The organism is Microbacterium sp. ARD32 (genome assembly GCF_031844385.1).
Taxonomy (GTDB): Bacteria; Actinomycetota; Actinomycetes; order Actinomycetales; family Microbacteriaceae; genus Microbacterium.
In genome coordinates, this window is the sequence record NZ_JAUZVD010000004.1 from 169,000 (window position 1) to 224,554 (window position 55,555).

Below are 55,555 nucleotides of genomic sequence, written 5' to 3' on the forward strand. Positions count from 1 at the left end.
TGCGTGCACCGACTTCGGGAACACGATGAAGCCCTTCTGCAGGTGCCAGCGCAGCACGACCTGGGCCGGGGTGCGACCGGTGGCGGCCGCGGCGGAGGCGACGGCCTCGGTGCCGAACAGGTCGTACTTGCCCTGTCCCAGCGGGCCCCACGACTCGATGCGCACGTCGTGCGCTGCGGCCCAGTCGGTGATCTCACGCTGCTGGTAGGCGGGGTGCAGCTCGATCTGGTTCACCGCGGGGACGACACCGGTCGCGGAGACGATGCGCTCCAGGTGCGGGACGAGGTGGTTCGAGACCCCGATCGAGCGGGCGAGGCCCCGCTCGCGGATGCCGATCATCTTCTCCCACGCGTGCACGTAGTCGTCCTTCGCGGGGGTCGGCCAGTGCACCAGATACAGGTCGACCTGCTCGAGTCCGAGTCGGTCCAGGCTCTCGGCGATGGCCTTGTCGGGCTCGTCGCCCTGATGGCGGTCGTTCCACAGCTTCGTGGTGACGAACAGCTCGGAGCGGGCGATGCCGCTCTTCGCGATCGCCGCACCCACGCCCTCCTCGTTGCCGTAGATCGCCGCCGTGTCGATGTGCCGGTAGCCGGCCTCGAGCGCCTCGCTCACCGCGCGCTCGGCCTCATCGGCCGGGACCAGGAAGACACCGTAGCCGAGCTGGGGGATGCTGTTGCCGTCATTGAATTCAACAGTGGGAGTGGTCATGGGTCCCAGCGTAGAGGCCGGTGGCGACAGGTGGCCTCTTCGCGAGGCGATAAACTGGAGGGCTATGTCCTCACCCGTGATCTCCTATCCGCCGGAGCTGCCCGTCAGTGCCGCGCGCGAGGAGATCGCCCACGCGATCCGCGACCATCAGGTGGTGATCGTCGCGGGCGCGACGGGGTCAGGCAAGACCACGCAGCTGCCGAAGATCTGCCTCGAGCTGGGCCGCAAGCGCATCGCGCACACGCAGCCGCGGCGGCTCGCAGCCCGCACCATCGCCGAGCGCGTGGCGGAGGAGCTGCACGTGGAGCTGGGCGAGCTGGTCGGCTACAAGGTGCGGTTCACCGATCAGGTGTCGGACGCCACCCGGATCGCGCTGATGACCGACGGCATCCTGCTGAACGAGATCCACCGCGATCGACTGCTGCGCCGCTACGACACGATCATCATCGACGAGGCGCACGAACGGTCGCTGAACGTCGACTTCCTGCTCGGCTATCTGCGCCGCATCCTGCCCGAGCGCCCGGATCTGAAGCTGATCATCACCTCGGCCACCATCGACCCTGAGAGCTTCGCGGCGCACTTCGCCTCGCCCGGTGGCGATCCGGCGCCCATCGTCGAGGTCTCCGGACGCACCTACCCGGTCGAGATCCGGTACCGGCCGCTGGGGGACGACGCCACAACTCCGGAGAAATCCGACGAAACCAGCGGAAACCGGGCCGCGACGCGGGGTTCGGCCAAGAATCTCCGGAGTTCTGGCGCGAGCGGCGCGGAGCCCGAGGACGAAGTCACGGCCATCGTCGCCGCGTTGCGGGAACTGGACCGTGAGGCGCCGGGCGACGTGCTGGTGTTCCTGCCCGGTGAAGCCGAGATCCGGGATGCGGCCGAGGCCGTTCGCGGCGCGTACCGCTCCGCCTCCGCCCCCGTCGAGGTGCTGCCGCTGTACGGGCGACTGTCCGCGGCAGAGCAGCACCGGGTGTTCGAGCGCTCGAAGGTTGCGGGCCTGCGCCGCCGGGTCGTGCTCGCCACGAACGTGGCCGAGACGAGTCTGACTGTGCCCGGCATCAAATACGTGATCGACGCCGGCACGGCCCGCATCTCGCGGTACAGCACCCGCTCCAAGGTGCAGCGCCTGCCGATCGAGGCCGTCTCGCAGGCCTCGGCGAACCAGCGCTCCGGTCGTGCGGGCCGCACCAGCGACGGCATCGCGATCCGCCTGTACGGCGAGGACGACTTCGAGAAGCGTCCGGAGTTCACCGAACCGGAGATCCTGCGCACGTCTCTCGCATCAGTGGTGCTGCAGATGCTCTCCCTGGGCTTCGGCGACATCGCCGAGTTCCCCTTCCTCACTCCCCCGGACTCGCGCGGCGTGAAGGCCGCCCTCGACCTGCTCACCGAGATCGGGGCGGTGGATGCCGCACGCGGCGCACAGCCGCGTCTCACGAGGATCGGTCGCGAGATCTCCCGGATGCCGATGGATCCTCGATTCGCGCGGATGCTGGTCGCGGGCGCCGCGGCGGGGCCCGGCGTGCTGCACGATGTGCTGCCGATCGTCGCCGGCCTGTCGATCCAAGATGTGCGCGAGCGGCCCTCTGCCGATGCGTCGCAGTCGGTACGGGACGAGGCCGACCGCTCGCACGCCCGCTTCGTCGACCCGACCAGCGACTTCCTGACGCTGCTTAACCTGTGGAACCATCTGCGCGAGCAGCAGAAGGCGCTCGGCTCCAGCGCGTTCCGGCGGATGTGCCGCAGCGAGCATCTGAACTATGTGCGCGTGCGGGAGTGGTTCGACGTGCACCGTCAGCTGCGCACGCTCGTCAAGGGGCAGAAGCGTGGCGACGACGTCTCGTCGCGCTCCGCTCGCTCAACGACCGGGGATGCGAGCGGAGCGGGCGCCACCGATGCCGACGCGATCCACCGCGCGATCCTCGCCGGCCTGCTCTCGCAGATCGGCGTCCTCGACGAGCGGACGGCGGGCGTTTCGTCTCGCTCCGCTCGCTCAGCGACCGGTTCCGACAAGAAGCGCCGCGTCGCGGAGTATCGCGGCGCTCGCGGCATCCGCTTCTCGATCTTCCCCGGCTCGGCTCTGCGCAAGAAGGCGCCGCAGGCCGTGATGGCGGCTGAGATCGTGGAGACCTCGCGCACGTTCGCGCGCACGGTCGCGGCGATCGACCCCGCCTGGGCGGAGTCCCTCGCCGGCGACCTCGCCAAGCGTCAGGTCACTGAGCCGCACTGGTCGAAGGACGCCGGAGCTGCCGTCGCCTTCGAGAAGGTGACGCTGTTCGGGGTGGAGATCATCCCCCGACGCCGCGTGCAGTTCGCGCGCATCGACCGCGCCGGCGCCCGCGAGCTGTTCCTGCGGCACGCGCTGGTCGAGGGCGAATGGGATCCGTCCCGGATCGACAAGCGGGTCAGCGCGTTCTGGCGGGCCAACGCCGAGCTGCGCCGCCGCCTGGAGAAGCTCGAGGAGCGTGAGCGCCGCCGCGACATCCTCGCCGGGGACGAGACCGTGTTCACCTTCTACGACCAGCGCATCCCGCACGAGGTGTTCGACGTGCGCTCCTTCGAGAAGTGGTGGCGTAACGCATTGACGTCCACGCCGAAGCTCCTCGTCATGCGCGAGAGCGACCTGCTCGAGGACGAAGACCGCGCCGACCAGTCCGAGTTCCCCACCCGCTGGACGCAGGGCGACCAGGTGCTGGGCCTGGCGTATCGCTTCGAGCCCGGCGCCGAGGACGACGGCGTCAGCGTGGTGCTGCCGCTCGCGCTGCTGCAGCAGGTGCGCGACACCGGTTTCGACTGGCAGGTGCCGGGACTGCGCTCCGAGCTCATCACCGCCCTGCTGCGCGCGCTGCCCAAGACGATTCGCCGCCACGTCGTGCCCGCGGCGGACTGGGCCGAGAGGTTCGGCGAGCAGCTCGCCGACGACGGCCCCGAGAACCATGCAGGTGCTCCCGAGCGTTCCCTCAAGCAGGCGCTGGCCAGGCTGATCCAGCCGATCGCGAACCAGCCGGTCTCGGCATCCGACTTCGACGACGCGCGCGTGCCGGGTCACCTGCTCATGAACTTCCGCGCGGTGGATGAACGCGGCCGCGTGGCAGCATCCGACCGCGATCTGCCGACTCTGCAGCGACGGCTGTCCGACCGGTCACGGCAGAGCGTCGCGCGCTCGATCGCCCAGAGCGCCCGTGATGAGAATGGGTCCCTGAGCCCGGGCCCACGCGCTCCGGAGGCTCCGAACGACGCGAAGCGGCGGTCGGAGTGGGGCGTGGGGACGAAGGGTCGCATGCCCGCTGCGCTCAGCGGGTCCCTGAGCGCGACGAAGGGCCCCTCGTCAATCGAGCAGGACGGCCTCACCGACTGGACCTTCGGCGACCTGCCCGACGTGCTCGACACGAAGGTGGCCGGCGGCGTGGTCCGCGGTTACCCCGCCATCGTCGACCGCGGCTCGTCGGTGTCGGTGCGACTGGAGGCGACGGCGGATGCCGCAGCGTCGGCGACCCGGGACGGCGTGCTGCGCCTGGTGCTGCTGACCGTGCCCACCCCCGCGTCGTACGTGCAGAACCACCTGACCTCCGCCGAGAAGCTGGCGCTCGCCGCGTCGCCGTACCAGAACGTGGCTGCGCTGATCGAGGACGCCCGCACGGCGGTCGTGCGCGGGCTCGTCGAGAGCGAGGTGCCCGGTGGACTCATCCGCACCGAGGCGGAGTTCCGGCGGGTGCGGGATGCCGTGAACGCCGCCCTCGTGGACAGCCTGTTCGCATGCGTGTCGCTTGTCGCGCGCATCCTGGCCAAGAGCCGCGACGTGGAGCGCGGCATCAAGTCGCAGAACTCGCTCGCGCTGCTCGGCCCCCTGAACGACATCCGCTCCCAGCTGAGCGGACTCATCCGCCCCGGCTTCATCTCGGCCACAGGCGTGGAGCGGCTCGCGCACCTGACCCGCTACCTGGACGGGATGCTGGACCGGCTGAAGACGCTCGCGAACGAGCCGGGCAAGGACCGCGCCCGCATGACGGAGTACGAGCGGACGGCCAAGGCGTTCGAAGATGCCGGCGGCGTGATCCCGCCCGCATCCGGCACTCCCGACGTCCTCATCGAGGTGCGCTGGCTGCTGGAGGAGTACCGGATCAGCGTGTTCGCGCAGCGACTCGGCACCGCGCAGCCCGTCTCGCCGCAGCGCATCATGAAGGCGCTCTCGGCTCTCCCGGCTCGTTGAGCGAGCGAAGCGAGACGAAACGCCATCACCGACGGGACCGGGTTAGCCTGGCATCATGGCTCGCGCGATCGTCCACACCGAAATCGGCTCCCCCGACGTCCTCCGCCTGGTGGAGGTGCCCGACCCCGTCGCCGGCCCCGGCGAGGTGGTCGTGCGGATCGAGGCCGCGGGAGTGAATCCCGTCGACATCAAGCAGCGCTCCGGGGTCCGTCCTCTCCCGCCGATCACCGAACCGCGCCATGTCGGCTTCGACGGCGCCGGCACGATCACCGCGGTCGGCGAGGGCGTGAGCGGGTTCGCGGTCGGCGACAGGGTCGCGATCGGCGACACCCGCGGCACGTACGCGACGGACCTGGCCGTGCCGGTGCAGAACCTCACCCGGCTGCTGGACGGCGTGACCTCAGCAGAGGGCGCGGCCCTCGCGATCCCGGCCGGCACCGCGTACCAGTCACTGCGCTCGCTGGGCGTGCGCAAGGGCGATACCCTGCTGATCCATGCCGGGTCGGGCGCGGTCGGGCAGGCCGCCGTCCAGTTCGCGGTGCTGTGGGGTGCCACCGTCATCGCCACGGCCAGCCCCGCCCGGCACGAGCAGGTGCGCGCGCTCGGCGCGACGCCGGTCGCCTACGGCGACGGCCTGCTCGAGCGCGTGCGCGAGGCCGCTCCGCAGGGCGTCACGGTGGCGCTGGACTGCGCGGGCACCGACGAGGCGATCCAGACCTCTCTCGCGCTGGTCTCCGACCGATCGAGGATCGCGACGATCGTGCGGGGGCCGGATGCCGCGGAGTTGGGCATCGAGGCGTACTCCGGCGGCAGCCCCGAGCCGCTCACCGAGGAGCAGCTCGCCTGGCGCCGCGAGGCCGTCGGCGTGACCGTCAACCTCATCGAAGCGGGCGACTTCCAGGTGGAGCTGGGACCGGAGCTGCCCCTCGCCGAGGCCGCGCGCGCCCACGAGCTGATCGAGCAGCACGCAGCCGACGGCAAGATCATCCTCGTCCCCTGAAGGAGCCGTCGCCCGCACGCGCGCCCGCACCACCGCCCGTCTATGTGGCGCAAAGCGCCCAGATTCCCGCGAGAACAGGGCCCGTTCGCGCCACATAGACGGGAAGGTCAGGCGGCGGCGCGAGCCTCGTCGCGCAGGCGGGCGCCCTCCCGCAGCAGCGGAATGAGCTCTTTGCCCCAATCGCGCACGTCGCCGAGCGGATCGAAGCCGCGGATCAGGAAGCGTGTCACACCCAGGTCGTAGTACTTCAGCAGCGCCTCCGCGACCTGCGCGGGAGTTCCCACCGGAGCGGTCGAGTTGCCCGCGGGCCCCATGAGCTTGGTGATGCCCAGCCAGAGTCTCTCGTCGTGCACGTCTCCCCGCTGCGCATGCTGCTGCAGCAGGTCCGCCGAGACCGAGCGCTGCTCGCTGCGGCGGGGGCTCGCGAAGCGCAGCGTCTCTCCCGTGGCTGCGCGCGCCTTCAGCTCCGCTGCCTCCGCGTAGATGCGGTCGGCCTTCGCCCACGCCTCCTCCTCGGTGTCCGCGATGATCGGCCGCGTCGAGAGACTGAAGTCGATGTGCCGTCCCGCCTTCGCGGCGGCCGCGGTGATGACGCTGATGTGCTCCGCCACGTCGGCGAGAGGCTCGCCGAACAGCATGTACACGTCCGCGCTTCGCGCACCGACCTCCACCGCACCATCGGACAGGCCGCCGAAGAAGATGGGGATGCCCGCCCCGGTGGCGGGCTTGACCGCCGAGAACGCCCCCTCGAAGCGATAGAAGTCGCCGGAGTGGTCGAACGGCTCCGCCGAGGTGAGTGTGCGACGCAGCACGTCGATGAACTCGCCGGTGCGACGATACCGGTCGGCCTTCTCGCTGAAGTCGCCGTCGCGCCGCTGATCCGACTCGCTGCCGCCGGAGATGTGGTGAATGGCGACGCGGCCGCCGCCGCTGAGGTGGTCGAGCGTCGCGAGCTTGCGCGCCACGATGGTGGGGGCGACGAACCCGGGACGATGCGCGATCAGCACCTTCAGCGTGTCCGTGGCGTGCAGCGCGGCGGATGCCACAGCGAAGCCGTCCGGAGAACTGGCGCTGTAGCCGATCAGGATCCGGTCGAATCCGGCTTCCTCGTGCGCGCGGGAGAACTCCTTCACGTACGCGGGGTCGACCACGGGGCCGTCCACCGCCCTCGTCTCCGAGCCTGCGGTCGTGGCGATCATTCCGAGCAGTTCGATGGGCATGTCAGCTCCTTGCGATGGGTGCGGGACGGTTGGGATAGCGGACGTCGATCACGGGGACCGACTCGATGAGACGCCGGGTGTACGGATGCTGCGGCTTGGCGACGACCTGTGCGGTCGGGCCGTTCTCCACGATGCGGCCGTGATGCAGCACGACCAGGCGATCGCTCAGGGCGGCGAGCGACCCGATGTCGTGCGAGATGACCAGCATCCCGAGCTCCTGGCCGCGCGCGCGCCGGAGTGCGATCAGAGACTGCACCACCCGATCACGGCTGGCTGCGTCGAGGGCGCTGACCGGCTCGTCGAGCACGAGCAGACGCGGCTGCACGACCAGTGCCCTGGCGATGGCGACCCGCTGCCGCTGCCCGCCGCTGAGCCCGGCGGGCAGCCGCTCGAGCAGCTCGGCATCCAGATCCACCGCCTGCACGGCCGCGTCGAAGCGCTCCTTCGCAGCCGCCGCCGGCACGCCGGCGATGCGCAGGCCCTCCGCGATCGAGTCGGTGACGCGCACGCCGGGGTCCAGCGACCGCAGGGGATCCTGGAACACGTACTGCACGGCTCCTGCGCGCCTCCAGCGTCGCAGACCGGCGCCCCGCAGCCGCGTGATGTCCTCACCGCCCACGAGAACGCGCCCCTGCGCGACCTCCACGGTGCGCAGCACCGTCTTGGCCAGCGTGGTCTTCCCCGATCCCGATTCACCCACCACGCCGACCACCTGGCCCGCGCGCAGCGACAGCGAGAGTCCGTCCAGCACGCGCACGGAGCCGTAGTCGACCGCGAGATCCTTCACCTCGAGCACGGGTGGCCGCTCTGCTGTCATCGCAGGAACCTCTCCAGTCCGTAAGCGGTGTGCGCGGCGAGCAGCGAGCGCGTGTACGCATGCGCCGGGGCGCGCAGCACGCGAGAAGTGGCGCCGCCCTCCACCACGCGTCCGTCCCGGAACACCAGCACCCGCTCGCACACCTGCGCCACGACCGCCAGGTCGTGCGAGACGATGATCAGTGCCAGCTCACGCTCGCGACGCAGCCGGGCCAGGAGGTCGAGCAGCTCAGCCTGCACGGTCACATCCAGCGCCGTCGTCGCCTCGTCGGCGATGAGCACGGCAGGGTCGGCGGCGAGCGCCATGGCGATCAGCACGCGTTGCAGCATCCCTCCGGACAGCTCGGCGACGTGCTGCTGCAGCACCAGATCGACGCGTCGGATGCCGAGGTCGTCGAGCAGTTCGCGTGCGCGCTGCGGTGCTTTCGCCTTCGGCACTCCGGCCGTCACGCGCAGCACCTCCTGCAGCTGACGTCCGACCGGGATCGCGGGGTTCAGGTACGAGGCCGGGTCCTGGAACACCGCGCCGATCCGGGTGCCGCGCACCGACCGCCAATCGCGCTCGGATGCCGAGGTCAGCTCGCGCCCGTCGACGCGCACGGTGCCGCTGCGCACCGACAGACCCGGCGGGAGGATGCCCAGCAGCGCACGGCAGGTGAGGGTCTTGCCGCTTCCGGACTCGCCCACGACGCCCAGTGCCTCCCCCGGGCGAACGGACAGCGAGACCCCGTGCACCAGCTCGGTGCCGTCTGCGGCGGCGATCACCAGCCGGTCCACGCCCGCGACGGCGGAGCGGACGGCCGATCCCTCGTCGAACGACGGCGACAGCGGAGCGCGATTCCAGGAGGATCGTGCCTCGGCGACAGCGGCGTGGGTCCGCCGACCTTCGGACGCGGGCGTGTCCTTCAGCCCGATGCTCGGTTCGATGTGCAGGTCAGGCATGAACGGTCTCCTTCCGCACGGCACGCCGTCCTCGCGCGCGGCTCCGGGGTGCGCCGGAGCGATCGCGCACGGCATCGGCGAGCAGGTTGAGCGCCGCCACCGTCAGCACGATCGCGAGTGCGGGGGCGAGTGGCCCGGCCGGCCGCTGGGCCAGGTAGCCCAGATCGCTGGCCAGCATCCCGCCCCAGGTCGGCGCGGGCGGTTGCACGCCGATGCCGAGGAACGTCAGCGAGGCGACCGCGAGCAGCGCGGAGCCGAGGGCGCTGATCCCCGTGACCACCAGTGTCGGCGCCACCTGCCGCCAGACGTGACGCCGCAGCACCCACCAGCTCGAACCGCCCAGCAGCATCGCCGCTTCGACGTACTGCGCGTCACGCACGCGCAGCGTGGCCGCACGTGAGACGCGGAAGAACCCGGGGGCGATCAGCAGACCGATCGCGGTGGTCGCCTGGACGAGTCCGTTGCCGAGCAGGGCCGCGAAGACGATGGCGAACAGGATGAACGGCAGCGCGAGCAGGGCGTCCACGACCCGCAGCGCCAGCCATTCGCCGGCGCGCGGCGCGAAGGCGCTGAGAGCTCCGGGAAGCGCGCCGACCAGCAGCCCGATCAGCGCCGCGGCCAGCGCGCTCAGCAGCGACGCCGGCGCCCCGGCGAGCAGCCGGGACAGCACGTCGCGGCCCAGGTAGTCGGTGCCGAGCAGATGCGCTGGGGTCGGTCCGCTCAGCGCGCGGGCGGTGTCCTGACCAAGCGGGTCGTGCGGGGCGAGCGCGGGCCCCGCCACGGCGAGCACCGCCACCGCGGCGACCAGCACGAGCGCCAGGCGGACGGTCCAGCCGGCAGCGGACGACGGCGAGCGGCTCATGCGGCGCTCCGTCCCGTGCCGGTGCTGCGCCGGATGACGAGGTTGATCACGACACCCGAGACGACGACGACGGCGATGGCCACCAGCAGCACGCCCTGCACCACGGGCACGTCGCCCTGCAGCGCCGAGGTGTTCGCGAGACGTCCCAGCCCCGGCATCCCGAAGATCACCTCGGTGATCACCGCGCCGCCGACCAGCCGCGGCACGTGCACGCCCAGCGCACTGAGCGCGGGTGCGGTGGCGTTCGGCAGCGCGTGGCCGAAGACGACGCGCAGCGGGCTCAGTCCGTGCACGCGCGCACCGATCACGTAGTTCTCGGCGAGCGCGCCCACCAGCGAGGTGCGCAGCTGCCGTGCGATGTCGGCGCCGGCATCCAGGCTCAGCGCGAGCGACGGGAGCACCAGGCAGGTCAGCCACGCTCCGGCGTCCTTCGTCGGCGGCACGTACCCCGCCACCGGGAACAGCGGGATGGCGTGGCCGAACAGCAGGATCAGACCGATGGCGACGACGAACGCCGGCACGGTGGTGGCGACGCTGCTCAGCAGCGTGACCACCCGGTCGATGATGCCCCCGCGGTCCACCGCCGCCGCGATGCCGAGGGCGGAGCCGCCCGCCAGCGCGCACAGCGTGGCACCCGTGGCGATCGACAGGCTCACCGGGAACGCCTGGGCGATGCTCGCCGACACCGGGATCGTTGTGAACCAGCTCGTACCCAGGTCGCCGGTGAGCGCCGACCCGAACCAGTCGAGGTAGCGCACCAGGAAGGGGCGGTCCAGGCCGAAGACGTGGTTGAGCCGGTCGATGTCCGCCTGGGTGGCGACCTCACCCAGCGCGACGGCGGCCGGGTTGGAACCGGACGCCGCGCCCAGCGCGAAGGTCGCGAACGTCGCCAGCACGAACACGGTCGCCGCCGTGCCGATCGTGGCGAGCACACGCCCGGCCGTGGTGAGCAGCGGATGCGGTGCGCGCGCGGCGCGCGCGTCCGGCGGCGATGCCGACCCAGCTGCCGGCTCCGCCCCGATGCTCGACTCCGTGACGACGGTCACGTTCAGTCCTGCACCTTCACGTCTTCCCAGCGCTGCACGTCGAGCCAGTGCCGGATTCCCGTGACGGTCGTCGGGTGGGCGAGGATGCGGGGCCAGCTGAACAGGAACGTGTTCGGTTGCAGCGTGACACCCAGCTCGACGGCGTGCCGGATGCGCTCGGTGTACTCCGGGGAGTCGATCGGCGTCGCGCGGGCCGCGTCGATCGCCTCGGTGAGCGCGGGAGGCGTCTGGCGGCCGAGGTTCATCAGCCCCTCCGGCCCGTAGAGCACCTCGAGCGCCTGGAGCGGGGACTGCCGCCCCGAGAAGCTGTCCAGCACGAACGGATGGGTGCGCTGCACGTAGTTCTGCGAGATGCCGGCGACCGGAAGCACCGTCAGCTTCACATCGATCCCGGCCTTCGCCCACTGCGCCTGCAGCACCTCGGCCAATGCCGTGTCATCCTCGCTCAGCGCGAGTTCGAGCTCGAGACCGTCGGGATGCCCGGCCTCGGCGAGAAGCCGCTTCGCCGCCTCGATGTCGTAGGGCAGCAGATCATCCAGATTCTCATCGTGCGCGGAGTACCCGTCCGGGAAGGGTTGCCAGTTCGGCGTCCCCCGTCCGAAGTAGGCGGCCTTGATCAGCGCGTCACGGTCGGTGGCGCGGCTGATCGCCTGCAGCACCCGCTGGTCGTCGAACGGCGCCACGGTGCTGTTCACGTCCAGCGCACGCACAGTGAGCGCCTTGATCTCCTCGACCTCCAGGCCGGCGCTCTCGGCGGCCTGCGCCTGCGAAGGCGGGATGATCGCGACATCCCACTGTCCGGTCTGCACGCCGGCGACGACGGTGGCGTCGTCGGTGACGGGAACAACGTGGAACTCGTCGATGAAGATGTGATCCGCGTTCCAGTAGTGGTCGTTCTTCTCCAGGTCGGCGCGCGCGTTGGGCACGTACTCGGTCAGCGCGAACGGCCCGGAGCCGGCGGGCTGCGTGGCCAGAGAGGCCACATCGTCGAAAGCGGCGGGGTTCACGATGAACCCGGTCTTACCCGCGAACAGATAGGGCACCTGGTAGTCGGCCTGGTCCAGGTGCACCGTCACCGTGCTGGCGTCGTCCACATCGACTGAGGTCACGATGCCCAGCTGCCCGGCGAGGGTGGAGTTCTCCTGGTCGCGGCCTCGCTCGAGGTTCTCCTTGACGGCCTCCGCGTCGAGCGGCGACCCGTCGCTGAACTCGGCGTCGTCGCGCAGATGGAAGGTGATCGCTGTGCCGTCGGCGCTGTAGTCCCAGCTCTCGGCGATGCCGGGCACGACCTCGCCCTCCTCGTCGAGCTGAGTGAGCCCGTCGTAGACCAGGGCCAGCGCGTGCGTGTCCCAGCCCGCGGTCGAGGTGACCGGGTCCCAGCTGGTCGGGAGCCGCCAGCCCCAGGTGAGCGACGCGGCGTCGGCCGGCGACGATGCCCCGGCAGACGCGCTGCAGCCGGCCATGGCGAGGGTCGCGACGGTCAGCACGGCAAGGGCGGGGAGTCGGGGGTGAGAGGTCATGGCAGTGAAGTTAGGAGCGCAGCGCCGGGGTTCACAAGCGATCTGAAGCGCGAGGTCACGAGACGCAACAGTTCGACACATCCGCGGCGCACCGGCACGCGGACGCCGAAGATGAAGCACATGACTTCCGACCCCACCGCCGTCTTCGCCCCCGCCGCCCGCGTTCGGGGGACGCTCGCGATGGTCGCGGGGCGTGATGAGACGGCGGCCGTCTACCAGCGCTTCGGCGCACGCCTGAGCGCCGACGGCTACGCGGTCGGCGTGTTCGAGGTGGCGGATGCCGCGGCCGCCACCGCCTGGCTCAGCCGGCAGCCCGACGCACCGCGCGTGCTGGTCGGTTCGGACACCGGCGCCTCCGCCGTGCTGGCGGCGCTGACGCAGGACGATGTCGCCGACGCGGCGATCGTGGCCGGAGTCGTGCTCGACGTGGAGCGGGCCCCGACGGATGCCGAGCGCACCGCGTGCCCGGTGCACCTGGGCGTGCTCGAGGAGCAGCACAGCGGAGACTCCTCTCGGCTCGCTGACGCCGACGGCCGGAGTCCTGATCCGGTCGAGGCACTCCCGGCCCTCGCGGACCTCGCGGCCATCGCGGTGCCCGTACTGGCCGTGCACGGCGGAGCCGACCAGGTCTCCCCGTTCCCGCAGGCGGCGAGCGCGCTCGCGGCGATCGCCGACGTCGAGGTGATCGAGACGGTCGGCGGCCTGCACGACGCGCTCAACGATGCGAGCCACCGCAGCGTGGCCGCGAGCATCGTGCTGTGGCTCGAGCGCCTGCGCGCCGGCGACGTGCATGCGCCCGTCGTGCGTCCGGCCGCGCGTGCCGTTGAGGAGAGAGCGTCATGACTGAGCGCGGCTTCGCCACTCCCACCACCGAGCGCGGCTTCGCCACTCCCGCCACCGAGCGCGGCTTCGCCACGACGCAGGTGCAGGCCGGATACACCGCCGGCCTGCCCTCGTCCAGCGCCGTCCCTCCCATCCACCAGACCGCCGCCTATGAGTTCTCCTCGCTGCAGGAGGCGGCCGACCTGTTCGCGCTGCGCAAGGCGGGCATCATCTACAGCCGCAACGCCAACCCCACCCAGCAGATCCTCGAAGAGCGCGTGGCGGCTCTCGAGGGCGGCGCGAGCGCGGTCGCCGTGGCGTCCGGGCAGGCGGCGGTGGCGGTCACCCTGCTCGCGCTCGCCGGCCGGGGCGGGCACATCGTCGCCGCCGACCAGCTGTACGGCGGCACGGTCGACCTGCTCCAGGAGACCTTCGCCGACTTCGGCATCCCGGTCACGTTCGTCGATCAGGATGACGCGGATGCCTGGCGCGCGGCCATCACGCCGCGCACCAGGGCGCTGTTCGCCGAGACCGTCGCGAACCCGGTGGCGCAGGTGCTCGACATCCGCCTGGTCGCCGACATCGCGCACGAGGCCGGCGTGCCGCTGGTGGTGGACAGCACGGTCGGCACGCCCGCGCTGATCCGGCCCGGCGAGCACGGCGCCGATTTCGTGGTGCATTCCGCGACGAAGTTCCTCTCCGGCCACGGCTCGTCGCTGGGCGGGGTGGTCATCGACCAGGGCAGCTTCGATTTCGGCACGGAGCCGGACCGCTGGCCGCAGTTCACCGCGCCCTACCAGCGCTTCGGCGACCTGGTGCTGTGGGAGCGCTTCGGGCAGGGGCAGGCGTTCGCGGCGCTGGTCAAGTCGAAGTACGTGCACGACCTCGGGCCGTCGTTGTCGCCGTTCAACGCCTGGCAGATCCTGCAGGGCATCGAGACGCTCGACCTGCGGGTCACCCGTCAGGCGGCGAGCGCGCTGGCCATCGCGCAGCACCTGGCGCAGCATCCGGCGGTCTCCCGGGTGAACCACCCTGGCCTGGACGACAGCCCCTGGCACGCTCTCGCGCAGCGCTATCTGTCCAAGGGCGTCCCCTCGGTCTTCTCCTTCGACGTCGCAGGACCCGAGTACGACGCCGCGGCGCGCGTCGCCCGGCTGACCGACGAGCTGACGGTGTTCCGGCTGGTCGCGAACCTGGGAGACGCGCGCAGTCTGGTCGCGCATCCGGCATCCATGACCCACTCTCATCTCACCCCCGCTCAGCGCACGGCGGCGGGCATCTCGCTGAACACCGTGCGGCTCTCCGTCGGCATCGAGGATCCGGCAGACCTCATCGCCGACCTCGACCGCGCGCTCGCGCTGATCTGACCACGCCCCAGGAGGACCACTATGACCATCGAGCTCGGATACTGGACGCCCGTCTATGGCGGATTCCTGCGCAACGTGCGCGACGAGGGGCGGATGGCCGCTACCTGGGAGTACATCCGCGAGGTCTCGGTGCAGGCCGATCGCCTCGGCTTCCACACCACGCTGGTGCCCGAGCTGTACCTGAACGACCGCAAGGGCACGGATGCCCCGAGCCTGGAGGCGTGGTCGCTGTCGGCCGCCATCCTGGCCGTCACCGAGCGTCTGCGCGTGATGACCGCGGTGCGACCCGGATTCCACCTGCCGGCGGTGCTCGCCAAGACCGTCTCGACGCTGGACAGCATCGCCCCGGGCCGCGTCGCGCTGAACGTCGTGGCGGCGTGGTGGGCTGAGGAGGCGCGTCAGTTCGGCGGGGTCTTCCCCGCGCACGACGCCCGCTACGCGCAGGCGACCGAGTTCGTGAACGTGCTGAACGGACTGTGGGAGCGCACGCCGTTCTCGTTCAGCGGCGACCACTACGAGTTCGAGGACACGGTCGTCGAGCCCAAGCCGTCCTCGCATCCGGTGATCTTCGCCGGCGGCGAGAGCGAATCCGGCCGCGAGGCGATCGCCGGCTTCGCCGACGCCTATGTGATGCACGGCGGCACGCTCGAGGAGGTGCGCGCGAACGTCGCCGACATGACTGCGCGGTCCGAGCGGCTGCACGGTCGTCCCGTCGCGGAGTTCGGCATGCCCGCCTACGTGATCGTCCGCGACACCGAGGCCGAGGCCCGGCGCGAGCTGGACCGCATCACGACCGTCGATCCCGGCTCCCCCGGCTACGCGTCCTTCGAGCAGTTCCGGCAGAACTCCCACCTGTCCCTCGAGCTGTCCCGCAGGGAGTACTCCGTGGGCACGCGCGGCCTGCGGCCGAATCTGGTGGGTACCGCCGAGCAGGTGGCGGAGCGCATCCACGAGTACGCGGACGCGGGCATCAGTCTTCTCCTGATCCAGGCGTCGCCGCTGGATGAGGAGCTGGCGCGCATCGCGGAGCAGGTGCTCCCCCTGGTGCGGGAACGCAATCTCACCGCTGTCTGAGCACGCGCCCGATACGCTGGTGCCCATGACCGGACTTCGCTGGGGCATCCTCGCCACGGGCGGCATCGCCGCCGCTTTCGCATCCGACCTGCGCACCGCGGGGCTCGACCTGGTCGCGGTGGGCTCGCGATCCCAGGCGTCGGCCGAGGCGTTCGCCGAGCGGTTCGGCATCGCCCGCGCCCACGCATCCTACGAGGCGCTCGTCGCCGATCCCGACGTCGACATCGTCTACGTCGCGACCCCGCACCCGATGCACCACGCGAACGCCCGCCTGGCGCTCGAGCACGGCAAGCACGTGCTCGTCGAGAAGTCGTTCACCGTGACCCGAGGCCAGGCGGAGGAGCTGCAGCGCCTCGCGGCCGAGAAGGGGCTGCTGGTCATGGAGGCCATGTGGACCCGCTACCTGCCGCACATGGTGCGTCTGCGCGAGATCGTCGCCGAGGGCACCCTCGGCGAGCTCCGCGCGGTGATGGCCGACCACACGCAGCACCTGCCCAGCGATCCCGCGCACCGCATCAACGCCCTCGAGCTCGGCGGTGGCGCGCTGCTCGACCTGGGGATCTACCCGATCTCGTTCATCTGGGACGTGCTGGGCGAGCCGGTCAGCATCCAGGCATCCGCTCGCCTGCTCGAGACCGGAGCGGATGCCGAGGTCGCGACCGTGATGACGCATGCCGGCGGCGCCGTCTCCACCAGCCTCTCCTCCTCGCGCGCCGTCGGTCCGAACTCCGCGACGGTGATCGGCAGCGAGGCCCGGATCGAGATCGACCGGATCTGGTACGCCGCCACCTCGTTCCGGGTGATCGCCGGCGACGGCACCGTGCTGGAGCAGTACCGGTCCGAGATCGAGGGGCGCGGGATGCAGTATCAGGCGCTCGCGGCCGAGGATGCCGTCGCGAACGGCGACCCCGCCGGCGAGCACCTGGCGCTGCCGGTCGCCGAATCGGTGGCGATCATGGGGACGCTGGACGAGATCCGCCGGCAGATCGGTCTCGCCTATCCGGGCATCGACGCCGCCGAGGAGGCATGAGCATGGCTGAGGCCACCGGGCGCGTCGCCGTCTACCTCGACTTCGACAACATCGTCATCTCCTGGTACGACCGCGTGCATGGCCGCAACGCGTACGGCAAGGACCGCAAGCGCATCACGGACGACCCGCACGACGCCGAGGTGGCGGAGCGGCTCAAGCAGGCGATGGTCGAAGTGGGCGGCATCATCGACTACGCCTCCTCGTTCGGCACGCTCGTGCTCACGCGCGCGTACGCGGACTGGTCCTCGCCGGTGAACGCCGAGTACCGGTCGCAGCTGGTCGCCCGCGCCGTCGACCTCGTGCAGCTGTTCCCGGCCGCGGCGTACGCGAAGAACGGCGCCGACATCCGTCTGGCGGTGGATGCCGTGGAGGACATGTTCCGCCTGCCCGACCTCACCCACGTGGTCGTGGTCGCCGGTGACAGCGACTACGTGCCCCTCGCGCAGCGCTGCAAGAGACTCGGACGGTACGTGATCGGCGTGGGGGTGGCCGGATCCACCGCCAAGTCGCTGGCCGCGGCGTGCGACGAGTTCGCCTCGTACGACTCCCTGCCCGGAGTGGTGCGCGCGACGAACAAGGAGACGCCGGAGGGCGATCAGGCGAAGGACACCCGAGGCAAGGGCGACCAGAAGCCGGCGGCCACCCGCCGGGCCAAGGCCGCCGCCAAGCCCGACGAGCAGGCCGACGCGACCGCGCTGCTGGAGCGCGCCCTGCAGCTGGGCCACGACAAGGCGGATGCCGACGAGTGGCTGCACGCGTCGGCGGTCAAGACGCAGCTGCGCCGCATGGACCCGTCCTTCAGCGAGAGGTCGCTCGGCTACCGCTCGTTCAACGACTTCCTGCGCTCGCGCGACGACATCGCGGAGCTGTCCGAGAACGGACACGAGCGGCTCGTGCGCCTGCGCGAGCGCTGATCTCCGCGCCGGCTCGGAGCGAGCCGGATCATCGCCCTGTGCCACTGGCAGCGGGCCCCTGAGCCGGTCGGTGGTCTCTCCGCATCCAGGTTTTTGAACACGTTCAGTTCTCTGTTACGCTGACGCAGCGGGCTTCGAAGGGCGGCATCATGGGCGGCGGTCGGGTGGTCATCGGCGGGGCGACCGGGTTCATCGGCGCACAGCTGCGGCGACGGCATCTCGCTGCAGGCAGGGAGGTCGTCACGATCTCCCGCTCGGGGGCCGATCTCACGTGGTCCGATCAGTCCGGCATCGACGCAGCCGTCGACGGCGCGGGCCTGGTGGTGGGACTGGCCGGCAAGAGCGTGAACTGCCGGTACACGCGCGCGAACCGTGCCCTGATCCTGTCCTCTCGACAGGACACCACGGCGGCGCTGAGCGGCGCGATCTCGCGGGCCTCCGCTCCGCCCGCGCTGTGGGTCAACTCATCGACGGCCACCATCTACCGCCATGCCGACGATCGCCCGCAGACCGAGTCCACCGGCGAGATCGGCACCGGATTCTCAGTCGAGGTCGCGAAGGCCTGGGAACGTGCCCTGTTCGCGGAGGAGCTGCCCGCGACCAGGCGGGTCGCGCTGCGCACGGCGATCGTGCTGGGCGACGGCGGAGTGCTGCCGACGCTGCGGCGGCTCGCCCGCCTCGGGCTGGGCGGCTCGCAGCTGGACGGGCGGTGGCCTGCCTCCCGCGCGCGCCGCGCGGCGGGCACCGCGCACGCACCCGGCGCGCGGGGCGGCCGGCAGCGTTTCAGCTGGATCCACGTGGACGATGTGGTCGGCATCATCGACTTCCTCGAGCAGCATCCTGAACTGGACGGTCCCGTCAACGCCGCCAGCCCGAACCCGGTCGACAACCGCACCTTCATGGCCGCGGTGCGCCGCGCACTGGGCGTGCGGTTCGGTCCGCCGACGCCGCGCTGGATGCTGGAGCTCGGCGCGCTCGGGATCCGCACCGAGACGGAGTTGATCCTGAAGAGCCGGTGGGTGCTGCCGGAGCGGCTCACCGCCGCCGGGTACGTGTTCGCGCACCCGGATCTGGACGAGGCGCTGCGCGCCTCCGGTCTCTGACCCGCTGCTCCCCGGCCCGCTGACCCGCTGCTCCCCGGCCCGCTGCCCCGCTACTCCTCCTGGGTCCCTGAGCCTGTCGAAGGGCGCCCGTTCCTGCGCTTGGCGATCTCGGCGCGCAGCCGCTCCTCCTCGATCTCCCGCTCCAGATCGGCGAGCTGCTGCTCGGTGGTGCGGGTGTCCGCGGGAGCAGCCGGAGCCGGCGCGTGCGGCGGGTACCCGGCCTGTCGGCGCGCGGGCCGCTGCAGGCTGATCCCGCCCTCGGGATACTCCCGTCCGATGCCGAACCACAGCACGCTGCCGACGAAGGGCAGCAGGATGACCAGCAGCAGCCACACGAACTTGGGCATGTACCGCACCTGTGAATCGTCACGCCGGATGATGTCCACCAGCGCGAACACCATCAGCACCAGGACGAGCAGCGAGATCACGTACCCCATGCACTCAGAGTAGACGACGCCGGATGGCCCGGCGACCGCCGCTCAGCCGGTCCCTTCGCTCACTCCGCGCCGGTGGCGATCGCCCGTCCCGGCGTGTTCGACCAGGCGCTCCACGATCCGGGATACACGGTCACCTCGCGCCCGGCGAGGGCCCCGGCGAGCGCCAGCTGCGCGGCCGTGATGCCCGAGCCGCAGTATGCCGCGATCGGCATGCTCCCGTCGGCACCGACCTCGTCGAACGCCGCAGCGATGTCGCCGGCGGGCAGGAAGCGCCCGTCCGTGGCGAGCACACGCGAGATCGGCAGATTGCGGGCGCCGGGGATGTGCCCGGGGATGGGATCCATCGGCTCGGTCTCGCCGCGATAGCGCTCACCGGCCCGTGCGTCCAGCAGAACGCCCGCCTGCGGCCAGGCCGCGGCGCCCTCCGTGTCGATGGTTCCCGTCGAGCCGGGCGCACCGAGCACGACATCCCCCGGTGCGGGGTCGACGGCCCCGGTGGCCACCTCTCCGCCCGCGGCCACCCAGGCCGGCCAGCCGCCGTCCAGCACGCGCACGTCGGACAGGCCGGCCCGGCGCAGCGCCCACCAGGCGCGCGACGCCGACAGCATCCGGTGATCGTCGTACACCACCACCGGCGTGCCCGCGCGAATGCCCCAGCGCCGGGCGGCGGCCGCCAGTGCGCCGTCGTCCGGCAGCGGATGCCGCCCGTCGCTCGGCTCGCCGGGCCGGGACAGCTCCCGCTCGACGTCGATGAAGACGGCCCCGGGGATGTGACCGGACAGGTACTGCTCGCGCCCGTCGTCGCGACCGAGCTGCCAGCGGGCGTCGAGCACGTGCACGTCGGCCAGCCGCCGCTGCAGCTCCGTCACGTCGATGAGAGGGTTCACGATGCGCTCACGGCACGATGTGCCCGGCCGTGCGGAACAGCTCGTACCACTCCGAACGCGACAGCTCGACGTCGGCTCCGGCCGCCGCGTCCGCCACGCGCTGCGGCGTGGTGGTGCCCAGCACCACCTGCATGTGCGCGGGATGCCGGGTGATCCAGGCCGTCGCGATCGCGATCGGCTCGACGCCGTGCGCGGCCGCGAGCCGGTCGATCACGGCGTTCAGCTCGGCGTATCTCTCGTTCCCGAGGAACACGCCGTCGAAGAACCCCGCCTGGAAAGGCGACCACGCCTGGATCGTGATCCCGTTGATGCGGCAGTACTCCACGATGCCGCCGCCGTCGCGCATGATGCTCTGCTCCTCGCCCGACATGTTCGCCGCGACGCCCTGGGCGATGATCGGCGAGTGCGTGATCGACAGCTGCAGCTGGTTGGCGATCAGCGGCTGGGTGACGGCCGTGCGCAGCAGATCGATCTGACGCGGCGTGTGGTTGGAGACGCCGAAGGCGCGCACCTTGCCGGCGGCGGACAGCTCATCGAAGGCGCGGGCGACCTCTTCGGGCTCGACCAGCGCGTCGGGGCGGTGCAGCAGCAGCACATCGAGGTAGGAGGTTTGCAGGGCCTTCAGCGATCCCTCCACCTGAGCCACGATGTGCTCGTACGAGAAGTCGAACATCTGGTCCTGCGGCACGATGCCGCACTTGGTCTGCAGGGTGATCTCCGCGCGCTCGGCGGGGCTGAGCTGCAGTGCCGAGGCGAAGCGGTCCTCGCAGACGTGCATGGCACCGCCGTAGATGTCGGCGTGATCGAAGAAGTCGATCCCGGCCGTTCGGGCGGTGTCGTACAGCTCGCGCACCTCGGCATCCGTCTTGTCCGGGATGCGCATCATGCCGGCGATGACCGCCGGCGCGGTTCCGGTTCCGAACGGGACTGACTTCATGCGGTTCCTCCAGGGCTCGATGCCAACGCTACCCCGCGGCGCGCGCGAGCGGGTATCCCGTGGCGTCGGCGAAACGCCAGGAGCGGATGCCCGGATCCGGCGCTAACGTTGCATGCATGACCGCTCCGATCGATGCGACGACCACTTCCGCCTGGGCAGAGCTCACCGCGCAGAGCGAGGGCTTCTCCCCCGATCTGCGCGGGTGGTTCGCCGACGACCCGCGCCGTGTCGAGCGACTGTCGCTGCCCCTGGCCGATCTGCACGTCGACCTGTCGAAGAATCTGATCACCGACGAGATCCTCGCCGCTCTGGTCCGGCTGGCGGAGCAGACCGGGGTCGCCGAGCGGTACGCGGCCATGCTGGCCGGCGAGCACATCAACACCACCGAGGACCGGGCGGTGCTGCACACGGCGCTGCGTCGACCCGCGGACGCGTCGCCCGAGCTGGTGGTGGACGGTCAGGATGTCGACGCCGACGTGCAGTCGGTGCTCTCGGAGCTGTCGGCCTTCGCCGAGCGCGTGCGGACGGGAGACTGGCTCGGCGTCACCGGCAAGAAGGTCACACATGTCGTGAACATCGGCATCGGCGGGTCCGATCTCGGTCCGGTCATGGTGTACGAGGCGCTGAAGCCGTACGCGGACGCGGGCATCCAGGCGCGCTTCGTGTCGAACATCGACCCCACCGACCTGGCGCAGACGACCGCCGATCTCGATCCCGAGACCACGCTGTTCATCGTCGCCTCCAAGACGTTCACGACGCTCGAGACGCTCACCAACGCGCGCCTCGCGCGCGATTGGCTGTGGTCGGGACTCGCGGCATCCGGTGCGATCGCCGACGACGACGCCAGTCGCACGGATGCCGTGGCGCACCACTTCGTGGCGGTCTCGACCGCCCTGGACAAGGTGGCCGACTTCGGGATCGACCCCGACAACGCGTTCGGGTTCTGGGACTGGGTGGGCGGTCGCTACTCGGTCGACTCCGCCATCGGGCTGTCGCTGGCGGTCGTGTTCGGGCCGGAGCGGTTCCGCGAGCTGCTCGCCGGCTTCCACGCCGTCGACGAGCACGTGCGCACCACGCCGCTGGAGCGGAACGTGCCGGTGCTGATGGGGCTGCTGAACGTCTGGTACTCCAACTTCCTCGGTGCGCAGACCCACGCCGTGCTGCCCTACGCGCAGCAGCTGAGTCGCTTCGCCGCATACCTGCAGCAGCTGACCATGGAGTCCAACGGCAAGTCCGTCCGATGGGACGGCTCCCCGGTCACGACCACCACCGGCGAAGTGTTCTGGGGCGAGCCGGGCACCAACGGCCAACACGCGTTCTATCAGCTGATCCACCAGGGCACCCGCCTCATCCCCGCCGATTTCATCGCCTTCGTCAACCCCGCGTACCCGCTGCAGGACGACGGGCGAGACGTGCACGGGCTGTTCCTGGCGAACTTCCTCGCGCAGACCAAGGCGCTGGCCTTCGGCAAGACCGCGGAGGAGGTGGAAGCCGAGGGCACCACCGGTGCGCTCGTGGCGGCACGGACCTTCCCGGGCAACCGGCCGACGACGTCGATCTTCGCGCCCGCGCTGACTCCCGCCGTGCTCGGGCAGCTGATCGCCCTGTACGAGCACATCACGTTCACGCAGGGCGTGATCTGGGGCATCAACTCCTTCGACCAGTGGGGCGTGGAGCTGGGCAAGCAGCTCGCACTGCAGATCGCTCCGGCGATCGAGGGCGATGCGGATGCCGTGACCGCGCAGGACGCCTCCACGAAGGCGCTGCTGGCGTACTACCAGGCCCACCGCAGGCGCTGACGGCGCCGAGCGCGCATCCCGACCCATCGCCGGCGCGAAGGGGTCACCCGCTCGTGTGAGTGTGGATGCGGGCGCCGGCCTCGTTGAAGATGCTGATCGCCTGGGCAGGACGCCCGCCGACGGCGAACATGGCGTGGGGCGTGCGCGTGTCGAACTCCGCGGCCTCGCCTCGTCCGAGCGTCAGCTCCTGCTCGCCCAGACGAAGACGCAGTCTTCCGGTGAGCACGTACAGCCATTCGTACCCGTCGTGCACGCGCGGCTCCGGCATCTCCGCGCCTGCCGGATAGGTGATCCGGTAGGTGCTGATCGGCGCGTGCTCCGGGGCGAGCGGGGCGATGATCATTCCGTCGCGGCGGATGGCGGGGCGCCGCACGCGCGGGTCGGACTGCTCCGCCGGCACGAGGTCGTCCAGGCGGATGCCGAGACGTCTGGTCAACGGCAGCAGCAGCTCCAGGCTCGCCTGCCGCTTGCCCGACTCCAGCCGCGACAGCGTGCTCGCCGACATCCCCGCGCTCGAGGCGAGATCCTCCAGCCGCATTCCCCTGGACTGGCGCACGGCACGCAGCCGTGCGCCGATCTGCTCCCGCTCGTCGGACATGTGGGCCTCCACTTGCTGATACCGCAAATCAGATTGCTAGATCTCCATTGTGCCGCAGATGATGGTGGCATGGGACGGAAGGTATGGGACGCGATCATCGTCGGTGGCGGGCCGGCAGGGCTGTCGGCCGCGCTGATGCTCGGTCGTGCGCGACGACGGGTGCTGGTGATCGATGCGGGAAGCCCGCGCAACCGGTTCGCCTCGCACATGCACGGTGTGCTCGGCCACGAGGGCGCCGCCCCCGGCGAGCTTCTCGAGCGCGGACGCGCCGAGGCGGCCGGCTACGGCGTCGAGATCGTGACCGGATCGGTCACCGCCGTCGAACGCGCTGAGAACGGCCTGCACGTCACCGCGGACGACGGCGTCGTGCGATTCGCGCGTGCCGTGATCGCCGCCGCGGGACTTCGTGACGAGCTGCCGGGCGTCCCCGGGCTCGCCGAGCGCTGGGGCGCGACCGTGCTGCACTGCCCGTACTGCCATGGCTGGGAGGTGCGCGACCAGCACCTCGGGGTGCTGACCACCTCGCCGATGGCGCTGCATCAGGCCGAGCTCGTGCGGCAGTGGAGCGAGCGCGTGACCGTCTTCGCCCACGGTCTGGGGGATCTCGCCCCCGAGACCGCTCAGCGGCTCCGAGCCCGCGGCATCCGCCTCGAGCACGTAGCGGTGACCGAGGTCGTCGGAGACGGCACCGCCATCGCCGCCGTGCGTCTCGACGACGGCCGCGAGGTGCAGGTGGACGCCATCTTCACTGCGGGCGAGCCGCGCGCTCACGAGCACTTCCTGACCCCGCTGGAACTGGCGCACGAGGACACGCCGTTCGGCCCGGTGCTCGCCGTGGACCAGATGGGCAGGACCAGCGACCAGCGGGTCTGGGCGGTCGGCAATGTCGCGAGTCCGTTCGCCAGCGTGCCGCAGTCGATCGGCGCCGGCTCCTCCACCGGTGCAGCCGTCAATGCGGCGCTGGTCACCTGGGACTTCGATGACGCGGTCGCCGGCTCGGCAGCGGGCGCCGACGAAGGCTCCGTGTGGCCGCAGGTGGCACCGGCCGAGTTCTGGGAGGACAGGTATGCGGCATCGGAGAGGGTCTGGTCGGGGAGAGTGAACCGCATCCTCGCCGAGGTCGCCGTCGAGCTCGCTCCTGGGCGCGCTCTCGACCTGGGCTGCGGAGAGGGCGCCGACGTCATCTGGCTCGCCCAGCACGGCTGGAAGGCCACGGGCGTCGACATCTCGTCGATGGCGATCACGCGTGCCATCGCCACCGCCGAGGAGCTCGGCGTCGATGGTCGCGCCCGCTTCCTCACGGCGGATATCGCAGAGCCGCCCGTCGGTGAATACGACCTCGTCAGCGTCAGCTACCTGCACTCGCCCACCACACTCGACCGCGAGGAGATCCTGCGGCGCGCGACCGCGCTGGTGGCCCCGGGCGGGCATCTGCTGATCACCGCGCATACCGGGTTCCCGGAAGGGGTCGAGGTCCCTGCCGGGCATCAGCACCGCTTCCCGACCCCCGAGGAGGAGCTCGCGCAGCTCGAACTGGATCCGCAGCGATGGGACGTCATCCGCGCGGAGGCATCGCCGCGCGAGGAGCCGGGGCTTCCCGGCGACGGCGTCGTGCTCGTCCGGCGACGCTGACTCCTGCGGGACCAGGGCGGTGACGCCTAGCGCATCGCCCTGGCATCCGGAACCCCCTCTGCTGCCGGCGCCGACGTGCGTACGGTACGAGCATGGACGAACAGCTGAGCGCACTCCTGATCAACTGCACCCTCAAGCCGTCTCCGGCCGGATCGAGCACCCACGTGCTCGGCGAGCAGGTGCTGACCGCGCTGGCCGAGCACAGCGTGACGGCCGACCGCATCCGCGCCGTCGACCATCGCATCCTCCCCGGCGTGCAGACCGACATGGGCGACGGCGACGAGTGGCCGCAGCTGCGCGACCGCGTGCTCGCGGCCGACATCGTCGTCTTCGCCACGCCGACCTGGCTGGGGCAGCACTCGAGCGTCGCGCAGGGCGTGCTCGAGAGGCTGGATGCCGAGCTGTCCGAGACCGACGACCAGGGGCGGCCGATCCTCTTCGACAAGGTGGCGCTGGCCGTGGTGGTGGGCAACGAGGACGGCGCGCACCACATCTCGGCGGTCCTGTTCCAGGCGCTGAACGACGTGGGATTCACGATCCCTGCGCAGGGGTCGATCTACTGGAACGGCGAGGCGATGCAGTCCACCGACTACAAGGATCTGCCGCAGACGCCGGAGAAGGTCGCGCAGGCCACGTCGACCGCGGCGGGGAACGCCGCCCACCTGGCACGGCTCCTCAAGCGAGCCGGATACGCGGCCGGCTGAGCGCACAGGATGTCATGCGCACGACGACGGAGACCATTCACGATCACCTGGGCGCACGTCTGAGCGCGGGCGCGGAAGCCGATCTGCACAACTACGATGCCGACATCGTCATGCTCACCGGATCGGGCATCTATCGGGGGCACGACGGCGTGAAGGCCTGCGCTGCGGAACTGGATCGACTGCTCGGAACGGCGGTCTTCGTCTACCGCGAGACACTCATCGACGGCGATTACGGCTTCCTGGAGTGGACGGCCGAAGCGGATGGGAGGCGGGTCCTGGACGGGGCTGACAGCTTCGTGGTGCGAGACGGGCGGATCGTGCTGCAGACGATCCACTACACCGTCATCAGCGGCTGAGCCCGCTGCGGCGCGGCTGCCTCCGAGATGGCACGTGCGGCCCTTCGGCTGCGCGGCGGGCGATCACCCGCCGCGGGGGCCGTGTCCCTTCCCGGAGTCGTTGCCCGGCCCCTTGTTCGGGTTCGGCTTCTTGCCCGAACCGCCGTTGCCGCCCGTGTCGCCGGCCGGCCCCTTGTTCGGGTTCGGCTTCTTGCCCGAACCGCCGTTGCCGCCCGTGTCGCCGGCCGGCCCCTTGTTCGGGTTCGTGGGCGCCGAACCGCCGGTCTTCGCCTGCCCTGCCGCCTGCCGGGTGCCCGCTGCGGTCTCGGCCTCGGGTGCGGGTTGCACGCCGGGCGCCGCGGCGGGCGCCGTGGGAGTCGGGGTGTCCAGCATCCTGGTGACCGGGTGGGCCGGTTCGGGCGTCGCCGTCGGCGCCTGCCAGAGCCCGGCCAGCACGAGGAGCGTCACGGCCACCGCGGCGAGTCCCGCGGCAGCCGTCGAACGCAGCCGGTTCCGATTCGCCGGCGCGACCGTCGTCCCGGTCGCGACCGGGTACTCCTTCGTCCGCTCCGCGGTGCCGGCCGCTTCGCGGGAGCGGCCGGCCGGTGCAGGGTCGTCCGAACGGGGGGAGGATGCCCGGCCGCCGCCGTCCTCCGATGCGCTGGTCTCGAGCGTCGCCGCCTCCGCCGCCACCTCCCGGGCGGTCGGCCGCTCCTCCGGCTCCGTCCGGGTCATGCGCTCCAGCAGCGCCCTCCACTCGTCGTCGAACGAGTCCGGGATCTCCGGCCGCTCGGTCAGCCGCCGCAGCGCCGTGTGCACTCCTCCCGTCACCGGGAACGCCGGCTCCCCGCTCAGCGCCTCGATCAGGACCAGACCCAGCGCGTAGATGTCCACGGCCGTCGTGAGCTCCGCACCGCGCACCTGCTCCGGCGCCATGTACGCCGCCGTGCCGACGGCCACGCCGGGAGAGGTGCGCCGGGCGTCATCCACGCGGAACGCGATGCCGAAGTCGGTGAGCTTCGCGACCGGGTGCTCGCCGGGCTCGTCCGGCTGGGCGATCAGGATGTTCGACGGCTTGACGTCACGGTGGATGACGCCCGCTCCGTGCACGACGCGCAGGCCGTCGGCGACGTCATGAAGCAGCGACGCCGCCTCAGCATCCGGCAGCGCACCTCCGCGCAGCCGGGAGGCGAGCGACAGACCCTCGACGTACTCCATCGCGAGGTACTGCGGCTGCCCAGGTTCGAGCTGCGCGTCGTAGAGCGTCACCAGTGACGGATGCGTGAGGTTCGCCAGCACGGCGGTCTCGGTGCGCACGCGCTGCAGTGAGACCGGCGCCTCGTCCGACTGCGTCAGCAGTTTGATCGCCACCGGCCTGCCCAGGATCAGATCCTCCGCGCGGTACACCGCTGAGGTCGCGCCTCTCCCCACGCATGCTCCCAGCCGGTAACGGCTGTCCAGCAGCGACTGGGTCTGCTCAGCGGGGTCCTGGTCGCCGACGACGGGCATCGATCACTCCTGAATCCTGCGGCTCGGGTACCGCACGACTCCTGAATCTAGGAGCGGCCGGAGCCGCGGTCACCCGCCTTGACGATGCCGACGCGATCTGCAAGCGCGGCGGCGTCGCGCGGGATCAGCGGCGACCGAACTGCGCTGCGGCCGGGCAGTCGAAGGGATCGCGGGCGGCGAGGCCCACGCGATTGAGATGACGGATCACGATGCCGTAGGAGCGCAGTAGCGTCGTCTCGGTGTACGGCACATCGTTGGCAGCGCAGTAGTCCCGGACGATCTCGCGGGCGCGGGAGAGGTTCAGGCGCGACATGCTCGGGAACAGATGGTGCTCCACCTGGTAGTTCAGACCGCCGAGCAGCACGGTCGCCCACCAGCCACCGGTCACGTTGCGCGACGTGCGCACCTGCTTCGAGAAGAAGTCCAGGCGGGCGTCGGGAGCGATGATCGGCATCCCCTTGTGATTCGGGGCGAACGACGCGCCCATGTACACGCCGAACACGGCCACCATCACGCCGAAGAACGCGAACGCCATCCCCAGCGGGAGGATCAGGAACAGCGGTGTCAGGATCAGGGCGAAGCGCGCGGTGATCAGGCCCAGCTCGGTCCAGCGCCCCTTCACGTTCTTCTGCGTGAGCAGGTGGGTCAGGCTCAGCCGGTGCAGGTTCAGCCCTTCCAGCGTCAGCAGCGGGAAGAACAGCCACCCCTGCCGCCGGGTGATCCAGCGGACGAGCCCGCGCGAGCGTGCGGCGTCCTTCTCCAGGAATGAGATGGTGTCGACCTCGATGTCGGGATCCTTGCCGACCATGTTGGGGTTTCCATGGTGCTTGGTGTGCTTCGAGTCCCACCACGAGTAGCTCATCCCGACCACGCCCGCGAGAATCCGGGCGAGGCGGAAGTTGGACGGGCCGTCGGCGAGGACCTGACGGTGGGCGGCCTCGTGGGCGAGGAAGGCGACCTGGGTGAAGAGGATGCCGAGGGCCGCGGCGATCAGCAGCTGGAACCAGCTGTGCCCCAGCAGGATGAAGCCGGTCACGCATCCGCCCAGGGCGACGAGGAGCGCTGCACCCACCAGCGAGTAGAACACCGGGGTGCGGCGCAGCAGCCCGGTCTCGCGGACGACGTGCATCACGTCCTTGTAGGCGCGGGTCATCGGCGGGAAATCGGCGTTGCCGGAGTACGTCTGGCGGATCGCACCCTGGGTGCCTGCGCGGGTCGTCGTGGTCGTCTCGAGCCGGGTGAGGGAGATGGTGTGTCCTGACGGTCGAAGCCCTTGAGCCGTGGAAGCCAAGGGCGGATGCCGATCGCTGTCCCCAGCGTACGCAGGGTCGCATGCGGCAGGACGTATACGTTGCGCCAGGCGGCGCCCGAGTCGCGATACGCCTCGTCTAGAGGGCGCGGACTCCCTTGCGCACACTGTCGAGCACACGCTGCCCGATCACCGCGAAGGCTTCGCCATCGGCGCCCGCGTCCACGGCCCACCCCTCGTATGTTTCGGAGATGATGAAGACGCACAGCCGGGCGGCGAGTCGCGCATCGGAGCGGAGATCGCTGCGACGCGCGAACGCCTGAGCGACGTCCTCGACGAGGTGGGCCGACTTGAGCGCTTCGCGTTCGCGCAGATCGGAGTGCGCCTCGATGACGGCGCGGCGGCGCACCGCGACGCTGCGATAGTCCGGCGTGAACACCCGGTCATCGAGATCGTCGACCACCCGAGCGACGACGTCGAATGGTCGCATCCCCGCGGGCGCGCCGGCGATCGCCCCGGTGAGCACCTCCGACATCAGGTCCTCACCGAACAGCACCTCCCGCTTGCTGGCGAAGTGCCGGAAGAACGTGCTCTTCGCGAGACCCGCGCGCTGAGCGATGTCGGTCACGCTCGTCTCGGCGTAGCCGTGCTCGGCGAACAGCTCGATCGCTGCTTCCGCCACCGAAGTCCTTGACATCCAGCAGGTCGTCGAGCCGCACGCCGGAACGGGCGAAGTGCGCGTGCGCACCACGTTCGTGGGGCTGAACCCCATGGACTGGATGTTCTCGTCGTCGCCGGAGACCGCCGCGATGTTCGGGATATCCCTTCCGGCGCGCTTCGCGACCGATTTCGCGGGCGTCATCGATGAGATCGGCGACGACAGTGCCGGTTTCGCTGTGGGCGACCGCGTCTACGGTTCGGCGATCGGCCGGGCTGCGGCGGACCACATCATCATCGACCCGGCAGGCGCCGACGTCCTGCGCCGCACGCCGCAGGAGATCGATGATGCGACAGCCAGCACGCTCGCCGTCGCCGGCATGACCGCCTCGGCCGCGCTGGACGCGGCGGGCGTCGGTGCCGGCGACACGGTGCTGATCGGCGGAGCCGCAGGTGGCGTGGGCATCTTCGCGGGGCAGCTCGCGAGACTCGCGGGCGCCCGGGTCATCGGCACAGCCTCGACAGGCACCTTCGGGTTCCTCGAGGAGCTGGGCGTCGAGCCCGTCGCCTACGGCCCCGGGCTCGCGGAGCGGATCCGCCTGCGCGCACCGGGAGGGATCACCGCGGCCGCCGACCTGTTCGGCACCGAGGCGGCTGAGGTCGCGCTCGCCCTCGGCGTCGCCCCGTCGAGGATCTCGACCGTCGCCGCCGGCGGCGACGCGCCCGCCGGGGTACGCACCACAGGTGCATTCGACGCCGACAAGGGCGCCCTCGAGCGGATCACCGACGCGATCGTCGCCGGCGAGCTGACCGTACCGATCGCGCGCATCTTCGAGTTGAGCGACGTTCGCGAGGCTGTCGCACTGCAGGCGAGCAGGCGGGTCCACGGCAAGATCACCCTCCGCATGTGACGGCCGCCGGCCGGCGCGATCGCACGCCGTGCCCTCACTCGGTCAGCGCATGAAGGGATCGAAGATCGACGTCACCGCCGCCGCCGCGCGTTCGGCGTCGCCGCCCACGACGGCCTCGACGAGCTCGCGGTGGTTGCGGTGAGCGGCATCCTCGTCCTCGCTCCGCTCGTCGCGCATGTGCACCGCGAACACCGCGAGCATGCTCGCGTACAGCTCGGCGAAGAGAGGGTTGTGCGTCGCCGCGACGATCGCGCTGTGGAGCGCGAGGTCCGCCCTCGCCCGCTCGTCCGGTTCGTCGGCCTCCCAGCTCGCCTGACGCTGCGCGCACAGCTCGCGCAGCAGCCGCGCATCGCTCTCGGTGCGGTTGCGTGCGGCAAGGGATGCTGCCGCGCTGTCGAGGACGAGTCTCAGCTCGAGGTAGTGCTCGCGGCTGCCTCCCGCGAGCTGACGCTCCAATGACGTGCTCAGCTCGGAGGAGGAGATCACGAACGTGCCTCTCCCCTGCTCGCGCCGCAGCAGTCCGGCATGCACCAGCGACTGCACCGCCTCTCGAATCGTGTTGCGTCCCACCCCGAACTCCGACACGAGAGCCGGTTCGGTGGGGATCCGCTCGCCGACGGGCCATCGCCCGGACACGATCGCTTCGCGAAAGCGCTCTGCCGCTTGATCGACGAGGCCGGCTCGACGCATCGGCGCAGATGTGCCAGACTCATCAAGATTCATCCCATGATCCTATCACTCGACTTCGATGGAGACCCGCGTGAGCATCGCCTTCCCGCCGACCGCCTCCCCCTACCGCCGGCAGGCGCTCTGGGCTGGAGCGGCCATAGCCGTGACTGCCGTCAACCTTCGCACAGCGGTGACCGGCTTCACACCCCTGCTCGAGGTCATCGGCGACGACCTCGGATACGGCCTGACGCTGGCAGGCGTGCTCGGCACCGTACCCGCGGCATCCTTCGCAGCGTTCGGCTTCCTCGCCCCGCACGTGACGCGGCGGTTCGGGCTCGAGCGGACGGCGGCGGTCGCACTGTCGCTGACAGCCGTCGCCCTGCTGCTCCGCGCACTCTCCCCGGGCCCGCTCTCCCTGGTGATCTCAACCGTGCTCGCCCTGGCGGGCATCGGTGCCACGAATGTCGTGATCGTCCCTCTCGTGAAGGCGTGGTTCCCGCAGCGGATCGCGCTGTGGACGTCGCTCTACCTGATCCTCATGCAGGCCGGCCAGTTCATCTCACCGCTCTTGGCGATCCCGATCGCCCAGGCCGCCGGCTGGCGCAGCTCCGTGGGAATGTGGGCGGCGCCTGCCGCGGTGGCCGGCGCGGTCTGGTTCGTCCTGATGTCGAAGCTTCCCGCTGATCACCACGCCCCCTCCGCCGTGCCGGCGCACGCCGACCGAGTCCGCGTCGGCAGATCCGCCACCGTCTGGGGCCTGGTCGTGCTGTTCGGGGCGATGTCGATGTCGAACTACGGCATCATCACCTGGGTGCCGTCCGTGCTCACCGACGCCGGCGCCGATGCGGCACTGGGCGGGACGATGGTGGCGCTCTACTCGGTGTGGGGCGTCGCTGCCGCCTTCACGGTGCCGCAGCTGGCGACGCGCCTGACGAACCCGTTCATCGTCGTCGTCGGCTGTGCGCTCTTCCTGGTGTGCGGCTATCTCGGACTGCTGCTGTCTCCACTGGGCGGCACCGTGGCCTGGATCTGCGCGCTGGGGATCGGCGTCAGCACTTTCCCGCTCTGCATGACCCTCATCAACCGCCGGACGAGGACTCCGCAGACCGCCGCAGCGGTGTCCGGCTTCGTGCAGGGCATCGGCTACGGGCTGGCGTGCCTCGCACCCATCGGGCTCGGACTTCTCCGCGAGGCGACCGGATCCTGGTCGGTGCCGCTCCTCGCCCTCGCGGCGACTGCGGTCCCCGGAGTGGTGGCCGGCTGGTACGCCTGCCGTCCCCGCTTCGTCGAGGACGAGGTGCGGCGCAGCGGTGCCGCAGCAGCGTTCAGCCGCGGCTGACGTCAGACCTGGCGGCGGCCGACGCCCCGGGATGTCGTGCTCCACAGCGCCCAGACGACGAGCACCGGCTGCAGCAGCAGGCGCACGAATCGACGACGGTCGGTGTCCAGCAGCGGAGCCGAGCGCCCGGTTCGCCACTGGTGCACGTTGCCGGGAAGCACCGCGACGAAGAACAGGGCGACGACCCCGCCCACGCGCCGGCGTTCTCCGGGGAGCATGAGCAGCGCAGCGGCGAGCATCAGCTCGACGACTCCGGATGCGATGACGATCCCGTCCTTGTCCAGGCGCAGCACACGCACCGCCCAGTCCGGAACGGTGATGCGGAATCCCCGCCTGCCCCAGCTGAGATGACCGGCGCCCGCCGTGCCGAGCAGGGCGGCGAGCCCCCAGCGGGCGGCGGTCCTGAGGCGCGACGTCCTCTGCACGACGCGAGCGATCAGAAGTCCCAGTTATCGCCGGACGGTGAGAGCCTCGGGACGGCCAGCCCTTGTCTGTGCTGGCGAGAAGGCTCGGAACCAGGGCGGCTTGCGCAACCTCATCCACGGTTCGTGCCCTCAGCGTGCCACTCGCGACGAAGGGCCGTCGGCTCCTCGCCTGCAAGCGGGCGACACGCCTTGATTCTACGCTCCGTGAGCTTCGCTCTCACAGGACCGCGGCGCGGATACCGTCAGCTCCAGCAGCACGCTAGATCCATGAGGCCGGCCTGTTCGAGCGGGACGAGCCCGTCATCGAGTTGACGCAGACGCGTGTACAGATCGCGCATAGCCTGCCGGTCCGGCAGATGCACCGTGCCGGCCGCGTTCTTGAGCACTGTGCGTGTGCTGAGGAGCCTCAAGTGGCCGACATGGCGCCCGGCTTCACGAAGGCGTGCGGGTGGAGGACTTGTCGAAGATCACCGCCTGCTCGGCGGGGTGATGCTGTCGTCGCGGAGGAAATGACGCGTCACGATGCGGCCTTCTCGTCGTCTTCCAGGCGCTTACCCATGTTGACTGCTTCGTATGCCGAGTACCCGAGGCTCTCGTAGAACGCGATGACGCCGGTGTTGTCGGGACGCACCTGAAGCTGGACCTTGGGACAGCCGAGCGCGGCGAGCATCGACTCCGCCCGGCGGACCAGCTCCTTGCCCAGTCCCGTCCCCCGATGCGAGCCGGCGACGGCGAGATAGTGGATCCATCCCCGATGACCGTCGTACCCGATCATGGCGGTACCGACCACCTGATCTGCGCCGTCTTCGGCGACGAGGAACATCTCCGGTTGCGTCGTCGTCTTGCGCCGGATGTCCTTGACGGGGTCGTTCCAGGGTCTGGTGAGCCCGGCCTCCTTCCACAGCGCAACGACGGCGTCGGTGTCTGCGCCCGTGAATGAGCGAATGTGAGCCATGTGCGGTTCCTCCAGCTCGGAACGACTCTCGTGATGCTGATGTGCGTGATGTCCAGGGGCAAGCTAATCAGCTTGTCGACTCGCTGATCGGATCTGGGCGCCCTCGCCAGGAGGCTTCGGCGGCCTTCAGCCGCTTCCACGCGGCCGGGCACGCCGCTGCATGCGGCATTGCAGGACCCGACATCGGCGCCCTCTTGGAGGCTCTCGAGGATCGCCCGACCGCTTCCGTCCCATGCCGCCGGGTTTATTGTGCGCGTGATGGGCCGCCGCGTTCTCAGAGCAGTGGCATGATCATCGCCACCAGGACGAGACACAGAAGCCCGATGTAGGCAGAGGCGTGCACCCGGTCGGGGATGCGCGGCGGTCGGCGGCGCAGGACCACGATGACCGGGATCGCTCCGAGGAAGAGGAACGCGGCGGCTCCGATGTCGACGATCCCGACGGCGAACACCGCACCCTGCAGGTTCGTCGTGTGCCGTGCGAGGAGGAACACGGCCGCGGCGGGAATGCTGATGGCGAGGGTCAGCGGATTCGCGAGAGTTGCGGCGTGCCCCATCGGCAGGCCGGCGCGGCGCAGGAGCGGGACGGTCATGACGCTGCCGCCGACGCCGAGGAACGATGCGACCGCGCCGATGGGTGCGCCCAGTCCGGTCGGGATCGCTCTCCGCGCAGGGTCACGGACAGTGGTGGCCGGGCGGAGGAAACCAGGACGGGCGAGCGTGTCGATGATCGTGATCGCGACGTAGATCGCGAAGCCCCAGGAGCTCACCCCCGCCGGCACGACCAACGCGGCCACAGAGCCGAGGAACCCGCCGATCGCGAGCAGGACGAGGAGCGTCCGGCGGTCTCCGAGACGGGCGAGGATCGGCCGGGGTGTCGCGGCGGTGGCGACGGCGGCGTTCGCGACCATGACGACCGCGGATGTCGCCACCGCGACGGTGCCCGCCATGGGGCCGAGCGAGGCGTCAACCCAGACGATGACGGGGACGGTGACGAACCCGCCGCCGAAACCGAACAAGACGGTGGTCAGGCCGGTGAGGACACCAATGAGGACGAGGACGAGGACGGTCACTGAACCCATCTCAGCGCGTGCTTGCCAAGCATGCATTCGAGCACGCGGCATAGATGATCGAGTTCCGGCCAATAGGCTGGTCGGGTGCGGAACGTGACGCTTGCAGAGGTCGATGCGCTGCCCGTGCCGGTGCTGCCGATCGCCACGGCCTACCCGCCCGATCATCTGCTGGGGTGGCATGAGCATCGGCGAGCGCAGTTCCTCTATGCAGCGACGGGGACGATGCTCGTCGAGACCGGCCACGGGGCGTGGACCGTTCCGGGAGAACGGGCGGTGCTGATTCCGCCGGGCACGCGGCATCAGGTGCGGATGCTCGATGTGGAGACGAACAGCCTCTACGTCGATCCCGCGAGCGTCCCGTGGTGGCCGCCCGAGTGCCGGGTGGTCGAGGTCGGCTCGCTCGTGCGGGAGCTGCTGCTGGCCGCGTCCCACGTCGATGTCCGCGATGGCCTGGGCGGCCGGGACGAGGCGTTGCTGACGCTGCTTCTGCACGAAGCGTCCCGGCTCGCCGAGGTGCCGCTGCGCATCCCGATCCCGCGCGGGATGCCGTTTGCCGCCTTGTGCCGCCGATATCTCTCGGATCCGGATCTCGCGGTCGGCAATGCGGAATGGTCCCGTGAGGCGGGGATGAGCGAGCGGACCTTCACGCGCCGGTTCCGCGACGCTGCCGGGATGAGTCCGGCCGCCTGGCGGTCGCGCGCTCGGCTCCTCGCGGCGGTCCCGTTGCTGCGACACCAAAGCGTCACCGAAGTGGCCGCCCGACTCGGGTACGCGACGCCGGCGGCGTTCTCCTACGCCTTCACACGAGTCTTCGGCATCGCACCATCACGACTGCATAGCTGACCCGCTCAGCACAGCAGCGGCCTTCACCGCTCGCGCTGATGCCTTCGATCGCGGCCAGCAGAGACGGCCACGATGACCTGGACGAGCGCGAGCGCGCCGATCAGGGCCAGGGACCCGCGCCAGGTGCCGGTGTGCTCGGCAAGGTACCCGGTGACGATCAGACCGATGGCGGCGAGGAGGTAGCCGAGGGACTGCGCCATGCCGGACAGCTGTGTGGTCTCGTGGTGGCTGCGTCCGCGGAGGCTGATCAGCGAGAGCGCGACGACGAGAGAGGCTCCGGTCCCGAGGCCGGCGATCACGGCCCAGACCGCGCCGAGCGCGGGAGCGAGCAGGAGGCCGGTGACGCCGATGACCATCGGGACGCTCGCGGTGACGGTGGCCGCGGTCTGGCTCCCCGGGCGGCGCATCAGGCGTGGGATGGCGAGGCCTGCGGCGACGCCGACGATCTGGTAGAGGAACAGGTGGACGCCTGCCTGCTCGGGTGAGATGCCGGTGGAGGTCTCGATCGTGGGGAGCCAGGTGACCATCACGTAGAACGTGGTGGACTGCAGACCCATGAACGCGGTCACCAGCCACGCCGTCCGCTGCCTCCACACGCTCGCGATCGGGTGGCCGATGGTCGTGCTGGTCGTCTGCTTCGGTCCACCTGCTCATGCACGCGGAATCCAGAGCACGGCGACGACGAGCGCGGGGATCGCCCAGAACGCCAAGGATCCCCGCCACCCGGCGCTGTTCGCCAGCGGCACGGCGACGGCGGATGCGACCGAGGCCGCGATGGTGATGCACGCGGAGTACACACCGGTGGCGAGGGAGACATGGCCGGCGCAGTCGCGTTTGACGATCGTGGGGACGAGGACGTTGCCGACGGCGATCGCGCACCCCACGATCATCGTGCCGGCCCAGAGTCCGACGCTTCCGGTGTAGGAGCGGATCAGCACCCCAGCCGCGAGGACGACCAGCGCGGCCAGCAGGCAGCGTTCCATGCCGAACCGCCTCGCGGGATGCTGCACCAGCGGGGAGACGAGCGCAAACGCCAGCAACGGCAACGCCCCCAGCAGCCCCTGCATGCCCTCGTTCACACGAAGGTCCTCACCGATCTGCGGCAGCAACGGCCCGACCGAGGTCAGTGCCGGTCGGAGGTTGAGCGGGACCAGGAAGATCAGCGCGACCAGCACGGGCACCCACCACCGTGACGCACCCTCCCGCGTCGATGCCGTGTCCCCGCCCATCTCCCGCGCATCGCCACGTGCAACCGACGAGATCACCGGGGTCCTGGTCCGCGACGACCTGTCCTCCACGCTCATGCACGTGCTCGACGCGCGAGCAGGCCTGGAGGCGGCCACTGCACGCCTCGCGGCGCGGCACGCGACCCCGGAGGCGATCGCAGCAGTCTCGAACGCGCTCGACGCACGCGATCGGGCTCATGACGCGGGCGATCTGGCCGAGTACGCGCACGCCGACGCGCAGTTCCACCGCGCCGTGGTGCACGCCAGCGGCAACCCGTTGCTCATCCGACTGCATGCCGCCGTCGGCGAGGCACTGGACGAATCCATCCGCGACACCTCGGCCCTGCCCGAAGATCCCCAGGTCGGCCGTGCGCACCACCGGCTGCTCGACGCGATCCAGAACCATCGGCCAGAGGCGGCGGCAACGATCGCCTACGAGCTGATCGAGTCCGTGAAGAACAGCGTCGACGAACCTCGCCGCTGACGCCCGACCAGTCCGCACGTCGCGCGATCGTCCCCCTTGAAGCGAACCGACCGCCCGCTGATGATCCTGGCCTCGCAGTGGCTCCCGCGCTGCCCCTCTATCGTGAACGATCCGCCAACGCGGTGAGCTGCGAGCGGACCGCCGTGGTGACGCGTTCGACATCATCGGTCGCGAGAAGGTCCAGCAGCGCCCCGCGGAGCACCGCAAGCACCGCCGTAGCGCGGCTCCTCGCGGCCGAGTCGATGTCGCTCGCCGCATCCCCGACGTTCGCGAACACGTCGAGCCAATCGTCGACCGTGGCGCGGGCAAAGCCCGCCCAGGGCCCGTCGGGCTGGACGAGGGAACGCGCATAGGCCTCTGCCCAGAGCTTCAGGAGCGCCCTGTGCTCGTCCGCGGCGAGCCATGCCCACGTCTGCTCGGCGAGGCGCACGAGCTCGCCCGACCCGCCCGCTTCGGCGCGGCGCACCCGATCCAGGAACTCCAGCTCCTCGGAGCGAGCACGAGCCAGCAGCATCCGGATCAGCCCCTCCTTGCTGCCGAACAGATACAGCAGCACGCGCGGGCTCGACCCGATCGCTGCGGCGAGCGGTCGCAACGACATCTCCCCTAAGCCGTGGCGAAGCACGTACTCGTAGGCAGCCTCGAGGAGTTCCGTCTTGCGCGCCGACGGGTTGCCGTCTTCACTGCTCACCCTGCTATCGTAGCCCCCACTGAAACGAATGTTTCAGTTCACGTGTGGAACGACACGCAGAGGAGGACCGATGACGAACAGGCAGCAGCAGGCGGACGAGCGCGCTTCGTCCGAGCATGGACGAGTGGCCATTCGCCGCCTCGAGCAGCCCGGCGATCTCGGATGGGTCATCCAGACGCATGGCGAGGTCTACGCCCGTGAATACGGCTGGGACACCAGCTTCGAAACGCTCGTCGCGCAGATCGTCGCCGACTTCGCCAGCGGTCACGATCCCGACCATGAAGCCGCGTGGATCGCCGAACTCGACGGACGACGCGCCGGATGCATCTTCTGCGTCGCAGGCGAGGACGACACCGCCAAGCTCCGCATCCTGCTCGTCGATCCGAGCGCGCGCGGTCACGGCCTCGGGGCACGACTCGTCCGCACCTGTCTCGACTTCGCCCGCGACGTCGGATACCGGCGGATGACGCTCTGGACCAACGACGTGCTGACCTCCGCCCGCCGCATCTACCAGGCAACCGGGTTCACGCTCGTCGACGAAGAACCCCACCACAGCTTCGGCCACGACCTCGTCGGGCAGACCTGGACCCGCGACCTCTGAGCGTTCCGACGCCGCCCCTCACGCCTGTTCACCGGGAGGCACCAACGGTCGCATGCCGCCGCGGCTGAGTCCTGGGCGCAACCGCCCGCAGGCACGCGCCACCTTCCGCTATCGAGGCTCTCTCGCAGGGATAATCGTCTGCTGTGACAGATTTTGAGGCGTTGATCGAGGCTGGTTCCTCCGCCGACGTGTCCGGGTGGGATTTCTCCTGGCTGGACGGGCGGGCGACCGAGGAGCGTCCCGCCTGGGGCTACGCCCGGCAGCTCGCCGATCGACTCGGGCGGGCATCGGCGTCGCTGGACATCCAGACCGGCGGCGGAGAGGTGCTCGCCGAGGCGGAGGTCTTTCCCGCGACCGCGGTGGCCACGGAGTCGTGGCCACCGAACGTCGCGAAGGCCACTCGGCTGTTGCATCCGCGAGGTGTCGTCGTCGTGGCCGCCCCTGACCAGCCCCCGCTGCCGTTCGCCGACGAGGCGTTCGACCTGGTCACCAGCCGGCACCCCGCGACGATCTGGTGGGAGGAGATCGCCCGCCTCCTCCGGCCGGGCGGCCATTACTTCGCCCAGCACGTAGGCCCGGCGAGCGCCTTCGAGCTGATCGAGTTCTTCCTCGGCCCGCAGCCGGAAGCTCGCCGCGGACGCCACCCCGACGACGAGGCGGCCGCTGCCGAGGCCGCGGGGCTGGAGATCCTCGACCTGCACACCGCGAAGCTGCGGATCGAGATCCACGACGTCGCCTCCGTGGTGTACCTGCTGCGGAAGGTGATCTGGTGGGTGCCGGGATTCACCGTGGAGAAGCACCGCGACCGGCTCCGGGACCTCCACGACCTCATCCAGCAGAACGGCCCCTTCATCGCGCATTCGACCCGCCACCTGATCGAGGCCAGGCGACCGCTGGCGTAGACCGGCTCGAGCCGCCGGGAACGGTGAGGATCGCGCCGAGCACGTGCACGGCGAGGAGGGATCCCGTCAGGGCACGATCCGCGTTCCCGTGACCTGCGTGCGCGGCAGGCGGCCGGCGCGGGAGACGCCGGTCATCTCGTCGCCGGCGATGGTGACGTCGAAGTCGAGGTTCAGGCGCATGGGCTTGCTGACCCGCTGACGCCAGCGCACGCGCTCCGCCCCCTCCTCCCCGATCTCGACGGCGATGTCCTCTAGCGGCACGGTCTCGGCCTTGCTGCGGGCCTCGCCGCGGATGCCGCTCGAGTCGCGGGTGAAGGTGTAGACGGCGGTGATCGTACCGATCGGGGTCTTCATCGACACGTCCCAGGTCCCGATGACGCTCATGCGGCGACCTCCGCGTCGCGGCCTGCGGCGCGCCAGACGGTGCCACGCCGCTCGTACTCGAACAGCGCCTCCACCGCGAGCGCGATCCGCGGCCCGAACTCCCGCTCCAGCAGGTACAGCGCCAGGTCGAGCCCGGAGGTGACGCCGCCGGCGGTGACGAGGTCGCCGTCGTCGACGACGCGCGCCCGGACCGGGGTCGCGCCGGTCGCCTCGAGCACGTCCATCCCGAGCACGTGCGTGACGACGTTCCGTCCCTCCAGCAGGCCACCCATCGCGAGCGCGAGCGACCCGCCGCACACCGTCGCGACGAGGACGTCCGGATCGGCCATCGCCTCCGCGATCATCCCGGTCGCCGCCGTCGCGGCGAAGCGGGCCAGGAGCACCGGGATCGTCTCGACGCCCTCGTCCGGGTCGCCGTCGACGGGCCCGGAGGCGCCGGGCACGACGATGATGCCGGGGCGGTGCGGGTCGAGGGCCGCGGTCGCCTCCAGCGCGAGGCCGCGCGTGCCGGACACGACCCGGCGCGGCCCCTCGGCGCTCACGAGCTCCACATCGAGGCCGCCGCCGAGGGCGTCGCTCCCCGCGGCGAGCACCTCGAACGGGGCGATCACGTCGAGGGGGTCGAACCCGTCGAACAGCACGATCTGAACGCCTCTGCGCATCTGCACTCCTTCTGGTCGCTGCGGAGCCGATCCGGCTCCCTCATCGAGTCTTCTGCGCGCTCCCGCTCCTGGCGAGCGGCCTTCGAGCCAGGTATCTCCTGAATCTAGCCATCTGCTGGATCGCCGCCGCCAGCTCGGTAGGGTCTGGCTATGCATACCGTCGCCGCCCTCGCACTGCCGGATGTGATCGCCTTCGATCTGGCCACTGCGGTCGAGGTCTTCGGGCGTGCGAGCCTGCCCGATGGGCGCCCCGCCTACCGGGTGATCGTCGCCGGCACCTCGCCCACGGTCGACGCCGGTCCGCTGCAGATCACGACACACGCGGGCCTCGACGCGCTGACGCAGGCGGACACGATCATCGTCCCGGGCCGCAACGACGCCGCCGCTCCCCTGCCGGACGGCCTGGCCGATGCGCTCCGCGCGGCCGCGGAGGACGGCACGCGGATCGCGTCGATCTGCGTCGGCGCGTTCACCCTCGCGTCGGCCGGGCTGCTCGATGGCATGCGCGCCACGACGCACTGGCTCGCCACCGGCCTCCTCGCCCGCCGATACCCCGGGATCGTCGTGGAAGCGGACGTGCTCTACACCGACAACGGGCGCATCCTTACCTCCGCAGGAGCAGCCGCCGGGCTGGATCTGTGCCTGCACATGATCCGCCGCGACTTCGGCGCCGCCGTCGCCGCCCACGCCTCCCGACTCGCCGTCGCGCCCCTGCACCGCATGGGCGGGCAGGCGCAGTTCATCGTCCGCAACCCGCCGACCTACCGCACCGCTTCGCTCGAGGACGTCCTCATCTGGGTCGAAGAGAACGCCCACCGCCGGCTGACGCTCAGCGACGTCGCCGATGCTGCGCACATGAGCGTCCGCACCCTCACCAGGCGCTTCCATCAGGAGACCGGCCAGGCCCCGATGGAATGGGTCGCAGGCGTCCGCATCCGCCACGCGCAGGAACTGCTGGAGACGACCGACCACGGCGTCGACCGCATCGCCCTCCAGACGGGCTTCTCCAGCCCGAGCAACTTCCGCGCCCAGTTCCGCCGCGCCGTCGGCGTCACCCCGAGCGAGTACCGGACGACGTTCGGCGGCCGTCCGCTCCCGCAGGAGATCCGATTCGAGCCATCTGAAAGCCACGGCAACGCTGTTACCGTGGCCCCATGACGCTCGCCGACGAGGGCACTCTGGAGACACAGCCCGGGAAGCAGGACGAGGTCACGGCGATCCCGACGCGCCACAATCCGGGCTCGCCGCTCGGGAACTGGCGGACGGAGCGGAGAAAATGCGCGTGGATCGAGTCGTTCCGAATCTCACCGTGACCCACCTGCGGCAGGCGGTCGCCGAGCATTCCGAGGCGCTCGACCTGCGGATCCTCATGGACCACGGCTGGATCGTGACGCTCGGAGACGAAGACGGGCACCAGCTCAGTCTGATGACGCGCGACGCCTCCGCGCCTGTCAACCCCGACGTCTCCGTCTTCGTCGACGACGTCCGCGCCGCACTCGCTCGCGCCGAGGCGTTGGGGCTGGAGATCGTGCACCCGCTGACCGAGGAGCCCTGGGGCGTCACACGCTTCTTCTACCGCGCCTCAGACGGCCGGGTAATCAACGTCGGCATGCACACGGAACCGCGCAGGTCTCCCCTTCGCTGAGTCGCCCTTCCCCGCCGCTCGGGTGCTCATCCCCGGCGGGTCATGCTGCCCAGGTCCAGGTTGTTGGTCGGTTCGTCAAGTACGAGAAGCTGATGCGCGGGTTCAGCGAGGAGGAGCGTCGCGAGGGCGACGCGGAAACGCTCGCCGCCGGAGAGATCGGCCACCCGGCGATGAACGGCATCCGCCCGGAAGAGGAAGCGAGCGAGATTCGCGCGGAGGTCCCCCTCCAGCGCACGGGGCGCTGCGGCGCGTACCGTGTCGAGGATGCTTCGGTCCTCGTTCAAATGGTCGAGCCGCTGAGGCAGGTAGCCGATGCGATCCGTGAACCCCGTCGCCCGCGCTGCTGCGTCGCTGACGCTCTGCGGGTGGACCAGAGTGCGGAGAAGGCGCGTCGACAGCGGCACGCTGCCTCGCGCATGGGCAGGAACCAACGGGGCCTTTGCCTCGGGGGCGACGTTGTCCCGGAGATGTCCTTCGAGGCGCTTGAGCATGATCGCCGGGATGCTGAGCGACCGCTTGCCGGCGTCGCTCTTGAGTTTGCCCGTGTAGTCGCCGCTGTTGGCGCTCAGCTGCCGGCGCACGTGCAGTATTGCGCTGCCGTCCGGGTGCCATTCGATATCGCGACGCTGTAATCCCAAGCACTCGCCGCGACGGAGCTGGCACCAGGCGGCGAACAGCATCATGATCGCCCACGGCTGCGGGACTGCCTCGTAGAGAGCCTCGACCTGCTCTGGGGTCGCCACGTCGTCGAGCTCATCCCGGTCCGCGTCGTGTCGAACGGGTTCCTGCTTCGGGACGGAGATGTTCGGCGCGGACGGGATGACTCCATCGCGAGCGGCCTGGCGCAGGATCATCATGAGCACGACGAGCACCGGCCGTGTGACCCCGTTGAACTTGGACTTCGGGTTCAGCGGGGAGGGGATCGCGTCGAGCCGGTTGGTCATGACGCGGATGCGTGCTTCGTCGATCGCCCTCACCGGGGTGTCACCGAACTCGGGGATCACGTAGCCGTCGACCTTGCTCTTATAGGAGCGCACCGTTCCGAGCGCGCGCTTCTTGCCGCTGCGGTTCGGCTGCGTGCGGATCAGCTCGATCCACCGGTTCGCGTACTCGGCGAACCCGATCGACCGAGCCTGCTCCGCTCCGGCCTCGGCGCGGAGACGAGCGGCGCGCGCCTCAGGCGGCTCCCACTCGCCCCGGGCAATCTGCGTGTGCACCGAGGCCAACCACGTGCGCGCATCGGTCTTCGTGAAGAACGTCAGCGGCTTGTCATCGTCGGTGCGGGCCGTATAGGTATTCCCATCGGGTCCGGGGTACCGGACTTGCCAGCGGCCCGAGGGGAGCTTCCGCAGCCTGCCCCACGCCTCGCGCTTGCCCGCGTTGTTCTCCTTCTTCGTCGTGCTCATCATGCCCTCCGGTGGACGCTCGTGGACCGGAGCGGGCGGCCGTGCCCCTCCGTGCCCCTCTCTCCCGAGGGAGAGAAGAATCCGCGAGATCCTGCGGGTTCTCGGCCCGTCTCGAAGCTGCGGAGGGCACGAAGGGGCACGACATCAAGGGCACGCCGATCCCGAATTCCGCTTGGCGTGTCGCCCCGCCTCCACTGAGCAGGTACGCGCGTGCCCCCGGCGTGCCCCATCGGGCGGCTACTGGTGTTCATTCTTGTCCTCCTCTGTCTGGTGAGAGAAGGCACGAAAAGAGGCCCGGAGCTGCGATAAACCGCAGTTCCGGGCCTCTCACCAGCCCCTTTCAGGGCCGAGCTAGGACAAGGGGCTCAGAAGTCCCAGTCGTCGTCCTCGGTGGCCTCGGCCTTGCCGATGACGTACGACGAGCCCGACCCCGAGAAGAAGTCGTGGTTCTCGTCGGAGTTCGGCGACAGGGCAGAGAGGATCGCCGGGTTCACGTTGGTGACCGTGGACGGGAACATCGCCTCGTAGCCCAGGTTCATCAGGGCCTTGTTGGCGTTGTAGTGCAGGAACTTCTTCACGTCCTCGGTCAGACCGACGCCGTCGTAGAGATCCTGCGTGTACTGCACCTCGTTGTCGTAGAGCTCGTACAGCAGCGAGAAGGTGTAGTCCTTCAGTTCGTCACGGCGCTCCGGCGTCTCGGTCTCGAGCCCGCGCTGATACTTGTAGCCGATGTAGTAGCCGTGCACCGCCTCGTCTCGGATGATCAGGCGGATCAGATCGGCCGTGTTCGTCAGCTTCGCCTTGGACGACCAGTAGATCGGCAGGTAGAAGCCCGAGTAGAACAGGAACGACTCCAGCAGCGTGGAGGCCACCTTGCGCTTGAGCGGATCGTCACCACGGTAGTACTCCATGATGATCTGCGCCTTCTTCTGCAGATTCTGGTTCTCGGTGGACCACCGGAACGCCTCATCGATCTCCTTCGTCGACGCGAGGGTCGAGAAGATCGACGAGTAGCTCTTCGCGTGCACCGACTCCATGAAGGCGATGTTGGTGTACACCGCCTCCTCGTGCGGGGTCAGCGCATCCGGGATCAGCGAGACGGCACCGACCGTGCCCTGGATGGTGTCCAGCAGCGTCAGCCCGGTGAACACGCGCATGGTGAGCAGCTGCTCGTCGGCGGTGAGCGTGTTCCACGACTGCACGTCGTTCGACAGCGGCACCTTCTCAGGCAGCCAGAAGTTGCCCGTGAGGCGGTTCCAGACCTCGAGGTCCTTGTCGTCCTCGATGCGGTTCCAGTTGATCGCATCCACGTGGCTGACCAGCTGCAGCTTCGGAGAGGGAGTCATGTTCTCATCATTCCTGTTCTAGAAAAATCCCCGGTCAGTGCGTCAGAGCATGCAGCTGACGCACTCGGACATGTCGGTCCCCTCGAGGGCCATCTGCCGCAGGCGGATGTAGTAGATCGTCTTGATGCCCTTGCGCCAGGCGTAGATCTGGGCCTTGTTGATGTCACGCGTGGTGGCGGTGTCCTTGAAGAACAGCGTCAGCGACAGGCCCTGGTCGACGTGCTGGGTGGCTGCGGCGTACGTGTCGATGACCTTCTCGTAGCCGATCTCGTACGCGTCCTGGTAGTACTCCAGGTTGTCGTTCGTCATGAACGGCGCCGGGTAGTACACGCGGCCGAGCTTGCCCTCCTTGCGGATCTCGACCTTCGAGGCGATCGGATGGATCGACGAGGTGGAGTTGTTGATGTAGGAGATCGAGCCGGTCGGCGGCACGGCCTGCAGGTTCTGGTTGTAGATGCCGTGCTTCTGGATGCTGTCCTTCAGCTCGACCCAGTCGGCCTGCGTCGGGATGCTGTGGCCGGCGAAGAGCTCCTTGACCTTCTCGGTCTCGGGTGCCCACGCGCGCTCGATGTACTTGTCGAAGAACTCCCCCGACGCGTAGGTGGAATCCGCGAACCCGTCGAAGGTCTCGCCGCGCTCGATCGCCAGCCGGTTCGACGCGCGCAGCGCGTGGAACAGCACGGTGTAGAAGTAGATGTTCGTGAAGTCGATGCCCTCTTCGGACCCGTAGAACACGTGCTCGCGGGCGAGGTAGCCGTGCAGGTTCATCTGCCCCAGGCCGATCGCGTGCGAGCGGTCGTTGCCGTCCTCGATGGAGCGCACCGAGCTGATGTGGCTCTGCGTGCTCACCGCGGTGAGGGCTCGGATCGCGGTCTCCACGGTCTTCCCCAGGTCATCGGCGTCCATCGCCAGCGCGATGTTCATGGAACCGAGGTTGCAGGAGATGTCCTTGCCGATCTGGTCGTACGACAGGTCGGTGCGATACGTGGTCGGGGTGTTCACCTGCAGGATCTCGCTGCACAGGTTGGACATGTTGATGCGGCCCTTGATCGGGTTGGCCTTGTTCACCGTGTCCTCGAACATGATGTACGGGTAGCCCGACTCGAACTGGATCTCGGCGATGGTCTGGAAGAACTCGCGCGCGTTGATCTTGGTCTTCTTGATGCGCGCGTCGTCGACCATCTCGTAGTACTTCTCACTGACGGAGATGTCGCCGAAGGGCACGCCGTAGACCTTCTCGACGTCGTACGGCGAGAACAGGTACATGTCCTCGCCCTTCTTGGCGAGCTCGAAGGTGATGTCGGGGACGACGACGCCCAGCGAGAGCGTCTTGATGCGGATCTTCTCGTCGGCGTTCTCGCGCTTGGTGTCGAGGAACCGCATGATGTCGGGGTGGTGCGCCGAGAGGTAGACGGCGCCGGCGCCCTGGCGGGCACCGAGCTGGTTGGCGTAGCTGAAGCTGTCTTCGAGCAGCTTCATGACCGGGATGATGCCGGATGACTGATTCTCGATCTGCTTGATCGGAGCACCGGATTCGCGGATGTTGCTCAGCAGCAGCGCCACGCCGCCGCCGCGCTTGGACAGCTGCAGCGAAGAGTTGATGCCGCGGGCGATCGACTCCATGTTGTCCTCGATGCGCAGCAGGAAGCAGCTGACGAGCTCGCCGCGCTGCGCCTTGCCCGCGTTGAGGAAGGTGGGGGTGGCCGGCTGGAAGCGGCCGGAGATGATCTCGTCGACCAGGTCGGTGGCCACCTGCTCGTCGCCCTCCGCCAGCGCGAGGGCGGTCATCACGACGCGGTCCTCGAAGCGCTCCAGGTAGCGCTTGCCGTCGAAGGTCTTCAGCGTGTAGCTGGTGTAGTACTTGAACGCGCCCAGGAACGTCTCGAAGCGGAACTTCTTGGAGTAGGCGAAGTCGTTGAGCTTCTGGATGAACTCGAACGAGTACTGGTCGATGACCGCGGCCTCGTAGTACTCCTTCTCTACCAGGTAGTCCAGACGCTCCTTGAGGGAGTGGAAGAACACGGTGTTCTGGTTGACATGCTGCAGGAAGTACTCCCGAGCGGCGCGCTTGTCGGCGTCGAACTGGATCTTCCCGTTCGCGTCGTACAGATTCAGCATCGCGTTCAGCGCGTGATAGTCGAGCCCCTCGTACGCGGGGTTGACCTTGAACTCCACCTGATCCGTCACTGCCTGCTCTTCAACTGCGGTGTCCACCATCGTTCCAATCCGTCGCTCACGCGATCGACATCATCCGGCGTGCCGAATACCTCCAGCCGGTACAAGTGCGGCACTTGACACTTGCGGCTCACGATCTCTCCGGCGAGGCAGAAGGACTCACCGAAGTTCGTATTGCCCGCGGAGATGACTCCACGGATCAGGCTGCGGTTGTGCTCATCGTTGAGAAACCGGATCACCTGCTTGGGAACGGCGCCCTTCTCCTCGCCGCGTCCCTGCCCGCCCCCGTAGGTGGGGGTGACGAGCACGTAGGGCTCGTCCACGACGACCGGCTCATCGCCTCGGTGCAACGGGATGCGGCGGGCGGGGAGCCCGAGCTTCTCGATGAAACGCGCGGTGTTGCCCGAGATGCTCGAGAAGTAGACCAGGAGCGGCGCTGCGGTCGCGACTGCGCTCATGATCCACCTCCTCGGTTCCCGATCCTGTCGAAGGGCTGCCTGCGAAGGGCTTACGCCAGGCGAGCGGCGAGCTCGTCGATCTTGTCGGGGCGGAAGCCCGACCAGTGCCCCTCGTCGGTGACGACGACCGGCGCCTGCATGTAGCCGAGCGCCTTGACCTGCTCGAGCGCCGATGCGTCCTCGGAGAGGTCGTGGATCTCGTACTCGATGCCCTTGGCGTCGAGCGCGCGATAGGTGGCGTTGCACTGCACGCAGGAAGGCTTGGTGTAGACCGTGATCGACATGAATTTCCCCTCGGATCTCAGCTGTTGCCCGGCAGACCCCCGCCGGGACTTCAATACTACATATGGGGACGGACATTGCGACCGACCACTAGGGATAGTAGTTACATCCGTGTAGTTTTCCACCGCTCTCCCCATGTACAACACAGGTTGTCCACCGTTTCTTCCACAGCCGGGAGCCCGCGCCGAGGGCCCGCGAACCGCGTGTTCCCGCGGTCCGCGGGACCGGAGATCGGATTCATCCACAGGACGCACGCTACGCCCGGCCGCCGACATCCGATTTCCTGTGGAGAGCGCTCCTCGGCGTGTCGCGGCGTGTCGCGGCATCCACCCGCTCGCGCACCCGCGTGCGGCCCGGATAGTGTTCTCTGGTGGCGGGATATCGGGACCTTCTGCGCACACCGGGAGTCGGGCGGATGATCGCCGCTCAGCTGGTGGCGCGCTTCCCCAACGGCATGATGAGCCTGGCGATCCTGATGCATGTCGAGCAGCAGTCCGGCTCCTATGCCGCGGCCGGCGTCGTGCTCGCCGCTGCGTCCGTCGGGCAGGCGATCGCGGGCCCGGTCACCAGCCGCTGGATGGGGGCCTGGGGCATGCGGCGCGTGCTCACCCTCACGCTCTGCGTGTGCGTGGCGTCCGTGCTGTGCCTCGCGCTGCTGCCGCTGAGCATCCCCGGCTACATGGCGTTCGCGCTGCTCGCCGGGCTGTCCACCCCGCCGGTGCAGTCCGCGGTGCGCACCATCTACCCCAAGCTCGTCAACGCCGCCCAGCTCACCCCGCTGTTCTCGCTGGATGCCTCCCTGCAGGAGATCATCTGGATCGTCGCGCCCGTGCTGATCACGATCGTCTCGACGCAGGTCGGCACCGTGCCGGGACTGCTGCTGGTGGCGCTCATCCTCGCCGGCGGCGGAGCGTGGTTCATCCTCTCCCCCGAGGTCGGCCGGGTGCGCATCCCGCGCAGCCGGCGCGCCTTCGGCCGCGTGGTGCTCAAGCCGCCCGTGCTGATGGCCACCGTGATCGGCTTCCTGCTGATCGGCGCGTGCTCGGCCGTGGAGGTGGGCGTCGTGGCCACCTTCGGCCACGGCGGGCTGGAGGCAGGCCTGGTGCTCGCGGTGTTCTCCGCCGGCAGCCTGGCCGGCGGCCTGGCGTTCGGCCACATCCCCATCGGCCCGTGGGCCATGGCCAGGCGGCTGCTGATCGTCACGATCGGGCTGACGCTCACGATGATCTCCCTGAACGTCTTCTGGCTCGGCGGCACGCTGCTGCTGGCGGGCATCGGCATCGCGCCGGCGCTGGCGGTGCTGTTCGCCATCACCACGGCGAGCGTGAAGTTCAGCGAGACGGCGGAGGCGTTCGGCTGGGCCGGCACCGGCCAGCTGATCGGCGCCGCCGCGGGCTCGGCGATCGCCGGCATCCTGATCGACGCGAACGGCCCTGCCGGTGCGTACCTGGCGGCGGTGCTGTTCGTCGTGACGGGTCTGGCCGTGGCGGTGCTGTTCGTGCGCGCCCTCCCCGACCTGCGCGACCGCGACCCCAGCCCGCACCCCGACACGGCCACGCTCCCCATCCCGACCATCCGCCGCTGAGCACGCGCCGGCGTGCGCGGGGCGGCATAGGCTGGGCGCGTGAGCACCTTCGACCCCGCAGCGCACCTTCCCGACGACCTGCTGGAGCGCATCCGCGAGCGCGCCGCCGTGCACGACCGCGAGAACACGTTCCCGCAGCAGGATCTGGACGAGCTGCGGGATGCCGGATATCTGGCCATCCTGGTGCCGGCCGAGCTCGGCGGCGGTGGTCTCGGTCTCGAGCAGGCCGCGCTGCTGCAGCAGCGACTGGCCACGGCATCCGCCGCCACCGCCCTCGCGATCAACATGCACCTGGTGTGGACCGGCGTCGCGAAGGTGTTCAGCGACCGAGGCGTGCCCGGGCTGGAGTTCGTGCAGCGCGGCGCCGTGGCGGGCGACGTCTTCGCGTTCGGCATCAGCGAGGGCGGCAACGACCTGGTGCTGTTCGGCAGCGACACGGATGCCGCGCCTCAGCCCGACGGCGGGTACGCCTTCACCGGCACCAAGATCTTCACCTCGCTCGCGCCGGTGTGGACCAGGCTCGGACTGCACGGCCTGGACACGACCAGTGCGGATGCTCCGAAGCTGGTCTTCGCGTTCATCGATCGCACGGATGCCGTCGTCACGAGCGACGACTGGGACACCCTGGGCATGCGGGGCACCCAGAGCCGGACCACGCGCCTGAACGGGGCGGTCGCCACACCGGAGCACGTGGTGCGGCGCATCGACCCTGGTCCGAACCCGGATCCGATCGTGTTCGGCATCTTCAGCGTGTTCGAGCTGCTGCTGGCATCCGTGTACACCGGCATCGCCCGGCGCGCACTCGACCTCGCCGTCGAGACCGCCCAGCAGCGGCGGTCCAAGCGGACCGGGACGACGTATGCTCAGGATCCCGACATCCGCTGGCGGGTCGCCGGGATGGGCCTGGTCTACGACGCGCTGCCCCCGCAGATCTCCGCGCTCGCCCGCGACGTGGACGAGCTGGCAGACCACGGACCGCGCTGGTTCACGCTGCTCTCCGGCGTCAAGCACCGGGCCGTGGTGATGGCCAAGCAGGTCGTCGACGAGGCGATGCTGGTCGCGGGCGGCGGATCGTACTTCTCCTCCCAGGAGCTGTCGCGGATCTACCGCGACGTGCTGGCAGGAATGTTCCACCCCTCCGATCCGGAGTCGGCGCACGCCACCGCCGCGACCGCCTGGCTCGGCCCGCTCGAGGCCTAGCCCCAAGGACCTGGGCCCCTGAGCCTGTCGAAGGGTCGCGCCCTACTTGCGGTCGAACTCGAAGGCCTTCAGCAGCTCGGCGACGGCCTGGTCGCGCTCGTCGCCGCCCTCCTCGAACATGTGCGTCACGTGCGTGCGCAGGTGGTTCTCCAGCAGCAGGCGGTTCAGCGACTCCAGTGAGCGCTGCACGGCACGCGACTGCGTGATGATGTCCATGCAGTACTCCTCGTTCTCGATCATCCGCGCGATGCCGCGCAGCTGCCCCTCGAGGATGCTGGTGCGGTGCAGAGCACGCTTCTTGATGTCATCGATCACCCTACGAGCGTAGCCTCCGTGGCATCCCCGCGGTTCCGCCCTGGGTCGCTGAGCCCGTCGAAGCGTCGCCCTGCTCGCACTGGGTCGCTGGCAACCGCCCGTGAAAGGATGTCCCCATGTCCCGCACCCCGATGGCGCTGCTGTCCCCCGCCGATCAGGAGAGGCTCCGCGGTCTGCGGCGGATGAAGGCGGTCGCGCTGGGTGCGTTGATCTTCATGGCGGTGGTCTTCGTGATCGCCTTCGCCCTCGAGCACCGGTACCCGTGGCTGGCGTATGTGCGCGCCGCGACGGAGGGCGGAATGGTCGGCGCCCTGGCGGACTGGTTCGCGGTGACCGCGCTGTTCCGGCATCCGCTGGGCGCGCCCATTCCGCACACCGCGATCATCCCCCACCGCAAGGACGAGATCGGGCGCTCGCTGGGCGAGTTCGTGGAGACGAACTTCCTCTCCGGCGACGTCGTGCGCGAGAAGCTGTCGCGCACGGCGCTCTCGCAGCGGCTGGGCGAGTGGCTGGCCGCCCCTTCGCTGGGCCCAGCGACCCCGAGCCACGCGGAGCGGGTGTCCGCCGAGGCCGCGACGGCGGCATCCGCCGTGCTGCGCGCGCTGAGTGACGACGACGTGCAGGAGCTGATCGCCGACCTCGCCCGCGAGCACCTCGTGGAGCCCGACTGGGCGCCGTCGGCAGGCGGCTGGCTGGAGCGGATCGTCGAGGCGGATGCTCACCGCGGCGCGGTGGATCTGGCCGTGGACAGCATCACCGGCTGGCTCCATGCCAACGCGCACACCTTCCAGGGCCTCGTCTCACGCCGCCTTCCCGGCTGGGTGCCAAGGCTGGCGCACCGCTTCGTCGACGAGACGGTGTACCACGAGGCCGTGCGCTTCGCCGAAGCGGTGCAGGCCGACCCTCACCATCCGGCGCGGGCCGCGCTCGACGGGTACTTGGCTCGCCTGGCCGACCGCCTGCAGCACGACCCCGACATGCGCGAGCGCTTCGAGGGTGCGAAGGCCGCCGTGTTCGACAGCCCCCGCGTGGTGGCCCTGGCCGCCCAGGCCTGGGAGACCGCCAAGAACGGCCTGCTCGCCGCCCTCGCGGATCCGGAGAGCGGGCTGCGCCGCCGCGCGGCATCCGCGGTCGCGGAGATCGGACAGCGCCTGGCCACCGAGCCGGTCCTGCAGGCGCGTGTGGACGGCTGGGTCACCGATGCGGCCGTGTTCCTGGTGGATCGGTACCGGCACGACATCGCCTCGATCATCACCGACACGGTGGAGAAGTGGGACGCCGCCGAGACGACTGAGAAGATCGAGCTGATGGTCGGACGCGACCTGCAGTACATCCGGCTGAACGGCACCGTTGTCGGAGCGCTGGCGGGGCTGGCGATCTTCGCCGTCGCGCACGCCGTCATCCCCGCGGGCTGATCGGGGGCTGATCGGGGGGCTCACCCGCCAGCGCCTCGGGGATCGCCACGTCACCGTCGTTGAACCGGATCGTGCGGCCGATCGTGGCCGGCTCGACCAGGGCCTGCGCGACGACCAGCGCCACGTTCTTCCTGGACACCTCGCCCGAGGTCTGCGCCGCCGCGTCGATGCGGCCGGTTCCCTCGCCCAGTGTCAGCCGGCTCGGACCGAGCACCGTCCACTCCAGCGACGTCGCCCGAAGATATTCGTCAGCGGCGGCCTTCGCCTCGGCGTAGGCGTGGAACGGGTCGGATTCCGGGATGCCGTGGTCCGGCGACGAGCCGAAGTACGACACCATCACGTAGCGAGCCGCACCGGCATCCTTCGCGGCATCCATCGACCGCACGGCGGCCTCGAAGTCCACGGCGCGGGTGCGCGCCGGGCTGCCGCCTCCTGCTCCGGCCGACCAGACGACGGCGTCGTGCCCGGCGATCAGCTCGGCGAGCGCCGGCCGATCCTCGTGCTCCACGTCGAAGACAGCGGGCGTCGCACCGGCCGCGCGCACGTCGTCGGCGTGCGCGGGGTTGCGGATGACGGAGGTGACCTCGTCCCCGCGTGCGACGAGAACCGGGGCGAGCAGCAGCGCGACCTTTCCGTGGCCGCCGACGATGAGAATCCGAGCCATGTGCCCACGCTACTCGTGTGGAGGGGTCAGCGGGTCGCCAGGCCGGCCAGCAGCTCGAGCACGCAGAGCGCCGCCAGCCGCACGGTGCGGCCGTCCTCGGCATCCGCGGTGGCGTCGACCTCGGCCAGGTCGGCGCTGACGATCCGCTCGTCGACGGCCAGCGCGCGCACGAGCGCACGCAGCTCCCAGGCCGCGAACCCGCCCGGAACGCTCGCCGGGCATCCGGGCACGGCGGCTCGATCGGCGGCGTCGACGTCGATGTCGAGGTGGATGCGGGAGCCGGCGCCGGCGGTCTGCAGCGCCTCGGCCACGACGTCGTCGACGCCGCGCCGGCGCACCTCGTCGATCGTGATGACGCGGATGCCCCACTCCGCAGCGCGCCGCGCATAGGCCGCGGAGTTGGCGAAGTCGGAGATCCCGAGCTGCACGATCCGCGTCGGGTCGATGCGCTCCCCCGGCGGCGCGTCCTGCACCAGCCGGCGCACGGGCGACCCGTTGGACACGCCGTCGCGCAGATCGTAGTGCGCGTCGATCGTGATCAGGCCGTCGGCGCCGGCGCCGCGCGCCACCGGATAGGTGAGCGAGTTGTCACCGCCGAGCGCGACGATCAGCCGGGCGTCCGTCGCCAGCTCGCGCACCCGGTCCACGGCGCGCTGCACGCCCTCATCGCCGTCGGGCTCGTGCACGTCGCCGGCGTCGGCGATGCGCAGGGCCTGGTTCAGGTCGATCGCGGGAGGTCCGATCAGGGCCGGGCTGTACCGCGCGAGAGCCGCGCGGACCGCCGCGGGGGTGGCGTGCGCGCCGGTGCTCGAGATCGAGGTGCGCCAGGTGGGGACGCCCAGCACCACGGCATCCGTCGTCTGCCCCGGCACGGGCGCCGGCCACGATCCGGCCCGAGGCCAGAGCTCGTCGTGCGGAAGCGCCATCTCTTCGTCCTCTCCGGCGTCAGCGGACCGCGACGCCGTCCTTCCACACCTGCTTCACCAGCGGCACACCGGGACGGTAGGCCAGATGCACGGCCGTGGGTGCGTCCAGGAGCACCAGGTCGGCGCGCTTGCCTGGCGCGATCACGCCGATGTCGTCGCGCCGCAGCGCCGCCGCTCCCCCGGCAGTGGCAGCGCGCACCGCCTCTGCGGTGGTCATCCCCATCTCGCGCACCGCGAGCGCGATGCAGAACGGCATCGACGACGTGAAGCTCGACCCCGGGTTCGTGTCGCACGCGATCGCGACGGTCACGCCGGCGTCGATCAGCCGGCGTGCGTCGGGGTACGGATGCCGGGTGGAGAACTCCACGCCGGGCAGCACGGTGAGCACGGTGTCGGAGGCGGCGAGCGCTGCGACGTCCTCGTCGGTCAGGTAGGTGCCGTGGTCGACGGATGCCGCCCCCAGTTCGATCGCGAGCCGCACGCCCTCGCCGGGCCCGAGCTGACTGGCGTGCACGCGCGCCTGCAGGCCGCGGGCGATGCCCGCTTCGAGCACCCGCCGCGACTGCGCCGCGGTGAAGGCGCCGGCCTCGCAGAACACGTCGATCCACTTGGCGTGCGGGGCGCAGGCATCCAGCATCTCGCCGACCACCAGGTCGACGTACTCGTCGCCGCGTCCGGCGTACTCGGCCGGCACGACGTGCGCGCCGAGGAAGGTGACCTCGGGCGTGACCTCGGCGGCCAGGCGCACCAGGCGCGCCTCCGTGGCGACATCCAGTCCGTACCCGCTCTTGATCTCGACGGTCGTGGTGCCCTGCGCGCGCATCTCGTCGACGAAGCCGCGCAGTCGGGTGCGCAGCTTGTCATCGCTCGCGTCGCGCGTCGCGGCGACGGTGGAGCGGATGCCGCCGGCGGCGTACTTCTCGCCGGCCATCCGCGCCTCGAACTCCCCTGCGCGGTCACCGCCGAAGACGATGTGGCTGTGGCTGTCCACGAACCCTGGGATGACCGCCCCACCGTCGGCGTCCACCACCTCCAGCCCGTCTACGTGGCGCGTGCGGCCCTGATTCGCGCTCGACAGGGGCGCCACGCGCCACATAGACGGGTCGGAGGAGGGGCCGACCCATGCGATGCGGCCGTCGTCGATGAGCACAGCGGCATCGTGCAGCGCGGCGCCGGGGTCGCCGTCGACACCGACGTTGGTCGTCAACTCCCCGATGTTGGTGATCAGCGTGGCGCTCACAGCATCGGCACCTTCAGTCCGCGTTCGCGCGCGACATCCTTCGCGTGCTCGTACCCGGCGTCCACGTGGCGCATCACACCGGTGCCGGGGTCGTTGGTCAGCACGCGCTCCAGTTTCTGCGCGGCCAGTTCCGTGCCGTCGGCGACGGTGACCTGCCCGGCGTGGATGCTGCGGCCGATGCCCACGCCCCCGCCATGGTGCAGCGAGACCCAGCTCGCACCGGATGCCGTGTTGAGCAGGGCGTTCAGCAGCGGCCAGTCGGCGATCGCATCGGAGCCGTCCTTCATGGCCTCCGTCTCGCGATACGGGCTGGCGACCGACCCCGAGTCCAGGTGATCGCGGCCGATCACGAT

The 55,555-nt window shown here is 70.1% G+C and carries 53 protein-coding genes and 2 pseudogenes (2 of these 55 running past the window's edge); 23 read left to right on the top strand and 32 right to left on the bottom strand.

The window, feature by feature from the left end:
- Positions 1 to 708, bottom strand: the 5' portion of a protein-coding gene (locus Q9R19_RS13975) for an aldo/keto reductase (protein WP_311257003.1). 129 nt of this gene lie to the left of the window's left edge; the window shows 708 of its 837 coding nt (coding positions 1–708); the start codon lies at positions 706 to 708; its stop codon lies beyond the left edge, outside the window.
- A 64-nt stretch (positions 709 to 772) separates the two neighbouring features.
- Between Q9R19_RS13975 and hrpA the strand changes: the two genes are divergently transcribed.
- Together hrpA and Q9R19_RS13985 are read left to right on the top strand one after the other, a co-directional pair.
- A complete protein-coding gene (gene hrpA / locus Q9R19_RS13980) occupies positions 773 to 4,921 on the top strand; it encodes an ATP-dependent RNA helicase HrpA (RefSeq protein ID WP_396653493.1) in 4,149 nt (1,382 codons plus the stop codon).
- Positions 4,922 to 4,976: 55 nt separating this feature from the next.
- Positions 4,977 to 5,921 carry an NADP-dependent oxidoreductase gene (locus tag Q9R19_RS13985; protein WP_311257005.1) on the top strand — a complete coding sequence of 315 codons (945 nt, stop codon included), beginning with the start codon at positions 4,977 to 4,979 and terminating at the stop codon, positions 5,919 to 5,921.
- Between the two features lie 107 nt (positions 5,922 to 6,028).
- Here Q9R19_RS13985 and Q9R19_RS13990 read toward each other — a convergent pair whose 3' ends face one another.
- From Q9R19_RS13990 to Q9R19_RS14015, 6 genes are read right to left on the bottom strand one after another with little or no spacing between them, the layout of a single operon-like run.
- A complete protein-coding gene (locus Q9R19_RS13990; RefSeq protein WP_311257006.1) occupies positions 6,029 to 7,141 on the bottom strand; it encodes an LLM class flavin-dependent oxidoreductase in 1,113 nt (370 codons plus the stop codon).
- 1 nt (position 7,142) lies between these two features.
- On the bottom strand, positions 7,143 to 7,958 hold the full coding sequence (locus Q9R19_RS13995; protein WP_311257007.1) for an ABC transporter ATP-binding protein: 816 nt from the start codon (positions 7,956 to 7,958) through the stop codon (positions 7,143 to 7,145).
- Positions 7,955 to 8,899, bottom strand: coding sequence for an ABC transporter ATP-binding protein (locus tag Q9R19_RS14000; protein WP_311257008.1), 945 nt, complete (start codon positions 8,897 to 8,899; stop codon positions 7,955 to 7,957). Before Q9R19_RS14000 ends, Q9R19_RS13995 begins: the two co-directional genes overlap by 4 nt.
- Entirely contained in the window at positions 8,892 to 9,761 is an 870-nt protein-coding gene (locus Q9R19_RS14005; protein ID WP_311257009.1) for an ABC transporter permease, read from the bottom strand. Before Q9R19_RS14005 ends, Q9R19_RS14000 begins: the two co-directional genes overlap by 8 nt.
- The gene (locus Q9R19_RS14010) at positions 9,758 to 10,807 is read right to left on the bottom strand and encodes an ABC transporter permease (RefSeq protein WP_311257010.1); all 1,050 of its coding nucleotides are present in this window, start codon (positions 10,805 to 10,807) and stop codon (positions 9,758 to 9,760) included. The genes Q9R19_RS14005 and Q9R19_RS14010 overlap by 4 nt, the downstream gene beginning before the upstream one ends.
- Positions 10,808 to 10,809: 2 nt before the next feature.
- Positions 10,810 to 12,327, bottom strand: a complete 1,518-nt coding sequence (locus Q9R19_RS14015) for an ABC transporter substrate-binding protein (RefSeq protein WP_311257011.1) — start codon at positions 12,325 to 12,327, stop codon at positions 10,810 to 10,812.
- Between the two features lie 120 nt (positions 12,328 to 12,447).
- On the opposite strand from Q9R19_RS14015, the gene Q9R19_RS14020 reads away from it, so the two are divergent.
- From Q9R19_RS14020 to Q9R19_RS14045, 6 genes are all read left to right on the top strand, one after another.
- The gene (locus Q9R19_RS14020; RefSeq protein ID WP_311257012.1) at positions 12,448 to 13,170 is read left to right on the top strand and encodes a hypothetical protein; all 723 of its coding nucleotides are present in this window, start codon (positions 12,448 to 12,450) and stop codon (positions 13,168 to 13,170) included.
- The gene (locus tag Q9R19_RS14025) at positions 13,167 to 14,516 is read left to right on the top strand and encodes an O-acetylhomoserine aminocarboxypropyltransferase/cysteine synthase family protein (RefSeq protein WP_311257013.1); all 1,350 of its coding nucleotides are present in this window, start codon (positions 13,167 to 13,169) and stop codon (positions 14,514 to 14,516) included. Before Q9R19_RS14020 ends, Q9R19_RS14025 begins: the two co-directional genes overlap by 4 nt.
- Before the next feature lie 21 nt (positions 14,517 to 14,537).
- The gene (locus tag Q9R19_RS14030; protein ID WP_311257014.1) at positions 14,538 to 15,590 is read left to right on the top strand and encodes an LLM class flavin-dependent oxidoreductase; all 1,053 of its coding nucleotides are present in this window, start codon (positions 14,538 to 14,540) and stop codon (positions 15,588 to 15,590) included.
- 25 nt (positions 15,591 to 15,615) lie between these two features.
- Positions 15,616 to 16,620: a Gfo/Idh/MocA family oxidoreductase gene (locus Q9R19_RS14035; protein ID WP_311257015.1), complete on the top strand. Its 1,005-nt coding sequence runs from the start codon at positions 15,616 to 15,618 to the stop codon at positions 16,618 to 16,620.
- 2 nt (positions 16,621 to 16,622) lie between these two features.
- The gene (locus Q9R19_RS14040) at positions 16,623 to 17,534 is read left to right on the top strand and encodes an NYN domain-containing protein (RefSeq protein WP_311257016.1); all 912 of its coding nucleotides are present in this window, start codon (positions 16,623 to 16,625) and stop codon (positions 17,532 to 17,534) included.
- A 149-nt stretch (positions 17,535 to 17,683) separates the two neighbouring features.
- Entirely contained in the window at positions 17,684 to 18,637 is a 954-nt protein-coding gene (locus Q9R19_RS14045; protein WP_311257017.1) for a DUF1731 domain-containing protein, read from the top strand.
- A gap of 50 nt (positions 18,638 to 18,687) precedes the next feature.
- Here the strand turns inward: Q9R19_RS14045 and Q9R19_RS14050 are convergent, their stop codons facing one another.
- Genes Q9R19_RS14050 through Q9R19_RS14060 form a run of 3 tightly spaced genes read right to left on the bottom strand, consistent with a single transcriptional unit; the run spans position 18,688 to position 20,898 of the window.
- A complete protein-coding gene (locus Q9R19_RS14050) occupies positions 18,688 to 19,074 on the bottom strand; it encodes a PLD nuclease N-terminal domain-containing protein (RefSeq protein ID WP_311257018.1) in 387 nt (128 codons plus the stop codon).
- Between the two features lie 59 nt (positions 19,075 to 19,133).
- The gene (locus Q9R19_RS14055) at positions 19,134 to 19,961 is read right to left on the bottom strand and encodes a sulfurtransferase (RefSeq protein WP_311257019.1); all 828 of its coding nucleotides are present in this window, start codon (positions 19,959 to 19,961) and stop codon (positions 19,134 to 19,136) included.
- 7 nt (positions 19,962 to 19,968) lie between these two features.
- A complete protein-coding gene (locus tag Q9R19_RS14060; RefSeq protein WP_311257020.1) occupies positions 19,969 to 20,898 on the bottom strand; it encodes an aldo/keto reductase in 930 nt (309 codons plus the stop codon).
- 116 nt (positions 20,899 to 21,014) lie between these two features.
- On the opposite strand from Q9R19_RS14060, the gene pgi reads away from it, so the two are divergent.
- Positions 21,015 to 22,697 (top strand): glucose-6-phosphate isomerase, encoded by a 1,683-nt coding sequence (gene pgi, locus Q9R19_RS14065; RefSeq protein WP_311257021.1) that lies wholly within the window; start codon positions 21,015 to 21,017, stop codon positions 22,695 to 22,697.
- A 43-nt stretch (positions 22,698 to 22,740) separates the two neighbouring features.
- Here the strand turns inward: pgi and Q9R19_RS14070 are convergent, their stop codons facing one another.
- Positions 22,741 to 23,295 (bottom strand): XRE family transcriptional regulator, encoded by a 555-nt coding sequence (locus tag Q9R19_RS14070; RefSeq protein ID WP_311257022.1) that lies wholly within the window; start codon positions 23,293 to 23,295, stop codon positions 22,741 to 22,743.
- Between the two features lie 69 nt (positions 23,296 to 23,364).
- On the opposite strand from Q9R19_RS14070, the gene Q9R19_RS14075 reads away from it, so the two are divergent.
- The 3 genes from Q9R19_RS14075 to Q9R19_RS14085 all read left to right on the top strand — a co-directional run bounded on the left by Q9R19_RS14075 (position 23,365) and on the right by Q9R19_RS14085 (position 25,987).
- On the top strand, positions 23,365 to 24,927 hold the full coding sequence (locus Q9R19_RS14075) for a bifunctional NAD(P)/FAD-dependent oxidoreductase/class I SAM-dependent methyltransferase (protein WP_311257023.1): 1,563 nt from the start codon (positions 23,365 to 23,367) through the stop codon (positions 24,925 to 24,927).
- A 92-nt stretch (positions 24,928 to 25,019) separates the two neighbouring features.
- Positions 25,020 to 25,631 (top strand): NAD(P)H-dependent oxidoreductase, encoded by a 612-nt coding sequence (locus Q9R19_RS14080; protein ID WP_311257024.1) that lies wholly within the window; start codon positions 25,020 to 25,022, stop codon positions 25,629 to 25,631.
- 14 nt (positions 25,632 to 25,645) lie between these two features.
- Positions 25,646 to 25,987, top strand: a complete 342-nt coding sequence (locus Q9R19_RS14085) for a nuclear transport factor 2 family protein (protein WP_311257025.1) — start codon at positions 25,646 to 25,648, stop codon at positions 25,985 to 25,987.
- Between the two features lie 63 nt (positions 25,988 to 26,050).
- Here Q9R19_RS14085 and Q9R19_RS14090 read toward each other — a convergent pair whose 3' ends face one another.
- From Q9R19_RS14090 to Q9R19_RS14100, 3 genes are all read right to left on the bottom strand, one after another.
- Positions 26,051 to 27,475, bottom strand: a complete 1,425-nt coding sequence (locus Q9R19_RS14090; protein ID WP_311257026.1) for a serine/threonine-protein kinase — start codon at positions 27,473 to 27,475, stop codon at positions 26,051 to 26,053.
- A 124-nt stretch (positions 27,476 to 27,599) separates the two neighbouring features.
- Entirely contained in the window at positions 27,600 to 28,667 is a 1,068-nt protein-coding gene (locus tag Q9R19_RS14095) for an acyl-CoA desaturase (RefSeq protein ID WP_311257068.1), read from the bottom strand.
- A gap of 196 nt (positions 28,668 to 28,863) precedes the next feature.
- The gene (locus Q9R19_RS14100; protein WP_311257027.1) at positions 28,864 to 29,406 is read right to left on the bottom strand and encodes a helix-turn-helix domain-containing protein; all 543 of its coding nucleotides are present in this window, start codon (positions 29,404 to 29,406) and stop codon (positions 28,864 to 28,866) included.
- Between the two features lie 13 nt (positions 29,407 to 29,419).
- On the opposite strand from Q9R19_RS14100, the gene Q9R19_RS14105 reads away from it, so the two are divergent.
- Positions 29,420 to 30,292: an NADP-dependent oxidoreductase gene (locus tag Q9R19_RS14105; protein WP_396653497.1), complete on the top strand. Its 873-nt coding sequence runs from the start codon at positions 29,420 to 29,422 to the stop codon at positions 30,290 to 30,292.
- 42 nt (positions 30,293 to 30,334) lie between these two features.
- On the opposite strand, the gene Q9R19_RS14110 is transcribed toward Q9R19_RS14105, so the two are convergent.
- Entirely contained in the window at positions 30,335 to 31,015 is a 681-nt protein-coding gene (locus tag Q9R19_RS14110) for an FCD domain-containing protein (protein ID WP_311257029.1), read from the bottom strand.
- 37 nt (positions 31,016 to 31,052) lie between these two features.
- On the opposite strand from Q9R19_RS14110, the gene Q9R19_RS14115 reads away from it, so the two are divergent.
- Entirely contained in the window at positions 31,053 to 32,300 is a 1,248-nt protein-coding gene (locus Q9R19_RS14115) for an MFS transporter (RefSeq protein ID WP_311257030.1), read from the top strand.
- A 2-nt stretch (positions 32,301 to 32,302) separates the two neighbouring features.
- Here the strand turns inward: Q9R19_RS14115 and Q9R19_RS14120 are convergent, their stop codons facing one another.
- From Q9R19_RS14120 to Q9R19_RS14130, 3 genes are all read right to left on the bottom strand, one after another.
- Positions 32,303 to 32,725, bottom strand: coding sequence for a hypothetical protein (locus Q9R19_RS14120; protein WP_311257031.1), 423 nt, complete (start codon positions 32,723 to 32,725; stop codon positions 32,303 to 32,305).
- Positions 32,726 to 33,242: 517 nt separating this feature from the next.
- Entirely contained in the window at positions 33,243 to 33,680 is a 438-nt protein-coding gene (locus Q9R19_RS14125) for a GNAT family acetyltransferase (RefSeq protein ID WP_311257032.1), read from the bottom strand.
- Between the two features lie 274 nt (positions 33,681 to 33,954).
- Entirely contained in the window at positions 33,955 to 34,752 is a 798-nt protein-coding gene (locus tag Q9R19_RS14130; RefSeq protein ID WP_311257033.1) for a sulfite exporter TauE/SafE family protein, read from the bottom strand.
- Positions 34,753 to 34,836: 84 nt separating this feature from the next.
- On the opposite strand from Q9R19_RS14130, the gene Q9R19_RS14135 reads away from it, so the two are divergent.
- Complete coding sequence (locus tag Q9R19_RS14135; protein ID WP_311257034.1) at positions 34,837 to 35,595, top strand: helix-turn-helix transcriptional regulator; 759 nt, start codon at positions 34,837 to 34,839, stop codon at positions 35,593 to 35,595.
- A gap of 23 nt (positions 35,596 to 35,618) precedes the next feature.
- Here Q9R19_RS14135 and Q9R19_RS14490 read toward each other — a convergent pair.
- Positions 35,619 to 36,899 (bottom strand): annotated as a pseudogene (locus tag Q9R19_RS14490) (CynX/NimT family MFS transporter).
- Here Q9R19_RS14490 and Q9R19_RS14150 point away from each other — a divergent pair.
- Complete coding sequence (locus Q9R19_RS14150) at positions 36,811 to 37,305, top strand: FCD domain-containing protein (protein WP_311257037.1); 495 nt, start codon at positions 36,811 to 36,813, stop codon at positions 37,303 to 37,305. The pseudogene Q9R19_RS14490 and the gene Q9R19_RS14150 sit on opposite strands and share 89 nt — an antisense overlap.
- Positions 37,306 to 37,402: 97 nt before the next feature.
- Here the strand turns inward: Q9R19_RS14150 and Q9R19_RS14155 are convergent, their stop codons facing one another.
- Positions 37,403 to 37,996 carry a TetR/AcrR family transcriptional regulator gene (locus tag Q9R19_RS14155; protein ID WP_311257038.1) on the bottom strand — a complete coding sequence of 198 codons (594 nt, stop codon included), beginning with the start codon at positions 37,994 to 37,996 and terminating at the stop codon, positions 37,403 to 37,405.
- Positions 37,997 to 38,066: 70 nt separating this feature from the next.
- On the opposite strand from Q9R19_RS14155, the gene Q9R19_RS14160 reads away from it, so the two are divergent.
- Both Q9R19_RS14160 and Q9R19_RS14165 read left to right on the top strand, forming a co-directional pair.
- On the top strand, positions 38,067 to 38,597 hold the full coding sequence (locus Q9R19_RS14160; protein ID WP_311257039.1) for a GNAT family N-acetyltransferase: 531 nt from the start codon (positions 38,067 to 38,069) through the stop codon (positions 38,595 to 38,597).
- A 143-nt stretch (positions 38,598 to 38,740) separates the two neighbouring features.
- Complete coding sequence (locus Q9R19_RS14165) at positions 38,741 to 39,499, top strand: class I SAM-dependent methyltransferase (protein WP_311257040.1); 759 nt, start codon at positions 38,741 to 38,743, stop codon at positions 39,497 to 39,499.
- A gap of 66 nt (positions 39,500 to 39,565) precedes the next feature.
- On the opposite strand, the gene Q9R19_RS14170 is transcribed toward Q9R19_RS14165, so the two are convergent.
- Positions 39,566 to 39,883, bottom strand: a complete 318-nt coding sequence (locus Q9R19_RS14170; RefSeq protein ID WP_311257041.1) for a hypothetical protein — start codon at positions 39,881 to 39,883, stop codon at positions 39,566 to 39,568.
- Entirely contained in the window at positions 39,880 to 40,545 is a 666-nt protein-coding gene (locus Q9R19_RS14175) for a DJ-1/PfpI family protein (protein WP_311257042.1), read from the bottom strand. The genes Q9R19_RS14170 and Q9R19_RS14175 overlap by 4 nt, the downstream gene beginning before the upstream one ends.
- Positions 40,546 to 40,695: 150 nt before the next feature.
- Here Q9R19_RS14175 and Q9R19_RS14180 point away from each other — a divergent pair, with 150 nt between their 5' ends.
- Both Q9R19_RS14180 and Q9R19_RS14185 read left to right on the top strand, forming a co-directional pair.
- Positions 40,696 to 41,703: a helix-turn-helix domain-containing protein gene (locus Q9R19_RS14180; protein ID WP_311257043.1), complete on the top strand. Its 1,008-nt coding sequence runs from the start codon at positions 40,696 to 40,698 to the stop codon at positions 41,701 to 41,703.
- Between the two features lie 118 nt (positions 41,704 to 41,821).
- Positions 41,822 to 42,190, top strand: a complete 369-nt coding sequence (locus tag Q9R19_RS14185) for a VOC family protein (RefSeq protein WP_311257044.1) — start codon at positions 41,822 to 41,824, stop codon at positions 42,188 to 42,190.
- Positions 42,191 to 42,243: 53 nt separating this feature from the next.
- Here Q9R19_RS14185 and Q9R19_RS14190 read toward each other — a convergent pair.
- From Q9R19_RS14190 to nrdH, 5 genes and pseudogenes are all read right to left on the bottom strand, one after another.
- Positions 42,244 to 43,599: pseudogene (locus Q9R19_RS14190) on the bottom strand (ATP-binding cassette domain-containing protein); the annotation flags it as partial.
- 362 nt (positions 43,600 to 43,961) lie between these two features.
- Entirely contained in the window at positions 43,962 to 44,942 is a 981-nt protein-coding gene (gene nrdF, locus Q9R19_RS14195; RefSeq protein ID WP_311257046.1) for a class 1b ribonucleoside-diphosphate reductase subunit beta, read from the bottom strand.
- Positions 44,943 to 44,984: 42 nt separating this feature from the next.
- Positions 44,985 to 47,159, bottom strand: coding sequence for a class 1b ribonucleoside-diphosphate reductase subunit alpha (nrdE, locus tag Q9R19_RS14200; RefSeq protein WP_311257047.1), 2,175 nt, complete (start codon positions 47,157 to 47,159; stop codon positions 44,985 to 44,987).
- Positions 47,126 to 47,575 carry a class Ib ribonucleoside-diphosphate reductase assembly flavoprotein NrdI gene (nrdI, locus tag Q9R19_RS14205; protein ID WP_311257048.1) on the bottom strand — a complete coding sequence of 150 codons (450 nt, stop codon included), beginning with the start codon at positions 47,573 to 47,575 and terminating at the stop codon, positions 47,126 to 47,128. The genes nrdE and nrdI overlap by 34 nt, the downstream gene beginning before the upstream one ends.
- A gap of 50 nt (positions 47,576 to 47,625) precedes the next feature.
- Entirely contained in the window at positions 47,626 to 47,859 is a 234-nt protein-coding gene (nrdH, locus tag Q9R19_RS14210; RefSeq protein WP_311257049.1) for a glutaredoxin-like protein NrdH, read from the bottom strand.
- Positions 47,860 to 48,227: 368 nt separating this feature from the next.
- On the opposite strand from nrdH, the gene Q9R19_RS14215 reads away from it, so the two are divergent.
- The gene (locus Q9R19_RS14215) at positions 48,228 to 49,442 is read left to right on the top strand and encodes an MFS transporter (protein WP_311257050.1); all 1,215 of its coding nucleotides are present in this window, start codon (positions 48,228 to 48,230) and stop codon (positions 49,440 to 49,442) included.
- A 39-nt stretch (positions 49,443 to 49,481) separates the two neighbouring features.
- Positions 49,482 to 50,642 carry an acyl-CoA dehydrogenase family protein gene (locus tag Q9R19_RS14220; RefSeq protein WP_311257051.1) on the top strand — a complete coding sequence of 387 codons (1,161 nt, stop codon included), beginning with the start codon at positions 49,482 to 49,484 and terminating at the stop codon, positions 50,640 to 50,642.
- 42 nt (positions 50,643 to 50,684) lie between these two features.
- On the opposite strand, the gene Q9R19_RS14225 is transcribed toward Q9R19_RS14220, so the two are convergent.
- On the bottom strand, positions 50,685 to 50,957 hold the full coding sequence (locus Q9R19_RS14225; RefSeq protein ID WP_311257052.1) for a metal-sensitive transcriptional regulator: 273 nt from the start codon (positions 50,955 to 50,957) through the stop codon (positions 50,685 to 50,687).
- A gap of 116 nt (positions 50,958 to 51,073) precedes the next feature.
- Here Q9R19_RS14225 and Q9R19_RS14230 point away from each other — a divergent pair, with 116 nt between their 5' ends.
- Entirely contained in the window at positions 51,074 to 52,372 is a 1,299-nt protein-coding gene (locus tag Q9R19_RS14230) for a DUF445 domain-containing protein (RefSeq protein ID WP_311257053.1), read from the top strand.
- Here the strand turns inward: Q9R19_RS14230 and Q9R19_RS14235 are convergent.
- The 4 genes in view from Q9R19_RS14235 to hutU are tightly spaced (at most 26 nt apart) and all read right to left on the bottom strand, a layout consistent with a single transcriptional unit that may run on beyond the window.
- Entirely contained in the window at positions 52,356 to 53,036 is a 681-nt protein-coding gene (locus Q9R19_RS14235) for an SDR family oxidoreductase (RefSeq protein ID WP_311257054.1), read from the bottom strand. The two genes, Q9R19_RS14230 and Q9R19_RS14235, sit on opposite strands and share 17 nt — an antisense overlap.
- A 26-nt stretch (positions 53,037 to 53,062) precedes the next feature.
- Complete coding sequence (locus tag Q9R19_RS14240; protein WP_311257055.1) at positions 53,063 to 53,962, bottom strand: arginase family protein; 900 nt, start codon at positions 53,960 to 53,962, stop codon at positions 53,063 to 53,065.
- Between the two features lie 19 nt (positions 53,963 to 53,981).
- Positions 53,982 to 55,202 (bottom strand): imidazolonepropionase, encoded by a 1,221-nt coding sequence (gene hutI, locus Q9R19_RS14245; RefSeq protein WP_311257056.1) that lies wholly within the window; start codon positions 55,200 to 55,202, stop codon positions 53,982 to 53,984.
- A protein-coding gene (gene hutU / locus Q9R19_RS14250) for a urocanate hydratase (RefSeq protein WP_311257057.1) crosses the window boundary here: on the bottom strand, positions 55,199 to 55,555 show its 3' portion. Its footprint extends 1,323 nt past the window's final position; only the last 357 of its 1,680 coding nucleotides appear in the window; its start codon lies off the right edge, out of view; the stop codon is at positions 55,199 to 55,201. The genes hutI and hutU overlap by 4 nt, the downstream gene beginning before the upstream one ends.

What these genes read in the sequence shown, in the direction of transcription:
- hrpA (WP_396653493.1), top strand. Translation starts at nt 773, where the DNA reads ATGTCCTCACCCGTGATCTCCTATCCGCCGGAGCTGCCCGTCAGTGCC.
- Q9R19_RS13985 (WP_311257005.1), top strand. Translation starts at nt 4,977, where the DNA reads ATGGCTCGCGCGATCGTCCACACCGAAATCGGCTCCCCCGACGTCCTC.
- Q9R19_RS13990 (WP_311257006.1), bottom strand. Translation starts at nt 7,141, where the DNA reads ATGCCCATCGAACTGCTCGGAATGATCGCCACGACCGCAGGCTCGGAG.
- Q9R19_RS13995 (WP_311257007.1), bottom strand. Translation starts at nt 7,958, where the DNA reads ATGACAGCAGAGCGGCCACCCGTGCTCGAGGTGAAGGATCTCGCGGTC.
- Q9R19_RS14000 (WP_311257008.1), bottom strand. Translation starts at nt 8,899, where the DNA reads ATGCCTGACCTGCACATCGAACCGAGCATCGGGCTGAAGGACACGCCC.
- Q9R19_RS14005 (WP_311257009.1), bottom strand. Translation starts at nt 9,761, where the DNA reads ATGAGCCGCTCGCCGTCGTCCGCTGCCGGCTGGACCGTCCGCCTGGCG.
- Q9R19_RS14015 (WP_311257011.1), bottom strand. Translation starts at nt 12,327, where the DNA reads ATGACCTCTCACCCCCGACTCCCCGCCCTTGCCGTGCTGACCGTCGCG.
- Q9R19_RS14020 (WP_311257012.1), top strand. Translation starts at nt 12,448, where the DNA reads ATGACTTCCGACCCCACCGCCGTCTTCGCCCCCGCCGCCCGCGTTCGG.
- Q9R19_RS14025 (WP_311257013.1), top strand. Translation starts at nt 13,167, where the DNA reads ATGACTGAGCGCGGCTTCGCCACTCCCACCACCGAGCGCGGCTTCGCC.
- Q9R19_RS14030 (WP_311257014.1), top strand. Translation starts at nt 14,538, where the DNA reads ATGACCATCGAGCTCGGATACTGGACGCCCGTCTATGGCGGATTCCTG.
- Q9R19_RS14035 (WP_311257015.1), top strand. Translation starts at nt 15,616, where the DNA reads ATGACCGGACTTCGCTGGGGCATCCTCGCCACGGGCGGCATCGCCGCC.
- Q9R19_RS14040 (WP_311257016.1), top strand. Translation starts at nt 16,623, where the DNA reads ATGGCTGAGGCCACCGGGCGCGTCGCCGTCTACCTCGACTTCGACAAC.
- Q9R19_RS14045 (WP_311257017.1), top strand. Translation starts at nt 17,684, where the DNA reads ATGGGCGGCGGTCGGGTGGTCATCGGCGGGGCGACCGGGTTCATCGGC.
- Q9R19_RS14050 (WP_311257018.1), bottom strand. Translation starts at nt 19,074, where the DNA reads ATGGGGTACGTGATCTCGCTGCTCGTCCTGGTGCTGATGGTGTTCGCG.
- Q9R19_RS14060 (WP_311257020.1), bottom strand. Translation starts at nt 20,898, where the DNA reads ATGAAGTCAGTCCCGTTCGGAACCGGAACCGCGCCGGCGGTCATCGCC.
- pgi (WP_311257021.1), top strand. Translation starts at nt 21,015, where the DNA reads ATGACCGCTCCGATCGATGCGACGACCACTTCCGCCTGGGCAGAGCTC.
- Q9R19_RS14070 (WP_311257022.1), bottom strand. Translation starts at nt 23,295, where the DNA reads ATGTCCGACGAGCGGGAGCAGATCGGCGCACGGCTGCGTGCCGTGCGC.
- Q9R19_RS14075 (WP_311257023.1), top strand. Translation starts at nt 23,365, where the DNA reads ATGGGACGGAAGGTATGGGACGCGATCATCGTCGGTGGCGGGCCGGCA.
- Q9R19_RS14080 (WP_311257024.1), top strand. Translation starts at nt 25,020, where the DNA reads ATGGACGAACAGCTGAGCGCACTCCTGATCAACTGCACCCTCAAGCCG.
- Q9R19_RS14085 (WP_311257025.1), top strand. Translation starts at nt 25,646, where the DNA reads ATGCGCACGACGACGGAGACCATTCACGATCACCTGGGCGCACGTCTG.
- Q9R19_RS14090 (WP_311257026.1), bottom strand. Translation starts at nt 27,475, where the DNA reads ATGCCCGTCGTCGGCGACCAGGACCCCGCTGAGCAGACCCAGTCGCTG.
- Q9R19_RS14110 (WP_311257029.1), bottom strand. Translation starts at nt 31,015, where the DNA reads ATGAATCTTGATGAGTCTGGCACATCTGCGCCGATGCGTCGAGCCGGC.
- Q9R19_RS14125 (WP_311257032.1), bottom strand. Translation starts at nt 33,680, where the DNA reads ATGGCTCACATTCGCTCATTCACGGGCGCAGACACCGACGCCGTCGTT.
- Q9R19_RS14160 (WP_311257039.1), top strand. Translation starts at nt 38,067, where the DNA reads ATGACGAACAGGCAGCAGCAGGCGGACGAGCGCGCTTCGTCCGAGCAT.
- Q9R19_RS14170 (WP_311257041.1), bottom strand. Translation starts at nt 39,883, where the DNA reads ATGAGCGTCATCGGGACCTGGGACGTGTCGATGAAGACCCCGATCGGT.
- Q9R19_RS14175 (WP_311257042.1), bottom strand. Translation starts at nt 40,545, where the DNA reads ATGCGCAGAGGCGTTCAGATCGTGCTGTTCGACGGGTTCGACCCCCTC.
- Q9R19_RS14180 (WP_311257043.1), top strand. Translation starts at nt 40,696, where the DNA reads ATGCATACCGTCGCCGCCCTCGCACTGCCGGATGTGATCGCCTTCGAT.
- Q9R19_RS14185 (WP_311257044.1), top strand. Translation starts at nt 41,822, where the DNA reads ATGCGCGTGGATCGAGTCGTTCCGAATCTCACCGTGACCCACCTGCGG.
- nrdF (WP_311257046.1), bottom strand. Translation starts at nt 44,942, where the DNA reads ATGACTCCCTCTCCGAAGCTGCAGCTGGTCAGCCACGTGGATGCGATC.
- nrdE (WP_311257047.1), bottom strand. Translation starts at nt 47,159, where the DNA reads ATGGTGGACACCGCAGTTGAAGAGCAGGCAGTGACGGATCAGGTGGAG.
- nrdI (WP_311257048.1), bottom strand. Translation starts at nt 47,575, where the DNA reads ATGAGCGCAGTCGCGACCGCAGCGCCGCTCCTGGTCTACTTCTCGAGC.
- nrdH (WP_311257049.1), bottom strand. Translation starts at nt 47,859, where the DNA reads ATGTCGATCACGGTCTACACCAAGCCTTCCTGCGTGCAGTGCAACGCC.
- Q9R19_RS14230 (WP_311257053.1), top strand. Translation starts at nt 51,074, where the DNA reads ATGTCCCGCACCCCGATGGCGCTGCTGTCCCCCGCCGATCAGGAGAGG.
- Q9R19_RS14235 (WP_311257054.1), bottom strand. Translation starts at nt 53,036, where the DNA reads ATGGCTCGGATTCTCATCGTCGGCGGCCACGGAAAGGTCGCGCTGCTG.
- Q9R19_RS14240 (WP_311257055.1), bottom strand. Translation starts at nt 53,962, where the DNA reads ATGGCGCTTCCGCACGACGAGCTCTGGCCTCGGGCCGGATCGTGGCCG.